The sequence below is a fragment of the Acidiphilium sp. C61 genome (assembly GCF_905116885.1).
Classification (GTDB): domain Bacteria; phylum Pseudomonadota; class Alphaproteobacteria; order Acetobacterales; family Acetobacteraceae; genus Acidiphilium.
Genome location: NZ_CAJHNI010000005.1, coordinates 2,731,918 through 2,789,588 on the forward strand (window position 1 = coordinate 2,731,918; position 57,671 = coordinate 2,789,588).

Sequence of the window (57,671 nt, forward strand, 5' to 3'; positions counted from 1 at the left end):
GCAGCACCTTGCGGAGCTGCTGCCAGGGCTGCGGCCGGAATGTCGATCCATTGCCATCCTTGCCGCTATGCGCGCCCGGCTGCTGGTCCAGCCAGTCGATCCGCATCTTCGCGTCAGTCGGCCCGTCCCTCCGAATGCGCCGTAAACGAAGCCGTCGAGCACGACGCCTTTTGCCCATGTTTTGGAATCGTCAACGAGTCGGGAAGCCGTCGCGCTGTTCAGATCGAGGATACCTGCTTCGATCGTGACACCGTCGATCATCAATGTACCGCGGATATGGGCCTGCTGCATATCAATGGCTTTTTGCTTGCCTCGAAATTTTCCTCCGCGGCAAACGAGATCTCCCTCGATTTTCGCCCCGAGCAGCCGCACCTTGCCGGTCGCCGTGAACTTATCGTTGAGGATCACGTTACCACCGACATCGACCCCATCGGCGCTGAGGGCATCATGACCCTCATTTTGGAACGTGCCGCCGGCGCATACGAGATCGCTCCCGATTTTGGCCCCGAGCAGCCGCACCTCGCCAGTCGCCGTGAACTTATCGTTGAGGAACACGTTACCACCGACATCGACCCCATCGGCGCTGAGGGCATCATGACCCTCATTTTGGAACGTGCCGCCGGCGCATACGAGATTGCTCCCGATTTTGGCCCCGGGTAGCCGCACCTTGCCGGTCGCCGTGAACTTATCGTTGAGGAACACGGTACCACCGACATCGACCCTATCGGCGCTGAGGGCATCATGACCCTCATTTTGGAACGTGCCGCCGGCGCATACGAGATCGCTCCCGATTTTGGCTCCGAGCAGCCGCACCTCGCCAGTCGCGACGAACCCGCCCCTCAAAAACAGTGAGCCGTCGCAGGTCAGGCGATCGCCTTGCAAACCCGGCATCTTGCTGCCGGCCAAATTGAGCGAACCTCTGATCCGCGAATCACGGAAAACCGGCGCGGCCTCAAATGCGGATCCCACCATAAGGAGCCCGCCCTTGGTCTCCACCCCTTCCAGATCGAATGCCCCTTCGATCCATGCGCCCTGAAGCTGCACACCCGTCTCATGCACGGGGGCGTCTTCGTCACCGCCTAGTGCCAGAAAGCGGATGAACGTGCCCCGCAACGTCTTGGCGTCGATGGCGCTCTCCGGCCGCTCTTTACCGAAAACCGCGCCCCCTCCCGCCGCCGCGCAATCCAGCAATTTTCGCTCCGCCGTGCTGAGTTTCCCAAACTCCGCCAGCGTGCGTCCTTTTGGCCGCTTCGAGCCCTGAGCATCCGTCATCTTGGCCCACCCGTTAACACCCGGTTCCAACTATCACACCCGAACGAAATCGAAATAAAGCCCCGAAGCAGAATCGCGCCACCGTGCCCGCGCCGTATGGTCGCCCGCTTAGCCCTCGGGACCGGCACCGCACCTCGCGCCGTCGCACGCTCCGGACCCGCATCCATCGTCGGGCAGCCGGCCAGCAGGGATCAATCGGCGTTAGGAGGCTTCGGGATCACCGTTTACGGCCACCGCCAATGCTTCGGCAACTCCGGAAACCCCGCCATCCATGACGGCGTTTCCGCCATCTGGATCGCCTCGGTCGGGGGCAGAATCTCGGGGTCGTCGAACGTGCCCGTCTGCACGTCCACGCTCCCCGGAAACAGTTTTTTGCTCCGGTAGAACAATCCTGGGCCGCATCTCGGGCAGAACGAGCGCTCCACGTCGCCGGAGGAGCGATAGACCGAAACCTCGCCGCTGACCCGGAGCATCCCCTCGTCCACCACCGCCCAGCCCACCACCGGCGCCGCCGCGCAGCGCCGGCAATCGGCGCAGAAACACAGCGAATGCCGCCGGGGCCGCCCGCCGATCACATACCGCACCGCCCCGCAATGGCACCCGCCCGCAATCTCCATCGCCGCCATCAACCCACCATCCGGCCCCGCCGTCTCGCAACCCTATCCCGCCAGCCGCCCTACAAAAATCAAAATCGCCCCCACCAGACCCAAGGCAGGGCAGGGCGCCATCTCGCCTGGTCCCGCGCGCTGCCACGCGTAGCGGCTGTCGATTGCCAATACCAAAAAGTTACTTTAACTGCCGCGCGCATGACCGGAACGTCATCCTGCGTGCCCGCCGAATGGCTCGACCGCCATCCTCTCGTCCCGCTGCTCATCCTCGCTTTGGCCCCGCTGCTGGGCCTGCTGCCAGACTGGCTGTTCGGCCTCAGCCTGAACCCGATCTGGACGAACTCCGGTGCCGCGACCGGCAGCCTCCCCGGCCTGATCCACGGCCAGTCGATCGGCGATCCCAATATCGGCTGGACCAGTCAGGCCCTCGGCCATCTCGCTGCGGAAGACTGGCTGCACCTGCGCCTGCCCTGGTGGAACCCCGATAACGGCATCGGCCTGCCGCTCGCCGGCGAAATCCAGCCGGAGGCCTTCTTTCTGCCCTTCGTGCTGCTCCTTGCCCTGCCGGCCGGCGTCGTCTGGCTGCAAACCCTGATGCAGGCCATGGTCGGCCTCGCGACCTACGCCCTGTTCCGCCGGCTGTCCCTCGGCCGCCTCGCCGCCCTCGCCGGCGCGCTGCTCTTCGCCTTCAACTCTGTCTTTGCCTTTCCGCCACATATCGGCGAACTCTGCGCGATGCCCTTCCTGCCCATCCTCCTGCACGGCATCGAGGATGCGCGCGACGAGGCACACCCCCACCGCGCCGTCATTCTCCTCGCGCTCGGCATCGCCTTCTCGATCCTGGCCGGCTTCCCCGAGGCTGCCTATGTCAACGGCCTGTTCGCCCTCGCCTGGGCCGCCTTCCGCCTCGTCCGCGCCCCGCGCCGGGTGTGCTTTGCCCTGCGCATCGCCGCCGGCGGATTCTGCGGCCTCGCCATCGCGGCGCCGCAACTCGTCGCCTTCGCCGATGCCCTGCTCGCCAGCGGCCAACTCGGCGGCCATAATTTCGGCCTGCAAGTCATCCCCGTGCGGGGTATCGCCGGCATCCTCGTGCCCTATGTCTTCGGCCCGCTGAACGACTTGATCGGCAGCAAACCCCTCTACGACATCGCGGGTTCGACCGGACATTTCATTGGCCTGCTGCCCATCCTCGCCGCCCTGTTCGGGCTGATCGCGGCGCGCGATCGCGGCCTTGCCTGGTTCCTTGGCGGCTGGACGCTGCTCTGTCTCGGCCGCCTGTTCGGCTTCCCCCCGATCATCGCCGTCAGCCTCCTCATCCCCGGCCTGATCAAGGTCTATTTCTGGCGCTACGCGACCCCCATCTGGCTGTTGCCGATCGCGACCCTCGCCGCAAGCGGGCTTGACGCGGCCCGCTTTGCGTCATTGCCGCGCGCCCTGCCGCTGTTGGTGGTCTTCATCCTTCTGGTGCTCTCCGGCGTGCTGGCGGCGCCGTCCCTGCTGCCATGGCACCTCGCCGGCGCCGTCGCCACGATCCAGCTTGCCTGGTATCGCGCCGCCCTCGCCGCCGGCGCCGCCGGCCTGCTGCTCGCCGCCCTCGCGCTCTACGCCCTGCGCGGCGAGGCCCGGCGCCTCGCCTTCGCCGCCCTTCTCGCCACCAACGCCATCGCCCTGTTCCTCGTCCCCCGGCTCGGCAATCACCGCGCCGGCACGCTCGATACCGCGGCGATATCCTATCTCCGCACCCATCTCACCCCCGCCCGCGCCTATTCGATCGGCCCGATCTTCGCCAATTACTCCGCCTATTTCGGCTATCCCGACATCACCTACGACTACTTCCCGGCCGATCTCTCCTTCGCCCGCTACATCCACGACCATCTCGTCCCGGAGTTCTGGACCCACCGGCCGCCGCCACTCTTCCAGGTGCCCTTTGTCCCCCTCACGCCCGATATCGCGCGTGCTGAATTCCTGCGCCGCGAGCCGGCCTATGCCGCGCTTGCCATCCGCTACCTGATTGCCCCCGCATCCTTCACACCCGCGCCCACCGTCGCCTTCCCGCCGATCAGCGCCAATGCCATGGCCATTCCCCTCGCGCCCGGCCATGCGGTCACCTTCCGCGGCACCGCGTCCGCCGCGCTCGCCAAGCTCCCCGCGTTTACCCGGATCGGCATCCTCCACGGCACCTACGGCAACGCTGCCAACGGCACAGGGATCATCACGATCTGCCCCGGCGCGCCTGGCGCACCCGGCGCCGCCTGCGCGTCCGGCCGCGCGCCGATGCGCGGCTCGCCGGACAACGGGCCCTTCACGGTCAAGCTGAACCATCCGGTCCATCTGCATCAGGGCGAGGCCTTCACCATCACCTTCGCCCATCGCGGCGGCACCAATCCCGATGCCGTCTGGGCCTACATCACCAGCAGTCCCACCGCCGTCGCGATCACCCTGCCCGACGGCAAGCCGGTCCCCTTCCACACCCCGCGCCTCGTGTTCAGCGCTCCCCCGCCGCCATACCTGGTCCGTGCCTGGTCGGACAATCAGCTCAGCATCTGGCGCCTGACCAACGCCGCGCCGTTCTACACGACCGACCCGGCCTGTTCCCTCGCATCGCCCGGCACCGATCACGTGATTGCCACCTGTGCGGCGCCCGCGCGCCTGACCCGCCGCGAACTCTACGCCGCCGGCTGGCGCGCGACCGACAATGCGACACCTGTTCCGCTCACCCGCACCGGCGAGGTCTTCCAGTCCGTCCCCCTGCACAAGGGGATTAACCGTCTGCGCTTCACCTTCGCGCCGCGCTACAGCCGCTATGCCTGGATCGCCGCGTCTCTCGGCCTCCTCGCGCTCCTGGCCGAGGCGGCGCGCGGCATCGGCGCAGGAGCACGGCGTAACGCAGGGCGCTGAGCCAACCCGCCCTCCCGCCACCGGATTCGCTGACACTTAGTTAATTTCAATTTTTAAAAGAAATATTCGACAGAAGATATAGAGCGTCATCTGATCGGATGATGCTCTGTTTATCAGTATGGCAGAGCACGGCATCCGATCCAATCGGATCGGAAAGTGCCCTAGAGTTTGTGGGGATTTGGGATTCCCATTTGGGTGTTGCTGTGATTCAAGCTGTGAATGGAACGATTTGTACTGACGGACGCCCAATGGGCGAGGATGGAACCGCATTGTCTTGACAAGACGAGTGACCCTGGCCGCAGCGGGCGGGACAATCGGCTGTTTCTGGAAGCGGTACTTTGGATTGTCCGCACTGGCAGTCCGTGGCGTGATCTGCCTTCGATGTTTGGCAACTGGAGCACGGCCTACCGCCGGTTCAACGACTGGCGCCGCGCTGATGTTTTCAAACGGATTTTCGACGCGGTATCTGATGAACCCGATATGGAATACGCCATGGTCGACGCCACGATCGTCAAGGTCCACCGTCACGGCCAGGGCGCAAAAGGGGGACTCAAAGCCAGGCCATAGGCTGTTCCAAAGGTGGCATGACAACCAAAATCCTGGCGCTGACGGATGCCCTGGGCAACCTTGTGCGCTTTCGTCTCATGCCGGGCAATCGCCATGACGGCATCGAGGTCCCGCCACTGATCGACAACGTCGAATTCGGTGGATTGATCGCAGACAAGGCATTCGACAGCAACGCTCTGGTCGCAGAACTCAACGAAAGAGGCGCCCGGGTCGTCATTTCCCAGCATCCGGCCCGGGCACTGAAGCTGAAAATCGACCGCGAAATCTACAAATGGCGTCATCTGGTCGAGAATTTCTTCTGCAAGCTCAAAGAGTTCAAACGCATCGCCCTGCGCGCCTGCAAAACAGACCAGAGCTTCCAGGCAATGATCTACCTCGCCGCAGCCGTCATCAACTCACGATGAATCCCCACAAACCCTAGGTTCTGTACCTATTGCCATGACTACGGGGCGTCTGATTCAAGTCTGTTTGGAGGACTTGGAACATGGCGGAACTTTTCTGGCTGAACGACACGCAATGGGCTGCGATCGAACCATTGCTGCCGAAGCTTGGCGGCAAGCCTCGGGTTGATGACCGCCGGGTGCTGAGCGGCATCCTGCATCGCTTTCGCGAGGGCTTGCGATGGCGAGCGCTTCCTGAGGCCTATGGGCCACGAACCACTGTGTTCAACCGGTTCAACCGCTGGAGCCAGCGTGGCCTCTGGCAGGAGATCTTCGCGGCGCTTGTCGCCTGCGCGGATCCGCCGCGCATCGCCATGGTGGACAGCACCTCGGTTCGGGCACATCGCGCGGCCGCGGGCGGTAAAGGGGGGCGCAAAGCCAGGCCATCGGCCGGTCGAGGGGTGGACGGACGACCAAGATCCACGCCGTCGCAGATGAGCAGGGACGCATCGCCGCACTCCTCCTGACGCCAGGACAGGCCTCCGACATCAGCGGCGCGAGGGCGCTTCTGCCCACAATACCGCCACCAGAAGAGCTGATCGCCGACAAAGCCTACGACGCTGATGATCTTCGCGCCTTCCTCACCCGCCAAGGCACCAGGCCGGTGATCTCGCCCATGCCCAACCGCCGCGCCATTCCGCACTTCGACCCCGTCGCCTACAGAAAGCGCAATCTCATCGAACGCGCCTTCTGCAGGCTCAAGGACTGGCGCGCCATCGCCACACGATATGACAAAACCGCACGAAATTTCCTCGCTGGTATTTGCCTCGTCCTCGCCGTCACATCATGGATCAGTTGAGTCCAGAGCCTAGAGCATCATCCGATCCATCCGGATCGGATGTCGTGCTCTATCTTGTTGATAATTAGAGCATCTTTATCAGATCAGATGATTCCATCTGATCGGATGATGCTCTAATAAAACTGAAATCGAATCCGGTGATCCCCGCACTTTCCTGGGTCCGGCCCCGACAAAAACGCCGGTCTTTGTGCTGGTGTCGTTAATCAAATCTGCATGATTCTGAAATATTCCAAAAAGCAATTTCAAGCAGGGATTGCGCCGGGTCATGGGTTTTAGTTTTCGTAAATTTATAGAAAAATATCGAAATATAAACGTTCTCGGCGAATCCTTTGGTCTCGTCAGCTTCACGCCCGACGGCACGATCCTCGACGCGAACGAGCGGTTTCTCGGTCTTGCCGGTTATAGCCTCTCCGATCTTGCCGGCCGCCATCACCGCATCCTCGTTGCCCCTGCCGAGCGTGACAGAGCCGCCTATGCCGAATTCTGGCGCGGCCTTGCCGCCGGCACGTCCCGCTCCGGCGTGTTCCGCCGCATCGGCAAGGGCGGAAACGATCTCTGGCTCCGCGCCGTCTACTCTCCGGTGCGCAACCGTGCCGGTCGCGTCGTGCGGATCTCGGCCGCCGCCCTCGATCTGACTGCCGAAACCACGAATGCCGCCGCGAATGAGGGGCTCCTCAACGCGATCGGCCGCTCGCAGGCCGTCATCACCTTCAACCTCGACGGCACGATCCTCGATGTGAACGCCAATTTCCTCGACACGATGGGCTACGCGCGCGACGAGGTCATTGGCCACCGCCATGCCATGTTCGCCACCCAGGCCTATGCCGCGAGCCCCGCCTACGCCGCCTTCTGGGAGCGGCTGCGCAAGGGCGAGTTCTTCTCTGCCGAGTTCGAGCGCATCGGCAAGGGCGGGCGTCCCGTCTGGCTCCAGGCCACCTACAACCCTGTCTACAACGCCGATGGCAAGGTGACCCAGGTGGTCAAGTTCGCGGTCGATCTCACCACCCGCATGCGCGAGGTCGAGCTGGTCGGCGACGCGCTGGAGCGCTTGTCCGACGGTGATCTCACTGCCGGAATTGGCCGCGAGCTGATGCCCTCGCTCGACCGGCTGCGCGTCGATTTCAACGCCGCCGCGAACCGCCTGTCCGCGAGCATCGCCGGCGTCCGCCAGAGCACGGACGAAATCAACCTCGGCGTCACCGAAATCGCCGAGGCCGCGGGCGATCTCTCCGGCCGCACCGAGCGTCAGGCCGCCTCTCTCGAACAGGTCAGCACCCTGCTCGACAGCGTGACCATCGGTCTCGGCAAGACCGCCGCCAACGCCTCCCGCGCCGCCAAGGCGGTCGACGCCACCAGCGATGCCGCCCGCAAATCCCACGCCGTGGTGGGTGAGGCGGTGGCGGCGATGAACCGGATCGAGGCCTCCTCGCGCGAGATCGACCAGATCATCGGCCTGATCGACGAGGTGGCGTTCCAGACCAATTTGCTCGCGCTGAACGCGGGGGTCGAGGCCGCCCGCGCCGGCGAGGCCGGGCGCGGCTTCGCCGTCGTCGCCACCGAGGTCCGCGCGCTCGCCCACCGCTCGGCCGGTGCCGCGAAATCGATCAAGCAGCTCATCGCCCGCTCCTCCGAACAGGTCGGCGCCGGCGTGCGCCTCGTCGGCGAAACCGGAACCGCGCTCGACACCATTCTCCGCCACGTCACCGACCTGCATGGCCTGGTGGACGAAATGGCCACCGCCGCCGCCGAGCAAGCCGGCAGCCTCGCCAAGCTGAACGCCGCCACCGGCCAGGTCAGCGTCGCCGTGCAGCAGAACGCCGCGATGGTCGAGCAGACCTCGGCCGCCACCCACTCCCTGCGCGAGGAGATCGGCCGTCTCGCCCGGCGCGTCGCCGGGTTCCGCACCCTTGCCGGCGCAGCTTCCGCCCCGGTCGGTGCCGCGTCAGCCGCCCCGCGGAGGCTGCCCGAGCTGGTGTAGAGCATCATCCGATCCGGAAGGATCGGAAATTGCTCTGTGATTCTTCCCCTGAGTTGCGCGGGGGATTTCAGGTTCGGGGCGTTCGAGCCTTGCCAATCCTGCCGAACCGGATGATGCCCGGAGTCTCTCGGTCCCGACGGTGAAGCTGGCGCGCCATCGGCCGCGTCCGCCAGACGCCCCGCCTCTGGCGGTGGAAAACGAAAACGGCGGCGCAAATGCTGCGCCGCCATCTCCAGATTCAGCCTGAAGCCGCGCAGTGGCGCGCGGCTTATCGCAGCGCGGGGTCAGACCCCCGCCGCGGCCGCGACCTCCGCGGCAAAGTCTGTGGTGTCCTTCTCGATTCCCTCGCCCAGGGTGAACCGAACGAACCGGGTCAGCGTTGCCCCCGCGCCCTGGACGATCTTGTGCACCTTGCTTTCGCCATCGTGCACCCAGGTCTGCTCGAGCAGAACCACATCCTCGTAGAACTTCTTCACCCGGCCCTCGACCATCTTCTCGATGATCGCTTCCGGCTTGCCGGAGGCGCGCGCCTGGTCGGCCAGAACCGCCTTTTCCCGCTCCAGCGCCGCCGGATCGACATCGGCGATGCTCAGCGCGTCCGGCCTTGTCGCTGCGACATGCATGCCGATCTGCCGGCCCAGCGTCGCCAGCGCCTCGCTGGCCTTGCCCTCGAGCGCGACAAGCACGCCGATCTTGCCGAGGCCCGGCTTCAGCGCGCCATGCACGTAGGAGGCCGTGACACCGTCCTTCACCTCGGCCACCGCAACCCGGCGGATCGACATGTTCTCACCGACGGTCGCGACCAGGCTGACCAGCTCGTCCGCGACGCTGTGCGACGTGCCCGGATACGGGGCCGCCTTCAGCGCCTCGACATCCTCGCCCACGGTGAGCGCCAGCTTCGCTGTGGTCTCGACGAAGTTCTGGAACGCCTCGTTGCGGGCCACGAAGTCGGTCTCGGCATTCACCTCGACCATCGCCGCCCTGTTGCCCTCATGCGCAACGCCGACCAGGCCTTCCGCTGCGGTCCGCCCGGACTTCTTGGCCGCCGCGGCAAGACCCTTCTTGCGCAGCCAGTCGATCGCGGCTTCCATGTCGCCGCCGCTCTCGGTCAGCGCCTTCTTGCAGTCCATCATGCCCGCGCCGGTCTTTTCACGCAGATCCTTGACCATCGCGCCGGTGATTTCGGCCATGGGAGTTCTCCTCAGAAAATGAATAGTGCCGGGCCCGCCTCACGACAGGCCCGGAATTCGTCCCGCGTGGGGCTCAGGCCTGCGCCTCGGCGTCCTCGTCCGCCACCGCCTCGGCCGGCAGCTCCTCGAGCGCGCCGATATCGGCACCCGAAGCGGCCATCTCGGCGCTGATCCCGTCGAGCACCGCGTTCGCGACCAGGTCGCAATACATCGTGATGGCGCGGATCGCGTCGTCATTGCCGGGGATCGGATAGGTGACGCCCTCGGGGTTCGAGTTCGAGTCGAGCACCGCGACGACCGGAATGCCGAGCTTGTTGGCTTCCTCGACCGCGAGCTTCTCCTTGTTCGTGTCGATGATGAACAGGATGTCCGGCAGGCCGCCCATTTCCTTGATGCCGCCGAGCGCGCGGTCGAGCTTCTCGCGCTCGCGCGTCAGGTTCAGCATTTCCTTCTTGGTCAGGCCCTGGCCTTCGCCCGCCAGGGTCTCTTCCATCTGCCGCAGCTTGCGGATCGAATTGGTGATGGTCTTCCAGTTGGTCAGCATGCCGCCGAGCCAGCGATGGTTCACGTAATACTGGCCGCAGCGCTTCGCCGCATCGGCCACATGCTCGGCCGCCGCCCGCTTGGTGCCGACGAACAGCACCCGTCCGCCGCCGGCGGTGACGTTGCGGATCTCGCGCAGCGCGCGCTCGAGCATCGGCACGGTCTGCTGCAGGTCGATGATGTGAACCTGGTTGCGCACGCCGAACAGGTACGGCGACATGCGCGGGTTCCAGCGGCGGGTGTTATGGCCGAAATGCACGCCGGCTTCGAGGAGCTGACGCAGGGAGACGTCTGGCATCGCCATGATCTGGTATCCTTGTCTGGGGCCGCCGGGGCGGCGGCCATCCGGTTAAACCTCCACGAAGCCGAGCCTTGCGGCACCGGAACCAGCGCGCTGGATAAGGCGCTTCGTGTGCGAATTATCGGCATCCTCGCCCGAAAGCGTGCCGACACCCGCCGTATGGCCCAGATCTCCCTTCCGCGCAAGACATGGCAGATCACGCCCCGATCCATCCGGATCGGATGTCGTGCTCTATCTTGTTGATTATCAGAGCATCTTTACCCGATCAGAGGTTTCCATCCGATCGAATGATGCTCTAGACCACATGCCATGACCCCGCTCGCCCTCTATATCCATTGGCCCTTCTGCAAGGCCAAATGCCCCTATTGCGATTTCAACTCCCATGTTCGCGAACGGATTCCCGAGCAGCGGATCGCAGCCGCACTCCTCGCCGAGCTGGAGTACGAGGCCGCCCGTCTCGGCCCGCGCCGCCTGACCTCGATCTTTTTCGGCGGCGGTACGCCGAGCCTGATGGCGCCCGACAGCGTCGCCGCCTTGATCGGACGGGCGACGTCCCTGTTCGCCCCGGCGCCCGATCTCGAAATCACCCTTGAGGCCAACCCCACCAGCATCGAGGCCGGCCGCTTCCGCGCCTATCGCGAGGCCGGGGTGAACCGCGTCTCGATCGGCGTGCAAAGCCTCAACGATGACGCGCTCCGCTTTCTCGGCCGCGAGCATGGCGCGGCCGAGGCGCTGGAAGCGGTCGAACTCGGCCGCGCCATCTTCCCGCGCCTGTCCTTCGACCTGATCTATGCCCGGCCGGGCCAGACGCTCGCCGGCTGGCGCGCCGAACTCGGCGCCGCCCTCGACGTCGGGCTCGATCACCTCTCGCTCTACCAGCTCACCATCGAGCCCGGCACCCGCTTCGCCACCGCCCATGCGCGCGGCGATTTCGCGCTCCCCGAGGATGATGACGCCGCCGCGCTCTACGACGCCACTGCCGAGGAGGCGGCGCGATTCGGCCTCGTCCCCTACGAGATTTCCAACTACGCGAAGCCGGGCGAGGAATCCCGCCACAATCTCGCCTACTGGCGCTACCGCGACTATGCCGGCATCGGCGCTGGCGCGCATGGCCGGATCAGCCTGGGCGAGACGCTGCTCGCGACCCGGCGTCACCGCGCACCCGAAGAATGGGCGGCGCGGGTCGAGGCATCGGGGCATGGCAGCACCGAGGAGGTCGAGATCGGCGCCGATGAACGCGCCCGTGAGGCGCTGCTGATGGGGCTGCGGCTCGCCGAGGGAATCGACCGCGCCGCCTATGCCGCGCGAACCGGCCGCGATCTCCTCGGCCTGCTCGACCCCGACATGACGGCGCGGGCGATCGAGGCCGGCTATCTCGACATCACGGCGGCGCGGGTCACGGCGACCTATGAGGGGCGCAAGCGGCTCGATTCGCTGCTGGCCGCCGTGCTGGGCTGACCGCACGGCGTATCAAACCAATCACATTTTCGAGGGCTCATCGGGAAATAGCGTGACCAGTTTCCCGCGATCCCTCGCGAGCCGGTCAAAATGTCGCCATATCGGCGACTGGTCGGAGTGAGAGGATTCGAACCTCCGGCCCCTGCGTCCCGAACACAGTGCTCTACCAGGCTGAGCTACACTCCGCTGAGGCGCCCTATAGCCAAGGGTGAGGGGATAGGCAAGGCGAGGCTGGCGTGTTTCTGAAGCGCATCTCGCCGCACTGCCGAAACACGAACGCCGCGTTGACGAGATTTAACGGCGGTGTGGCGTCCTGATTATTCGCGATCCGGCCCATTGGGTGCTATGGAGCCGCCATGTCCCGACCTCTGAAAGCCGGCGAGCGGCTATCGAAATCCGAATCCCGGCGCCGCGGCCGCGAGACGCCACCCAAGGCGGCCACGCGCGGCGCGCCGAAGAAGAAGCGCCCCGGGCTTGCCGGATTTGCCGGCGGGCTGATCGTGCGTTGGCTCTACCGCCTCACCCTGCTCGGCGTGGTCGGCGGCGCGGTCGTCGGCGGCGGGCTGTTCCTTTATTTCAGCAACGGCCTTCCCGGCGTCGACCGGCTTCGCCATTACGAGCCGCCGCTCGAAACCCGGATCTATGCCGGCAATTTCCGCCTGATCGGCGCGCTCGGCACCCAGCACCGCATCTACGTGCCGTATGACCGCATCCCCCCGCTGGTCGCGGAGGCGTTCATCGCCGCCGAGGACAAGAATTTCTGGACCGAGCCGGGAATCGACCCGCTCGCCATCGTCCGCGCCGGGGTGGTCGACATGGCGCGCCTCGGCAGCCATGAGCGCCCGCTCGGCGCCTCGACCATCACGATGCAGGTGGTCAAGAACATGCTGCTCGACAACCGGATCGACTTCACCCGCAAGATCAAGGAGGCGATCCTCGCCGTCCGCGTCAACCGGGCGATGAGCAAGAAGCAGATCCTCACGCTCTATCTGAACGAGATATTCCTGGGCCAGGACAGCTGGGGCGTCGCCGCCGCGGCGCAGGCCTATTTCGACAAGCCGGTGTCGCAGCTCAGCGTTGCCGAAGCGGCGATGCTCGGCGGCCTGCCGAAGGCGCCGACCAATTACAATCCCTTCCTGCATCCGCAGCGCGCCCGCGACCGGCGCAACTGGGTGATCGGGCAGATGCAGGCGGACGGGTTCATCACCGCGGCCCAGGCGCGCGAGGCACTGGCCGCCCCCCTGATCCCGAGAGCCGCGTCCGGTCCTGCGGCGATTCCGGGGGCTGGATATTTCGTCGACGCGGTCGATGCCCAGCTCGTCAGCATGTTCGGCCGCAAGATGGCGATGGAAGGCGGGCTGATCGTTCGCACCAGCCTCAATCCAACTTTGCAGGCGGCGGCAACCCGCGCGATGCGCGACCGGCTGGTCTCCTACGATCATCAGTTCGGCGTCTATCGCGGCCCGGTCGCGCAGATCGACCCCGACGCCGTCGCCTCCGACTGGGCGCAAGCGCTGTCGCGGCAGCCGTCGCCGAAGGGGCTGATCGGCCACTGGCGGCTCGGCGTCGTCATCAGCGAGACCCGCCTGCGCGCGAAGATCGGCTGGCTCGGCAGCGGCGGGACGGCGGACCCGCATACCGGCACGCTGACCCTTGCCGCGATCCAGTGGGGCCGGCCGATGGTCCATGACCATCCGGGACCGCTGCTGCACGACATCGCGCAGATGCTCAAGCCCGGCGACGTGGTTATGATCGCGCCGAAGCCCGACAAGGGCGGAACCGTCTCCCTCGAACAGATTCCGAAGGTGGAAGGGGCGATGCTGAGCCTCGATCCGCAATCCGGCCGCGTGCTCGCCATGGTCGGCGGCTGGAGCAACCGGCTCAGCCCCTACAACCGGGCGATCCAGGCGCACCGCCAGCCCGGCTCGAGCGTCAAGCCGTTCGACTATCTGACGGCGATGCAGGCGGGCGTGCAGCCGGATTCGACGATCCTCGACGCACCCTTCGTCCAGCGCCTCGCGGACGGACAGATCTACCGGCCGGGCAATTACGAGAACGATTTCCTGGGGCCGGTGCCGGTGTTCTACGCGCTCCAGGAATCCCTCAACCTCGCGACTCTGCACCTGGTGCGGCGGGTGGGGCTCGCCAATGTCATCGCCAATTTCGAGAAATTCGGCGTGGTCAAGCACGCCCCGCTGATCTACCCGGCGGCGATCGGCGCGCTGGACACCACGCTCTGGCGCATGGTGCGCGGCTACGCCGCACTCGACGAATACGGCCGGCAGGTGCAGCCCACGCTGATCGACAGCGTGACCGCGCCGGACGGGCACATCCTGTATCAGGCGCCCGACCAGTCCTGTGCCAATTGCATGGACGGATCGGCCGGCCAGCCGCCGGTCCTCAACCGTCCCGGCGCCCGCCTCGCCGATCCCGACAGCGTCTATCAGGTCATCATGATGATGCGGAACGTCACCGAGCACGGCACCGGCGTGCCGGCGGTCAAGGGGTTGAACCGGCCGATCGCCGGCAAGACCGGCACGACCAACAATTTCAACGATGCCTGGTTCATCGGCTTCGTGCCGCAGATGGTCACCGGCTGCTGGATCGGCTTCGACAAGCCGCAGGATCTCGGGCGCAACCAGACCGGCGGCAATGTCTGCGGCCCGGCCTGGAACCAGTATATGAAGGTGGCGCTCAAGAACCAGCCGGTCATCCCCTTCACCCCGCCGCAGGGCGTATCGCTGCAGAATGTGAGCTTCCGCAACGAGACCGTCAGCGAGGCGTTCAAGCAGGGCCAGGTGCCGGGCGCGCAGTCCAACCCGGGGCTCGTCGCCGACGATCCGCTCGATCTCGGCGGCGCCATCACCCCGGCCTCGGCTCCATCCGGCACGCGCGATTTCTCCCCCACTCCGGGCGGCGCCACGCCGGCTGCCCCAGGCAAAGTCGACAAATCGCTGGGCGGGCTGTATTGACCGGGGCCCGGACCATCATTCCGACGCAAGCTGAAGAGAACAGAAAATGTCTGCCGAAACCCACTCGCTCGCCGAGCAGATCACGCAAAGCGTGGCCCTGCTGAGGAGGCATCTTTGACTGGGATGCCGCCCTTCGCAAACTTGAGGAACTGAACGCCCGCGCCGAGGATCCGACGCTCTGGGACAATGCGGACGCCGCCCAGGCGATGCTGCGCGAGCGTAATCGCCTCGCGACCCAGACCGAGGCGGTTCACACGATCGAGCGTGAAACCGAGGATGCGCTCACCCTCGCCGAACTGGCCGAGGCGGAGGGCGACCAGTCGGTGCTGGCCGAGGCCGAGGCGGCGCTGCGCCGCATTTCCGAGGAGGCCAAGCGCCGCGAGATCGAGAGCCTGCTCGCCGGCGAGGCCGACGGCAATGACTGCTATGTCGAGGTGAATGCCGGCGCCGGCGGCACCGAGGCGCAGGACTGGGCCGAGATGCTGCTGCGCATGTATACCCGCTGGGCCGAGCAACATGGCTACAAGGTGACGATGCTCGAGGAATCCGAGGGCGAGCAGGCGGGCATCAAGTCCGCCACGATCCAGATCTCCGGCATGAACGCCTATGGCTGGCTGAAGACCGAGGCCGGGGTGCATCGCCTGGTGCGGATCTCGCCCTTCGATGCCAATGCGCGGCGGCAGACCAGCTTCGCCAGCGTCTGGGTCTATCCGGTGGTCGACGATTCGATCGAGGTCGACATCAACCCGGCCGACCTGAAGGTGGACACGTTCCGCGCTTCCGGCGCCGGCGGCCAGCACGTCAACAAGACCGAGAGTGCGATCCGCATCACCCACGTCCCCTCCGGCATTGTCGTCGCCTGCCAGAACGACCGCAGCCAGCATCGCAACCGCGCCACCGCGATGGATATGCTGAAATCCCGCCTCTACGAGATGGAGTTGCAGAAGCGCGAGGAAGCTGCCGCGGCTTCCGAAAGTGCGAAGCGCGACATCGGCTGGGGCCACCAGATCCGCTCCTACGTGCTCGCCCCCTATCAGCTCGTGAAGGATCTGCGGACCAATTTCGAAAGCGGCAATCCGGACGCGGTGCTGAACGGCGATCTCGACGCCTTCATGGCCGCCTCGCTCGCCTCCCGCGTGGGGGCGACGCGCAGCGAGGCCTCGGCCCAGGCCGAATGACCCGGCCCGAGGCGGCGGGCTTTGCCGCCGTCTCGGAAGCCGGAGTGAATGCGGATGGCGGGACTTGAACCCGCACGCCCTGACGGGCAACAGATTTTAAGTCTGCTACGTCTACCATTCCGCCACATCCGCGTGGGGAAATCCGTTCCTGCCATGCCCGCGCTGAGTCGGGCAAGCGCCCGCTGGGCAGGTCAGAGCATCATCCGATCAGATGATGCTCTAGAATCCGAACGGCACCTGCCGGCTGTTGCCGCGCGCGAGATTGCGATAGCGCGCCAGCGCCATCAGCGGGAAGAAGCGCGGGTAGCCGTGATAGCGCAGGTAGAACACGCGCGGGAACCCGACCGCGTTATAGGGCTGCTCGGTCCAGGAGCCGTCGTCTTCCTGCACCGATTGCAGCCAGGCGATGCCGCGGGCGACGGCCTCGTGCTCCGCCTGGCCGGCGGCCATCAAGCCGAGCACCGCCCAGGCGGTCTGCGAGGGCAGGCTCTGGTGATATTCGCCAGGGGCGGCATGGGCGTAGCTCTCGCAATCCTCGCCCCAGCCGCCATCGGCGCGTTGGCGCGCCAGCAGCCATTCGACGGCGCGGACCATCATCGGGTCGTCCCGCGCCACGCCGGCGGCGTTCAGCGCGCAGAGCGACGACCACGTGCCATAGATGTAGTTGGTGCCCCATCGGCCGAACCAGGAGCCGTCCTTCTCCTGCTCGTGGCGCAGATAGGCGACACCGCGCGCGATCGCCGGCCGGTCCTCGGCGTGGCCGAGTTGGGCAAGAAAGGAGATGCAGCGCGCGGTGACATCCGCCGTCGGCGGGTCGAGCAGGGCGCCGTGATCGGCGAAAGGGATGTGGTTGAGATAATGGAACTCGTTGTCCGAATCGAAGGCGCCCCAGCCGCCGGAGCGGCTCTGCATGCCGAGAATCCATTGCCGGGCGCGTTCCACCGCCTCGCGATGGGCGGGATCGCCATTGCGGTCGAGGATCATGCCGACCACGGCGGTATCGTCCACATCGGGGTAATAGGCGTTGTTGTACTGGAAGGCCCAGCCGCCCGGCGGGGCGTCGGGCTTGCGATAGGCCCAGTCGCCCTTCACGTCGAGAATCTGGCGCGGGATCAGCCAGTCGCAGGCGGCGGCAAGACCGGCATCGCCGGCGCTGCCGGCCTCGGCCAGCGCGTGGGCGGCGAGCGAGGTGTCCCAGATCGGCGACAGGCAGGGCTGCACGTAGCTCGCCCCCTCGAAACGCGAGGACGCATCGGTCACCAGCTTGCGGACCGAGGCCCAGGCCGTCGCGTAATCCGGGTGGTCGGGGCTGTAGCCGAGCGTGTGATACATCATCACCGTGTTGGCCATCGCCGGGTAGATGGCGCCGAGCCCGTCCTCGCCGTTCAGGCGCGGGGTGATGAAGTCGATCGCCGCCTGGATTGCGCGCTTGCGGCTGCGAGCGGGGAAGTGCCGCTCCAGCGGGCGCAGCGCGGTATCGATCGCCTTGAACAGATAGCCCCAGTTCGAGCGGTAGGGGCCGCGGATATAGTCGGTCACCTCGTCCGGCGGGGTGACGAACAGCTCGCCGATCCGCACGTTGCGCGGGTTGCGCGCGAGCGGGCGTTCGGTGAGCAGCACCAGCAGCGGTGCGATGACGGTGCGCGACCAGTAGCTGATCTTCCAGATGGTGATCGGAAACCAGTCCGGCAGCAGCATGATCTCGACCGGCATGACCGGGCAGGCCCGCCAGGGCACGGCGCCGAACAGCGCAAGCTGGATGCGGGTGAAGACATTGGTGCGCGCCGCCCCGCCGCGGGCGAGGATGGCCTCGCGGGCGCGGCGCATATGCGGCGCATCGGGATCGTCGCCGATCGCCTTCAGCGCGAAATAGGCCTTTACACTGGCCGAGAGGTCCATCGCCCCGTCATGGAAGAGCGGCCAGCCGCCGGGGTTCTGCGGCGAATCGCCCTGGATGCCGCGCAGGAACACGCCGATGCGCGCTTGGAGTTCGGAGTCGATCCGGTCGAGGAAATGTTCGAGCAGGACATATTCCGCCGGGATCGTCGCGTCCGCCTCGAGTTCGTAGACATAGTGGCCATCCGCGCGCTGCTCGGCCGACAGCCGCTCATGCGCGCGCCCGATGGCCTCGTCGAGGGAGGCGAAATCGATGGACATCGTATCGAACATCGCCCCCCTATAGGCGATTTTGCCGCCCCGCGCCTAGAGCATCATCCGATCGGGCAGACTCCTCTGGCCGGATGATGCGCTGGAGCACGTTCCGATCCTTTCGGATCGGATGCAGTGCTCTATCATATTGAGACACAGAGCATCCTTATCCGATCAGATGATTCCATCTGATCGGATGATGCTCTAGGTTCTGGACTCAACTGATCCATGATGTGACGGCGAGGACGAGGCAAATACCAGCGAGGAAATTTCGTGCGGTTTTGTCATATCGTGTGGCGATGGCGCGCCAGTCCTTGAGCCTACAGAAGGCGCGTTCGATGAGATTGCGCTTTCTGTAGGCGACGGGGTCGAAGTGCGGAATGGCGCGGCGGTTGGGCATGGGCGAGATCACCGGCCTGGTGCCTTGGCGGGTGAGGAAGGCGCGAAGATCATCAGCGTCGTAGGCTTTGTCGGCGATCAGCTCTTCTGGTGGCGGTATTGTGGGCAGAAGCGCCCTCGCGCCGCTGATGTCGGAGGCCTGTCCTGGCGTCAGGAGGAGTGCGGCGATGCGTCCCTGCTCATCTGCGACGGCGTGGATCTTGGTCGTCCGTCCACCCCTCGACCGGCCGATGGCCTGGCTTTGCGCCCCCCTTTACCGCCCGCGGCCGCGCGATGTGCCCGAACCGAGGTGCTGTCCACCATGGCGATGCGCGGCGGATCCGCGCAGGCGACAAGCGCCGCGAAGATCTCCTGCCAGAGGCCACGCTGGCTCCAGCGGTTGAACCGGTTGAACACAGTGGTTCGTGGCCCATAGGCCTCAGGAAGCGCTCGCCATCGCAAGCCCTCGCGAAAGCGATGCAGGATGCCGCTCAGCACCCGGCGGTCATCAACCCGAGGCTTGCCGCCAAGCTTCGGCAGCAATGGTTCGATCGCAGCCCATTGCGTGTCGTTCAGCCAGAAAAGTTCCGCCATCTTCCAAGTCCTCCGAACAGACTTGAATCAGACGCCCCGTAGTCATGGCAATAGGTACAGAACCTAGCCCTCGGCGGCGATCAGGCTGCGGGTGCGGCGGGCGAGCCAGGATTGGCTCGGCGGCGCCAGCAACTGGTCGACCGCCGTGGCGCGGGCCACCGTGCCGTCGCGCAGATAGGCTTCGTGGCGCGCCTCGATCGCATCCGGGTCGTAGAGATAGTTCACCATCACGCCGAAGGATTCCGAAATCCCGCGCGGGCTGGGATTGCCCAGCCAGTTGATCCGTTCGAGCCGCGCGCCGTTGCCGAGATGGAACCGCGCCACGGGATCGGCGCGGCCGGCGGCCGGAATGCCGTTATCGCGCCAGGCGCCGGTGAGGTAGAGAGCCGCAAGCCGCAGCAGCGGCCCGCGCAGCGCCGTGGCGAGGCCGGCCTGCGTCCACCACGGACGGTCTTCGAGCACCGATTTCAGCAGGTTGGCATCGCCCTCGGCGGTGGCATCGGCGACCGGTGCGGTGCCGAGCGCGCGGCCGATCGCCTCGCGTTCTTCGGCGGCGAGCAGCGGGGCAGGGGGCGAGGCCAGCACGGCGCTGATCGCCCGGCGCAGGCCGGGAACCGGTGACAGGGTGGAGAATTTCTTCAGGTTGGGCAGTTCCGCCTGCAACTCGGCGACGACCTGCTTGATCAGGAAATTACCGAAGGAAATGCCGCGCAGCCCCTCCTGGCAATTCGAGATCGAGTAGAAGATCGCGGTATTCGCGCGCGAGGCGGCATCCTGCTGGGCGTGCTCGGCGGCATCGTCGTCGGCGGCGGGGGCGAGCAGCGGCCCGATCGCTTCCGCCAGCCCCTTGACCAGTGCGACCTCGACAAAGATCAGCGGCTCGTCGGGCAGGGCCGGGTGGAAGAAGGCGAAGCAACGGCGGTCCGGCGCAAGGCGGCGGCGCAAATCGTCCCAGCCCTGGATTTCATGCACCGCCTCATAGGCGATCAGCTTTTCCAGGACGAAGGCGGGGGTGCGCCAGTCGATCCGGCGGAGTTCGAGGAAGCCGCGGTTGAACCACGAGGCGAACAGATGCCGCAGATCGGAATCGAGCGGCGCGAGGCTCGGCTGCTTCGGCAGCGCGGCCAGAACTTCCCGCCGCATGTCGACCAGCGCGCCGGTGCCACCGGGCGCCATGTTCATCCGGCGCAGCAATTCCTGCCGCGGCGGCTCGGCGGCGGTGGCGAGGGCGGCGGCGGTGGCGGCGTCCGGCGTCTCGAGATAGGCGCGGGCGGCGTTCTGCAGGCGGTTGGGATCGGGCTCGAAGCCGGTGGCGAGAAAGTCGCAGAAAGCCAGCCGGTCATGCGGGGCAAGCCGGCGCAGGGCGCCCAGCAGCGCCGCCGCGAGGGCCGCGCCCGAAGCCTCGCCCCGCCCGCCGAGCAGCGCATCGGCCAGCAACTCGGCGCGCTCGCGCGAGGGAAGATTTTCGTTCGGAAGATTGACGAACACCCGACCGTGCTCGGCGATCGACGACCAGAGCCGTTCGATCCAGGAGCGGTTGGGGCGGTCATGCGGAACCGGGGCGGTGGCGGGCATCGCTTCACTCCTGCGCGGGGCTGGGTCGGCCGTTCCTGAAACCGTACGACGATTTCAGGAACGGAACCGCAGATTACCCGATCGCCGTCAGGCGGGAAACGGGGGGCGCGCGGGAAATCAGGCGTTTTGGGCGGAGACCGCGTCGACCCGCGCCTGCGCGGTGATCAGCCGGTCGGAGGCGGCGCGCCAGCCGGCTTCATCGGCTTCGTCCGCCTCGCGCCAGGCCGCCTCGGCCGCCGCGAGTTCGTCGGCGGCCTTCAGCGGGTCGAGTTCGGCCAGCTTCACGATCGCATCGGCGAGGACGGTGCAGCGTTCCTCGGTGATCTGGGCAAAGCCGCCGGAGACGAAGAAGCGGTCGACCAGCTTCTCGTCTTCGTAGAGATCGATCAGGCCGCCGCGCAGCGAGGTGATCATCTGCGAATGGCCCGGCAGGACACCGAGGTCGCCCTCGGTGCCGGGGATCACCACCATGCTGACCGGACGGGCGAGCAGGAGCCGCTCCGGGCTGATGATTTCGAGCGCGACGGTCATGGGATCAGGCCGTCGCGTTCAGGGACTCGGCCTTCTTCACCGCGTCCTCGATGGTGCCGACCATGTAGAAGGCGGCTTCCGGCAGGTGGTCGTATTCGCCGGCGCAGATCGCCTTGAAGCTGCGCACCGTGTCTTCCACGGCGACGAAGACGCCCGGCGAGCCGGTGAACACTTCAGCGACATGGAAGGGCTGCGAGAGGAAGCGCTCGATCTTGCGGGCGCGGGCGACGGTGAGCTTGTCGTCTTCCGACAGCTCGTCCATGCCCAGGATCGCGATGATGTCCTGCAGCGACTTGTAGCTCTGCAGGATGCGCTGCACCTCGCGGGCGACGTTGTAGTGCTCCTCGCCGACGATGCGCGGATCGAGCGCGCGGGAGGTGCTGTCCAGCGGGTCGACCGCCGGGTAGATGCCCTTTTCGGCGATGGCGCGGTTCAGCGTCGTCGTCGCGTCGAGATGCGAGAAGGAGGTTGCCGGCGCCGGGTCGGTCAGGTCGTCGGCGGGAACGTAGATGGCCTGGACCGAGGTGATCGAACCCTTCTTGGTCGAGGTGATGCGCTCCTGCAGCGCGCCCATGTCGGTCGCGAGCGTCGGCTGGTAGCCCACCGCGGAGGGGATGCGGCCGAGCAGCGCCGAAACCTCGGCGCCCGCCTGGGTGAAGCGGAAGATGTTGTCGACGAAGAACAGCACGTCCTGGCCTTCCTCGTCGCGGAAATATTCCGCCATGGTCAGGCCGGAGAGGCCGACGCGCATGCGCGCACCCGGCGGCTCGTTCATCTGGCCATAGACCAGCGCCACCTTGGAGCCTTCGGTGGTGTTGTCGCCGAGCTTGATGACGCCGGCGTCAATCATCTCGTGGTAGAGGTCGTTACCCTCGCGGGTCCGCTCGCCAACCCCGGCGAAGACCGAGACGCCGCCATGGCCCTTGGCGATGTTGTTGATCAGCTCCTGGATGAGCACGGTCTTGCCCACGCCGGCGCCGCCGAACAGGCCAATCTTGCCGCCCTTCAGATACGGGGCGAGCAGGTCGACGACCTTGATGCCGGTGACGAGGATCTCGGCCGAGGTGGCCTGCTCGTCGAAGCTCGGCGCCTGGCGGTGGATCGGCGCGGTGCGGGTGGTCGGAACCGGCCCGCGCTCGTCGATCGGCTCGCCGATCACGTTGAGGATGCGGCCGAGTGTCTCGGGGCCGACCGGAACGGCGATCGCCTTCCCGGTATCGCTCACCTCGTCGCCGCGGGCGAGACCGTCGGTGCTGTCCATCGCGATGCAGCGGACGGTGCGCTCGCCGATTTCCTGCGCCACTTCCAGCACCAGCCGGCGGTCGCCCACCTTGGTTTCCAGCGCGTTGAGGATGTAGGGCAGTTCGCCCTCGAACTGCACGTCGACCACGGGACCCATGATCTGCGTGATGCGGCCGGTAACGTTCTTTGCCATATGCGTAATTCCCTAAGCCTCAGAGCGCTTCCGCGCCGGAAATGATCTCGATCAGTTCCCTGGTGATGTTCGCCTGACGGGTGCGGTTGTAGTTCAGCGTGAGACGGTTGATCATCTCGCCCGCATTGCGCGTCGCATTGTCCATTGCTGTCATGCGCGCACCCTGTTCGCCGGCGGCGGATTCGAGCAGCGCGCTGTAGATCTGCACCGCGAGGTTGCGCGGCAGCAGACGGTCGAGCAGCGTGCCGTCATCCGGCTCGATCTCGTAGTCGCCGGCGTGCTGGCCGGCCCCTGCATTGTCGTTCGCGGCCTGGCCGGCGCTCGCCGGGATCAGCGGCGTTTCGCTCGGAACCTGCGCCATCACCGAGACGAAGCGGTTGAACATCAGCGTGCAAATGTCGAACTTGCCGCCATCGAACGCGGCGACGATCTGCTGCGCGATCGCTTCCGCGTCGGCGAACTCGATCGTCTTCTTGCCGACGAAATTCGCCTCGCCGATGATCTTCTCGCGCATGTCGCGCCGGAAGAAGTCGCGACCCTTGCGGCCGACCGTGAACAGACGGACCTGCTTGCCCTCGGCCTCAAGCTTGCGCACCCGTGCGCGGGCGGCGCGGTTGATCGAGGAGTTGAACGGGCCGGCAAGACCGCGATCGGCGGTGACGACGACGATGAGATAGGTGCGGTCCGCCCCGTTGCCGACGAGCAGCGCCGGCGCGTTCGGGTTTGCCGCCGCGCCCTCGGCGAGGGCGCCCATCATCGCGGCCATCCTTGTCGCGTAGGGCCGCGCCGCCTCGGCCTGCGCCTGGGCACGGCGCAGCTTGGCGGCGGCGACCATCTTCATCGCCTTGGTGATCTTCTGCGTCGACTTGACGCTGGAGATCCGGTTCCTGAGGGCTTTCAGGCTGGCCATCTGTGCCGAGCGCCCCTTACGCGAAGCTGGACGCGAAGGACTTGACGAACTCGATGAGCTTCGCCTCGGTCTCCTTCTTGATCTCGCGGTCGTTGCGGATCGCGTTGAGAATGTCGGGCGAACGCGCCTTCATCTCGGAGATCAGCTGGGCCTCGAAATCGCCGATGCGGTTGACCGGCACCTCGTCGAGATAGCCGCGGGTGCCGACGAAGATCGACACGACCTGCTCCTCGACCGGCAGCGGCTTGAACTGCGGCTGCTTCAGCAGCTCGGTCAGGCGCGCGCCGCGGGCGAGCAGCTTCTGGGTCGAGGCATCGAGATCCGAGGCGAACTGCGCGAAAGCCGCCATCTCGCGATACTGCGCGAGGTCAAGCTTGATCTTGCCGGCGACCTGCTTCATCGCCTTGATCTGCGCGGCGGACCCGACGCGCGAGACCGAGTTGCCGACGTTCACCGCCGGGCGAATGCCCTTGAAGAACAATTCGGTCTCAAGGAAGATCTGCCCGTCGGTGATCGAGATCACGTTGGTCGGGATATAGGCCGAGATGTCGCCCGCCTGGGTCTCGATGACCGGCAGCGCGGTGAGCGAGCCGGCGCCGAACTCGTCGGACATCTTCGCGGCGCGCTCCAGCAGGCGGGAGTGCAGGTAGAACACGTCGCCCGGATAGGCTTCGCGTCCCGGCGGACGGCGCAGCAGCAGCGACATCTGGCGATAGGCAACGGCCTGCTTCGAGAGATCGTCGAACACGATCAGCGCGTGCATCCCGTTGTCGCGGAAATATTCGCCCATCGCGCAGCCCGTGTAGGGGGCGAGGAACTGCATCGGCGCCGGCTCGGATGCGGTTGCGGCGATGACGATGGAGTATTCCATCGCACCGTTTTCCTCGAGCGTGCGGACCAGCTGCGCGACGGTGGAGCGCTTCTGCCCGACCGCGACATAGATGCAGTAGAGCTTCTTGCTCTCGTCATCCTGCGCGTTCAGCGGCTTCTGGTTGATGAAGGTATCGACGATGATCGCGGTCTTGCCGGTCTGGCGGTCGCCGATGACCAGCTCGCGCTGGCCGCGGCCGATCGGGATCAGCGCGTCGATCGACTTGATGCCGGTCTGCATCGGCTCATGGACTGACTTGCGCGGGATGATGCCCGGCGCCTTGGTCTCGACCAGGCGACGTTCGGTCGCCTCGATCGGGCCCTTGCCGTCGATCGGGTTGCCCAGCGCGTCGACCACGCGGCCGAGCAGGCCCTTGCCGACCGGCACGTCGACGATGCGGCGGGTGCGGGTTACGGTGTCGCCCTCGCGGATCGCCTTGTCGTCGCCGAACACGACGACGCCGACATTGTCGTTCTCGAGGTTCAGCGCCATGCCCTGAACGCCGGCATTCGGGAACTCGACCATCTCGCCGGCCATCACGTTGGCCAGGCCGAACACGCGCGCGATACCGTCACCGACGGACAGGACCTGGCCGGTTTCGGCCACATCCGTCTCGGTGTCGAAGCTCGCGATCTGCTTCTTGAGGATCTCGGAGATTTCGGCGGGGCGGATCTCCATATCAGGCGGCTCCCTTCATCACATGGCGCAGGCGTTGCAGGCGCGATTTCAAACTGGTGTCGTAAAGCTTCGATCCGATCCGCACGGTGAGCCCGCCAAGCAGCGAGGGGTCGACCGTTTCGCGGATGGTGACGCGTCCGTATCCGGCCTCGGCGAGGCGGGCGGTGAGCTGGGCGCGCTGGGTGTCGGTCAGCGGATGCGCCGAGGCGATGTCGGCCGCGACCACGCCACGCTTCTCGGCGACGTAGGACGCGAAACCGGAGAGCAGCGCCGGCAGGTCGGCAAGGCGACGATTGGCAATGGCGGTGCCGATGAAATTGCGGACGAGATCGGATGCGCCCTGGCTGGCGAGCACCGCCTCCATCGCGCGCCCGGCCTCGCGCATGTCGATCGCGCGGCTGGCGATCAGGCGGCGCAGCGACGGGTCTTCGGCGAACAACCGGCCGAGCGCCGCCATTTCGGAGACGACGGCATCGAGGACCTTGCGTTCGTCGGCGAGCTCGTACAGCGCCCGCGCATAGCGGGCGGACAGGCCGGACGCACGATCCTGCTGGGGGGAATTGGCTTGCGGCGATGCGGAAACGGCGGACGACACCAGTATGACCCTGCCTTCGATCTCGATTCTTGCGTTTCAACCCCGGATCGATCCGCCGCATCCCGTCAGAAGGATTGCGGACACACCTTTCCGTGCGCTTTTTCAAGCGATGCGCGCCAGTAGCATACGGCCCCCGCCCGCGCAACGCATGCGCTCACAGGAATGAGATCGGATCGACGTCGATATCGACCCGCGCGGCGCGGGGCAGCCCCCCGGCGCGGGCGCGGGCGAGCCAGTCGCGCAGCACCGGCTGGACCGCAACCCCGCGCGGGGCGCGCAGCAGCAGGCGACGACGGTGCCGGCCGCGCAGCATGGCGAAGGGCGCGGGGGCGGGGCCGAGCACCTGCACGCCCTCCTGCGGCTGGGTGCGGGCGAGGGCGGCGGCGGCGGCATCCGCGATGGCGGCGTCATCGGCGCTGACGATCAGCGCGGCAAGGCGGCCGAAGGGCGGCCAGTGGCCCGGCGCGCGCAGATCGGCCTCGGCGCGGCGAAAGCCGGCAAGGTCGTTGCTCACCAGCGCGCGCATCACCGGATGCTCCGGCGCGTAGGTCTGCAGCAGCACCCGGCCTTGCAGGCGTCCGCGCCCGGCGCGGCCGGCCACCTGGTGCAGCAGCTGGGCGCTGCGCTCGCCGGCCCGCAAATCGCCGCCGCCGAGGCCGAGATCGGCATCGACCACGCCGACCAGCACGAGATCGGGGAAGTGCCAGCCCTTGGCGATCATCTGCGTGCCGATCACGAGGTCGATCTCGTGCGCGACGATCGCGCGCAGCGCCGCCTCGGCCTGTTCGGCTGTGGTGATCGCATCGCTCGCCATCAGGATGGTGCGGGCGGTGGGAAACAGTTCCGCGACTTCCTCGGCGATGCGTTCCACCCCCGGGCCGATCGGCACGAAACTCTGCTCGGCGGCGCAGTCCGGGCATTTGGGAGGCACCTGTGCGGCGTGGCCGCAATGGTGGCAGAGCAGGTGGCCGGGACGGCGGTGTTCCACCAGCCAGGCGGTGCAGTTCGGGCAGGTGAGCCGGTGCCCGCAACCGCGGCAGAGGGTGAGCGGCGCATAGCCGCGGCGGTTGAGGAACAGCATCGCCTGGCCGCCGCCTTCCAGCGTGGTCTCCAGCGCGCCGGCCAGCACGGGCGAGAGAAAGCGCCCGCGCGCAGGCGGGGCGGCGCGCAGGTCGATCGCCTCGATCGCCGGCAGCGTCGCGCCGCCATGGCGGGCGGCGAGGGTGATGTGGCGGTAGCGGCCGGTCTCGGCGTTCACCGCCGATTCGAGGCTCGGCGTCGCGGAGGCGAGGATGACGGCGCAGCCGGCGATCCGCCCGCGCACTACCGCCATGTCGCGCGCGTGATAGGTCACGCCGTCCTCCTGCTTGTAGGCCGCCTCGTGCTCCTCATCGACCACGATCAGCCCGGGATCGGCGAAGGGCAGGAACAGCGCCGAGCGGGCGCCGAGCACCAGCTTCGCCGCGCCGCTCGCGACCGCGTGGTAATTGGCGCGGCGGGTCGCTTGCGTCAGGCCGGAATGCCACAGCGCCGGTGCGGCGCCGAAGCGGGCGGCGAAGCGCGCGGCGAACTGGGCGGAAAGCGCGATCTCCGGCACCAGCACCAGCGCCTGTCGCCCCTCCCGCAGGCAGGCGGCGATGGCCTCGCAGAACACTTCGGTCTTGCCCGCGCCGGTAACACCTTCGAGCAGCGTGACCTCGAATCCACGTGAAGCGACCGAGGCGCGCAGGGCGGCGGCGGCGTCTTCCTGGGCCGGCGACAGCGAAGGTGGCGCGTGGTCGGGGTCGGGCAGCGGAACGGACGGATCCCGCGCGGCGGGGCACAACAGCCCGGCATCGGCAAGGCCGCGCACCAGGGCGGCGCTGGTGCCGGCGGCGGCGGCAAGTTCGGCGGTGGTCGGGCGGTCAAGCGTCGCCAGCGTATCGAGCACGCGCTGGCGCGCCGCGGTGATCCGCCCGGCCGGTGCCGTGCCCGCCGCCCAGCCGGCGCGGGGGGCGGGCGGTTCGAGCAGCGCGGTTTTCAGGGCAAGGGCGAGAACCTCGCCGCGCGGCGCCATCGTGTACTGCGCGACCCAGTCGATGAAGCGGCGCAGCGTGTCCGGCAGGGCAGGGGTGGCGATAACGGTGTGCAGCCGCTTCAGCCGGGCCGGCGCGATGTCCGGCTCCGCCGCGTCGTCCCACACCACGCCATGCGCGATCCGGCGGCCGAGCGGGACGGTGACGACGGTGCCGGGCGGCGGCGCGCCCTCCGACGCCTCATAGGTGAAGGCGGCGTCGAACGCGTAGGGCAGCAGGACGGAGACCAGCGCCATCAGGCGCGGGCCGGGTCAGACGTTGAAGCGGAACAGCAGGACGTCGCCATCCTGGACAATATAATTGCGCCCCTCGATTCGCAGCTTCCCCGCATCGCGCGCGCCGGCCTCGCCGTTGCAGGCGACGTAGTCGTCATAGGCGATGGTTTCGCAGGCGATGAAGCCGCGCTCGAAATCGCCGTGGATCACGCCCGCGGCTGCCGGGGCGGCGGTGCCGCGCGTGATCGTCCAGGCGCGGGTCTCCTTCGGGCCGCAGGTGAAATAGGTGATGAGGCCGAGCAGGTCGTGGCCGGCGCGGATCACCCGGTCGAGCCCGGAATCGGCGAGGCCCAGCCCGTCGAGGAACTCCTCGCGCTCGCCGGCGGGCAGCTGCGCCACCTCGGCCTCGATCGCGGCCGAGACGATCACATGCGCCGCCCCCTGCGCCACCGCCATTTCTGCCACCCGTGCCGATTGCGCGTTGCCGATCGCGGCCGAGGCTTCCTCGACATTGCAGACATACAGAACCGGCTTCGCGGTGAGCAGTTGCAGCCGCCGCACCGCCTCCTCCTCGCCGGCGGGAATCGCGGTGCGCGCCGGCTTTCCGTCTTCCAGCACCTTCAGCAGCGGCTCGATCAGGGCGAGTTCGGCGGCGGCGGCGCGGTCATTGCCGCGGGCCTTCTTCTGCAGGTTGGGCACGCGCTTCTGCAGGCTTTCGAGATCGGCCAGCATCAGCTCGGTCTCGACCGTGTCGGCGTCGCGCAGCGGATCGATATGGCCCTCGACATGGGTGATGTCGTCATCCTCGAAGCAGCGCAGAACGTGGATGATGGCGTCGACCTCGCGGATATTGGCGAGGAACTGGTTGCCGAGCCCCTCGCCCTTCGCCGCCCCGCGCACGAGGCCGGCGATGTCGACGAATTCGAGGCTGGTGGGCACGGTCTTCACCGACTTGCCGATCTTTGCCAGCACGTCGATCCTGGGATCGGGCACGGCGACGCGTCCGACATTCGGCTCGATCGTGCAGAACGGATAATTCGCCGCCTGCGCCGCGACGGTCGCGGTCAGCGCGTTGAACAGGGTCGACTTGCCGACATTGGGCAGGCCGACGATGCCGCAGTTGAAACCCATCTCAGGCGGTGTCCTTGGTCAGGAGGGCGACTTTCGTCATGAAATCTTCCGGCTTGCCGGCAGCGAGCAGGGGGGCGGCGTCGGAGACGGCTTCGAGCGTATCGACCAGCCAGTCCTCGTCCGTCTTCGCGAAATTGCCGAGCACATGGCCGTGCACCCGCGCCTTGTCGCCCGGATGGCCGATGCCGAGGCGCACACGCCAGTAATCCTGGGTGCCGAGCGTGCGGTCGATGCTGCGCAGGCCGTTATGGCCGGCCGCGCCGCCGCCGCGCTTCACCCGCACCTTGCCGGGGATCAGGTCGAGCTCGTCGTGAAACACGGTCACGGCATCCGGCGCCAGCTTGAAGAAGGCGCTGGCCGGCTGCACCGCGCGGCCCGACTCGTTCATGTAGGTCAGCGGCTTGAGGGCGACGATCTTCTCGCCGCCGACGCTGCCCTCGCTCACCAGGCCGGAAAAGCGCTTCCGCCACGGTGCGAAACCGTGGCGGTCGGCGATCACGTCGATCGCCATGAAGCCGATATTGTGACGGTTCCGTGCCATCCCGGGTTCGGGATTGCCGAGGCCGACCCACAGCTTCATGGCGAGGGTTCCGCGATATTACTTCTTGCCGCCCTTGGCGCCGCCCTTGGCACCGCCCTTGGCCGGCGCGGCCGCGGCACCTTCGGCGGGCGCGGCCTCGGCCACCACGGTCGGCGGCGCGATCGTCGCGATCACGAAGTCACGGTCGGTGATGGTCGGCTTGGCAACGCCGGTGCCCTTGAGATCGGACCAGCGGATGTTGTCGTTGATGTCGAGCGGGCCGAGATCCGCCTCGAAATGATCGGGGATGTGATCCGGGTCGCACATCACCTCGACGGCGTGGCGCACGACGTTCAGCACGCCGCCACGCTTCATGCCCACCGAGATCAGCTCGTTGAGGAAGTTGACGTTCACCGCGACGCGAACCGGCTCGCCGGCGGCGAGGCGCTGGAAATCGACATGCTCGGGCTGGTCGGTGACCGGATGCAGCTGGATGTCGCGCATCAGGGCACGGGCCTTGCCCGTCGCGGTCTCGATCTCGTAGAGGCGCGAGCGCCAGCCGCCGCGCTTCATCTCGCGCAGCACGATACGCGGATCGAGCGCGATCAGGGAGGGTTCCTGCTTCGCCCCGTAAATCACCGCCGGCACCTTGCCGGCCCGCCGTGTCGCCCGCGCCACCCCCTTGCCGGCCCGCGTGCGATCCTCGGCCGCAATGGTCTCAAACTTGGCCATTCTTCGCTCCATGAACTCAATGAAAAAAACCGGCCTCCAGGGGTGCCGGCAGGGTTCGCCTAGCCCATCGGGGCCGGCGTGACAAGATTTGCCGCCGCATGCACGCGTTTCGCGCGGCGGCGGGCGAGGTCAGAGCATGAAACGGTCGCCGAGATACACGCGGCGGACCTCGGGATGCGCCACCACCTCGTCGGGCACGCCCTCCATCAGCACATGGCCCTCATGCAGGATATAGGCGCGGTCGATCACTTCCAGCGTCTCGCGGACATTGTGGTCGGTGATGACGACGCCGAGGCCGCGCTGCTTGAGCTGGGCGACCATGTCGCGAATCTCGCCGACCGCGATCGGGTCGATGCCGGCCAGCGGCTCGTCGAGCAGGATGTAGCTCGGCCCGGTCGCCAGCGCGCGGGCGATCTCGACGCGGCGGCGCTCGCCGCCGGAGAGGGCCAGTGCCGGGGTGCGGCGCAGATGCGAGATGCCGAACTCGGCGAGCAGGTCGTCCAGCATCGCCTCGCGGCGGTCGGGGTCGGCCTCGACCACTTCGAGCGCCGCGGTGATGTTCTGCTCCACCGTGAGGCCGCGGAACACGCTGGCCTCCTGCGGCAGGTAGCCGATGCCGAGCCGCGCGCGGCGATACATCGGCAGGGTCGAGATGTCGGCGCCGTCGAGCAGGATCGAGCCGGTATCCGGCTGGATGAGCCCGACGATCATGTAGAAGGTGGTGGTCTTGCCGGCGCCGTTCGGCCCGAGCAGGCCGACCGCCTCGCCCCGCCGCAGCGTCACCGAGACATTGCGCACCACGGGGCGCTTGCGGAAGCTCTTGCCGAGGCCGCGGGCGACGAGCCCGTGCTCGGCGGCGGCGGCGGCGGGAGTGCTGCCCTGCTGTGCCGCGATGCCGCCCGGGATGACGCGAAGCTGATCCTTCATCGCGCTGCTTTCGCGCCCGAATGCGGCGATTTCGCGGCGCCTTGCCGCTGCGCTTGTGTGCTGTCGGGAATGATCAGCCCCTCGACCCGCTGACCCGGACGGGAGACCAGCGTCGCGATGCCGGTCTTCATGTTGATCTGCGCGATCTGGCCGGCGAGCTCGTTGGGGCCATGGGTGATGTGGACATTGCCGGTCAGGATCGCGATGCCGCTCGCCGGATGGTAGACGCCATGATCGCCGGTCGCGACGTCGCTTTGCGTGGTCACCACCACATGCCCCTCGGCCACCACCTTGCGCAGCTTGCTGGCGTCGGTTTGCGCGGCGGAGGGCGGAGCGCCGGCAGGCGCCTTGGTCACGGGCGCTGCCTGCGGCTTCGCCGCGGGCGCTGCCGGCGCGAAATAGCCGGTCAGCCGATCGGCGGTGACCGAGCGGCCATCCTTGCCGACCACCCTGGCATGGCCGATGGCAACCGCCTTCCGCGCATCGGACCAGTATTGCAGGGCGCGTGTGGCGGTGACGGTCTCGCTCGGCGTGACCAGCCTGAGCCCGTGGCCGGTCAGCACCAGCTCGTGGCGGCTCATGTGATAGACCGCGAGATCGCCGAAGGCCTGTTCCGTCGCGGTGAAGATGTGGACATGGCCGACCGCTTCGAGCCGGGTGATCTGCGAGGCGCCGGAATCGAGCCCGCCGAGGCCGGTCGCCGGGGGCGTCTGTTGGGGCGTCTGCGGCGTCGTCTGCGGGGCGGCCGGCTTGCCGGCGCCGGCCGGGGCCGGGCTGTAATGGGCGACGAGCTGGTCCGCCGTCACCGTGACGCTGCCGCGCACCGCCTTCGCATTGCCGCTGGCGGTGACGATCCGCGTCTTCTGGTTCCAGGCGATGCCGTTCTGCGCGGTGATGTCGATCGGCGTCGGTTGGCCGCCGGCGGGACCGAAGCCGAGCGACTGCGCGACCGCGGTGCCGGGGAGGGCGACGAGGAGCAGCGCTGCGGCGCGCCGGGCCTGCACGATCATGAGCCGCTTCCGTCCTGTCCGGGGGGGGGATGACAGGTTCGCCTGGTCGAGCACGAGATGCGAGGGGCCGGTGAAGGTGACGGTCTGGCCGTGGTTGCGGGCGACGAAGCCATCCGCCGCGGTCAGCGTGCCGAACGGTCCATAGGCGGAAACCGGCGTCTTGCCGGTCGCGACGCCGGCCTTGATGTCGATCGTCGCACGGCGCGTCCGCATGGTGGTGCCGTCGGCGCGGTAGAGCGTGACCTTGCCGGCGAGATCGAGTCGCTGGGATTTCTGGTGGTAGACCCCGTTGCTCGCATCGAGCATGAACCATGAGCCGCTGCGGGTCGTGATGTCACCTTTCGGCCGGTCGAGATCGAGCTGGTCGCCGCCGCTCTGGACCGCATGGCTGGCGGTGATGGTGAATTTCTCGCCCCGCGCGTCGATTCCGCGATATTGCGCGCCGGTCAGCCGCGACAGCGCGGCAGCGTTGCTGCCCGGCATCTCGCGATAGGTGACGCGGCCGAAGCGCGCGCCGCTGCGCAGGCCCGGAAAGATGACGATGGCGACGAGCAGGATCGCGGCAAGGGCGGGAAGGATGACCTTGGCGGCGCCGACGATGCGCCGCTGGCGGCCGAGCGCGGCGCGCTGGCGATCGCGCGAGTCGGTGAGGGAGGCGAACCATGCTTCGGACCGGCTCCGCAGGCCGCCCCGCGGCCGCGGCGGGCCGGGCTGGTGCGGTGTGCGCGCCGCGTTCACGCGACACCCGCCCGCAACAGGTCGTGCATGTGGACGATGCCGAGCACGCGCGTCGCGCCATCCACCACGAACAGCGACATCACCCGCGGGGTCAGCGCCGTCATGTCGTGCAGCGCGTCCTCGGCCAGGCGTTCCGGCCCGATCACCCGCGGGTTCGGGGTCATGACCTGGCCGACCTCGCGGGCCAGCAGGTCCGGCGCCATGGCGCGGCGCAGGTCGCCATCGGTGACGACGCCGAGCAGATGACCCCCGCCGTCGACGACGCCGAGGCAGCCGAAATGCTTCGCGGTGATCAGCAGGATCGCCTGGTCCATCCGCGTGCCCGGGGCGGCGAGCGGCACCTCCTCGCCGGTATGCATCAGGTCGCGGACCCGCCGGAGCCGGGCGCCGAGCTTGCCGCCGGGATGGAACAGGCCGAAATCCGCGGCGGTGAAGCCGCGCCGGGCGAGCAGGGCGACGGCGATGGCGTCGCCGAGCGCCATCTGCATCGTCGTGCTGGTGGTCGGCGCCATGCCGATCGGCCCGGCCTCGGGGGCCGTGGGCAGCAGCAGCACGAGATCGGCGGCGCGGGCCAGCGTGCTCTCCGCCCGGCTGGTGATCGCGATCAGCGGCAGCGCGAAGCGGCGGACATGGGAGACGATGTCGGCCAGTTCGGCGGCCTCGCCGGAATTGGACAGGGCGATGACCGCATCGCCCGGCACGATCATGCCGAGATCGCCATGGCTGGCCTCGGCCGGATGGACGAACAGCGCCGGCGTGCCGGTGGAGGCGAGGGTGGCGGTGATCTTGCGGGCGACATGCCCCGACTTGCCCATGCCGGTGACGACGACGCGGCCGCCGATTCCGGCCAGCAGCGCGATGGCGGCGGCGAAGGTCTCGCCCAGCGTGCCCGCGAGCGCGGTCAGCGCCGCGGCTTCGGTCGCCAGCACGTCGCGCGCGATGGCGAGATCGGCGGCGGCAGCGGCTTCATCCGGGGCAGGCGCGGCAGTGTCGCGGGTGGGGGCAACAGGCATGGTCTGTCCGCTCGTCATGGTCCTGTATGGGACGATGCGCCGTGCCGGGTCAACACGATCGCGCGCGGCGCGGCGCGGCTGTCAGCGATGGCTGAAAATATCCGGCTCTTCGAAGCCGAGCAGGTCGAGCTTCGCCCGCGCCGGCAGGAAACGGTAGCAGGCATCGGCCAGCTCCCGCCGTCCCTCGCGCATCAGCAGCGCTTCGAGCCGGGCCCAGATCGCATGCAGATGCAGCACGTCCGATGCGGCATAGGCGCATTGCTCCGGCGTGAGGTCCGCGGCCCCCCAGTCGCTGGTCTGCTGCTGCTTCGAAATCTCGACGCCGACGAGATCGCGGCAGAGATCCTTAAGCCCGTGACGGTCGGTGTAGGTGCGGACGAGTTTCGAGGCGATCTTGGTGCAGACCACCGGCGCGGTGGTCACGCCGAGCGCGTGATGCAGCATCGCGAGGTCGAAGCGGGCGAAGTGGAACAGCTTGGTGACGCGCTCGCTTTCCAGCAGGCGCTTGAGGTTGGGGCAGTCCGCGCCGCGGCCGCCGAGGCCGGGTGGGATGATCTGCACCAGATGCGCCGTGTTGTCGCCGGCGGAGAGCTGCACCAGGCAGAGCCGGTCGCGCCGCGGGTCGAGACCCATCGTCTCGGTATCGACCGCGACGACCGGGCCGAGATCGAGCCCGTCCGGCAGATCGTGGCGGTGGATATGGATGGTTGCGCCGGCGGCAAACTGGGTTTGGCTCATCGGCCCGTCACGATCCCGGATCAAAGATTTGAAAGCATGGTGCCCAGGAGAAGACTCGAACTTCCACAGCCTTGCGGCCACAGGTACCTGAAACCTGCGCGTCTACCATTCCGCCACCTGGGCAAGGGGGCTTCAGACCGCGCCGAGTGGCGCGCTTCGGTGAAAGGGGCTGTAGCGAAGCGGCGCCCTGCCGTCAATCCGCCTTCGCGCCGGAGGCGGTTGTCTTGCGCGGGCCAGTCATGCGAACAGAAGGCGCCCAGTGAAAAGGAGCTCTTCATGGCATCGCGCAAGGTTGCAACGGTTTTCGGCGCTTCCGGCTTCATCGGCCGCCATGTCGTGAAACGCCTGGCCGCTGCCGGCTGGGTCGTCCGGGCCGCGATGCGCGATACCGAGGCCGGCGCCTTTCTCCGCCCGCTCGGCGATGTCGGCCAGGTCGTGCCGCTGCACGCGCCGCTCGACAACGAGGCGGCACTGCGCCGCGCGATCGAGGGAGCGGCGTGCGTGGTCAATCTCGTCGGCATCCTCGCCGAGCGGCATCGTGGCGATTTCGACCGCGTGCAGCACCAGGGCGCCGCGCGGATCGCCCGACTCGCGGCGGAAGCCGGGGTGAGCGCGCTGGTGCAGGTCTCGGCGATCGGCGCCGATCCGAAGGCGGCGAGCCTGTACGCCCGCAGCAAGGGGATGGGCGAGGCGGCGGTGCGCGCGGCATTTCCGGCCGCGACGATCCTGCGCCCCTCTATCGTATTCGGACCGGGGGACGGTTTCTTCGGCCGCTTCGGCGCCATGGCGGCGCAACTGCCGTTCCTGCCGGTGATCGAGGGCGAGACGAAATTCCAGCCCGTCTATGTCGGCGACGTCGCCGCCGCGGTGATGGCCGCGATCGAGCGTCCCGAACTCGCCGGGGCGACCTATGAACTCGGCGGGCCCGAGACCCGCAGCTTCCGCGACCTGCTCTCCTATATCAACGCCGAGACCGGACATCACCGCGCCCTGGTCGGCGTGCCGCGCTGGGCGGCATGGCTCCAGGCCTCGGTGCTCCAGCACCTTCCGGGCCGGCTGCTGACGACCGACCAGCTCCTGCTGCTGCGGCGCGACAATGTGGTGGCGCGGAATGCGCTTACCCTCGCCGACATGGGCATCGTGCCGACGCCGATCGACCTCGTCGTGCCCGCGTTGTTGCGGCGGTTCCGACAGGGCGGTGGCCGCCCGACAGGGGGTGAGGCGTGATAGGTCACGAATGAGACATAAATTTCTGCCATGAACGCGGGTAAAAATCCGCGCAGGGCAGGTAATCACGATTATACGACAATTATACTGTCGTATTATCAAAAAATTGCTGGCCTTCTTTGTTCCGCTGCGCTAGGGACACCGTGAAACAGCCATTCACGGAACGGAGTTGTGCCGATGACCGAGCACATGCAGCAATTCGTGCGTCTTGCGCAGCAGCCGCCGGAAAAACGTGCGGCCGGCGAGCGCCGTGAGGATTTCGGCGAGATCTATCGCGATTTCGACCCGAAGGCGGCGGCGGCCCAGGCCAGCCGGTGCAGCCAATGCGGGATTCCGTTCTGCCAGGTGCATTGCCCGCTGGGGAACAACATCCCAGACTGGCTGAAGCTCTCGGCCGAGGGGCGGCTCGAGGAAGCTTACGAGATTTCCGCCGCCACTAACACGTTCCCCGAAATCTGCGGCCGCATCTGCCCGCAGGATCGGCTGTGCGAGGGCAATTGCGTCATCGAGAAGGGGTTCGAGAGCGTCACCATCGGCGCCGTCGAGCGCTACATCACCGACACCGCCTTCGAGAATGGCTGGGTCCGGCCGATCCGGCCGCGGCACGAGCGCGCGCAGAGTGTCGGCATCATCGGCGCCGGGCCGGCCGGCCTTGCCGCCGCCGAGGCGCTGAGGCGCAAGGGCTATCAGGTCCATGTCCATGACCGGCACGACCGGGTGGGCGGGCTGCTGATCTACGGCATTCCCGGCTTCAAGCTGGAGAAGGAGATCGTCGCCCGGCGGCGCGCCTGGCTCGAGGATGGCGGCATCCACTTCCATCTGAACGAGGATATCGGCGGCGCCCTGAGTTTTGCCGAGCTGCGCGCGCGCTACGACGCGGTGCTGGTCGCCACCGGCGTCTACAAGGCGCGCCAGATCGACGTGCCGGGCACCGGGCTCGACGGCGTGGTGCCGGCGCTCGACTATCTCATCGCCTCGAACCGCAAGGGGCTGGGCGATGCGGTGGCGGACTACGATTCGGGTGCGTTGAACGCCGCCGGCAAGCGCGTCGTCGTCATCGGCGGCGGCGACACGGCGATGGACTGCGTGCGCACCGCCATCCGCCAGGACGCCGCCGCCGTCACCTGCCTCTACCGGCGCGACCGCGCCAACATGCCCGGCTCGGCGCGCGAGGTCGCGAACGCGATCGACGAGGGCGTCGAGTTCACCTGGCTCTCCGCGCCGGAAGCCTTCACCGGCGCCGGGCGGGTCAATGCGGTCAAGGCGATGCGGATGCATCTCGGCCTCGCCGACGCGTCCGGGCGGCAGACCGTCGAGCCGATCGCGGGCTCGGAATTCACCATCGAGGCCGATCTCGTCATCAAGGCGCTCGGCTTCGACCCCGAGGATCTGCCCGGCGCCTTCAACGAGCCCGGCCTCGCGCTCACCCGCTGGGGCACGCTGAAGGTCGATTCGAAGAGCTTCATGACGGCGTTGCCCGGCGTGTTCGCCGCCGGCGACATCGTCCGCGGCGCCAGCCTCGTCGTCTGGGCGATCAAGGACGGCCGCGATGCCGCCGACGCCATGCACACCTATCTCGAAACCGCCGCCGCGCGCCCCGACGCCGCGCTTGCCACCGCCGCGGAGTGATGACCATGACCCATGAAACCGCCTCCGAATTCCTCGCCGCATGGCAGCGCAACACCACGGCGCTCGCCGGCAGCTACGATCCCGCGCAGGAGCATGACGCCTGCGGCGTCGGCCTGATCGCGGCGCTCGACGGGCGCAAGCGGCGCGATGTCGTCGTTGCCGGCATCGACGCGCTGAAGGCCGTCTGGCATCGCGGCGCGGTCGATGCCGATGGCAAGACCGGCGATGGCGCCGGCATCCATGTCGAGATCCCGCAGGATTTCTTCACCGATGCGGTGGAGCGCGGCGGCGACCGGATGCGCCGCGGGCCGATCGCGGTGGGCATGGTCTTCCTGCCCAAGACCGATCTCGGCGCGCAGGAGCGCTGCCGGCAGATCGTCGAGACCGAGATCCTGAATTTCGGCTACCGCATCTATGGCTGGCGCCAGGTGCCGATCGACGTGTCCTGCATCGGCGAGAAGGCGAACGCGACCCGCCCCGAGATCGAGCAGATCATGGTGTGGAACGCGCTCGGCAAGTCGGAGGAGGAGTATGAGCGCGACCTCTACGTGATCCGCCGGCGGATCGAGAAGGAAGCGATCGCGGCACAGATCCCCGAGCTCTACATCTGCTCGCTCTCCTGCCGCTCGATCATCTACAAGGGCATGTTCCTCGCCGAGAGCCTGACCGAATTCTACCCCGACCTGCTCGACGAGCGCTTCGTCTCGCGCTTCGCGATCTACCACCAGCGCTATTCGACCAACACTTTCCCCACCTGGCGGCTCGCCCAGCCGTTCCGCACGCTCGCGCATAACGGCGAGATCAACACGCTGGCCGGCAACGTGAACTGGATGAAGAGCCACGAGACGCGCCTCGCCGCCGGCGCGCTCGACGCCTATCTCGGCGACATCAAGCCGGTGATCCAGGCCGGCAGCTCCGACACCGCGACGCTCGATGCCGTCTTCGAACTGCTCGTCCATGGTGGGCGCGACGCGATGATGGCCAAGACGCTGATGATCCCGCCCTCGATCGGCGCCGATGCGACGATGAAGGCCGAGCATCGCAACCTGATCAGCTACTGCAACGCGGTGATGGAGCCGTGGGACGGCCCGGCCGCGATCACCGCGACGGATGGCCGCTTCGTCATCGCCGGGCTCGACCGCAACGGGCTGCGGCCGCTGCGCTTCACCCGCACCAGCGACAATCTGCTGATCGTCGGGTCGGAAACCGGCATGGTCAAGCGCGAGGAGGCGGAGATCGTCGAGCGCGGGCGCGTCGGGCCGGGCGAGACCATTGCCGTCGATCTCGCCGACGGACGCTTCTACCACCACGCCGAGCTGATGGACGATCTCGCCGGCCGGCAGGATTTCGGCGCCTGGACCGCCGGCATCAAGGTGATCGACCATATCGTGAAAACCGATGCGCCGGAGCCGGTTCTCTTCGAGGGCGAGGCGCTGCGCCGCCGCCAGCTCGGCGTCGGCTACACGCTGGAGGAGCTCGAACTCATCCTGCACCCGATGGTCGAGGACGCCAACGAGGCGACCGGCTCGATGGGCGACGACACGCCGATCGCCGTGCTGTCGGAGCGTTATCGTGGCTTGCATAATTATTTCCGCCAGAGCTTCAGCCAGGTCACCAACCCCGCGATCGACAGCCTGCGCGAAACCCGCGTGATGTCGCTCAAGACGCGGCTCGGCAATCTCGGCAACGTGCTCGACGAGGATTCCAGCCAGTGCGATCTGTTGCAGCTGGAAAGCCCGGTTCTCTCGACCGCCGAGTTCGACGCGATGCGCCGGACGATGGGCGACAATGCCTGCGTGGTGAACTGCACCTTCCCGGTCGCCGATGGCGAGGGTGGGCTGCGCGCCGCGATCGAGCGGATCCGCCGCGAGGCGGAGGAGGGCGTGCGCGCTGGCTGCACCCATGTCATTCTCACTGACGAGACGTTTGACGAGGCGCATGCGCCGATCCCGATGATCCTCGCGACCGGCGCCGTGCATACGCATCTCGTCCGCCAGTCGCTGCGGACCTTCACCAGCCTTAACGTGCGCGCCGCCGAGTGCATGGACGTGCATTACTTCGCCGTGCTGATCGGCGTGGGGGCGACCACGATCAACGCCTATCTCGCGCAGGAAAGCATTGCCGACCGGCATCGCCGCGGCCTGTTCGGGTCGATCAGCCTGAAAGAGTGCATCGGCCGCTACAAGAAGGCGGTGAACAAGGGGCTGCTCAAGGTGATGTCGAAGCTCGGCATCTCGGTGATCTCCTCCTATCGCGGCGGCTATAATTTCGAGGCGATCGGTCTCTCGCGCGCCCTGGTCGCCGAATTCTTCCCCGGCATGCCCTCGCGGATTTCCGGCATCGGCCTGCCCGGCATCGCCCACAAGATGCTGGAACTGCACCGCACCGCCTGGGATGCGGACGCCGTGACCCTGCCGGTCGGCGGCGTCTATCGTCTGCGCCGCAAGGGCGAGACCCATGCGTTCGACGGCCAGATGGTCCACATGCTGCAGACCGCGGTCGCGACCGACAGCTTCACCCTGTATCGCAAATACGCCGATGCGGTGAACGCGCAGCCGCCGGTCGCACTGCGCGACCTGCTCGATTTCCGCAGCGAGGGGCTGACGCCGATCCCGGTGGACGAGGTCGAGAGCATCACCGAAATCCGCAAGCGGCTGGTTGCACCGGGCATTTCGCTCGGCGCGCTCAGCCCCGAGGCGCACGAGACTCTGTCGATCGCGATGAACCGCATCGGCGCGCGTTCGGATTCGGGCGAGGGCGGCGAGGACGCGGCACGCGCGACGCCGCGGCCGAACGGCGATAACGCCTCGTCAGCAATCAAGCAGATCGCCTCGGGCCGCTTCGGTGTGACGGCGGAATATCTCAACAATTGCCGCGAGATCGAGATCAAGGTCGCCCAGGGTGCGAAGCCCGGCGAGGGCGGCCAGCTGCCCGGCTTCAAGGTCACCGAGCTGATCGCCAAGCTCCGGCATTCGACGCCGGGGGTGATGCTGATCAGCCCGCCGCCGCATCACGACATCTACTCGATCGAGGATCTCGCGCAGCTGATCTACGATCTCAAGCAGATCAACCCGCAGGCGACGGTGTGCGTGAAGCTGGTCTCGCGCTCGGGCATCGGCACCATCGCCGCCGGCGTCGCGAAGGCGAAGGCGGATGCGATCCTGATCTCCGGCCATTCCGGAGGCACCGGCGCCTCGCCGCAGACCTCGATCAAATATGCCGGCCTGCCCTGGGAGATGGGCCTGTCGGAAACGCATCAGGTGCTGATGCTCAACCGGCTGCGCCACATGGTGAAGCTGCGCACCGATGGCGGCATCAAGACCGGGCGCGACGTTGTGATCGCGGCCATGCTCGGTGCCGAGGAGTTCGGCATCGGCACCGCCTCGCTGGTGGCGATGGGCTGCATCATGGTCCGCCAGTGCCATTCCAACACCTGCCCGGTCGGCGTCTGCACGCAGGATGAGGCGCTGCGCGCGAAGTTCGAAGGCACGCCGGAGAAGGTCATCAACCTGTTCTCCTTCATCGCCGAGGACGTGCGGCACATCCTGGCCTCGCTCGGCGTGCGGCGGCTCGAGGACGTGATCGGCCGGACCGACTTCCTGCACCAGATCTCGCGCGGCTCCGAGCTGCTCGACGATCTCGATCTCAATCCGCTGCTCGCCCAGGCCGACCCCGGCCCCTATGCGCGCTTCTGCACGTTGCAGGGCCGCAACGAGGTACCGGAGACGCTGGACGCGCAGATGATCGAGGATGCGACACCGTTCTTCGAGCGCGGCGAGAAGATGCAGCTGCAATACGGCATCCGCAACACGCATCGCGCGATTGGCACCAAGTTCTCGGGGCAGATCGTGCGGCGCAAGCGCGGCGCCGACCTGCAGGCCGACCACGTTACCGTGCGGCTGCGCGGGGCTGCGGGCCAGTCGCTCGGCGCCTTCGCGGTGCGCGGGCTCAAGCTCGAGGTCTTCGGCGATGCCAACGACTATGTCGGCAAGGGCCTGTCGGGGGCGACCATCGTGGTGCGGCCCGCGCCGTCGTCGATGCTTGTCAGCCAGGATAACACGATCATCGGCAATACCTGCCTCTATGGCGCAACCTCCGGCCGGCTGTTCGCCGCCGGCCAGGCGGGCGAGCGCTTCGCGGTGCGCAATTCCGGCGCCGTGGCGGTGGTCGAGGGGGCAGGGTCGAATGCCTGCGAATACATGACCGGCGGAACGGTCGTGATCCTCGGCCCGGTGGGCGACAATTTCGGCGCCGGCTTCACCGGCGGCATCGCCTTCATCTACGATCCCGCCGCCGAATTCGAGATGCGGATCAACCCCGACACGCTGCTCTGGAACCGGGTGACGGAGACCTACTGGGCGCAGCATCTGCGCGACCTCGTGACCGAACACGCGCGCGAGACGCAGAGCCTCTACGCCGAGCGCCTGCTCAACGAATGGGAGCGCACGCTGGCGCGGTTCTGGATGGTGGTGCCGCGCGACTATGCGCGCTTCCTGCCGGTGCCGATGACGGCGCCGGCGGCAGCGAAGATTCCTGCCGAGTAATCGGCAGGAATACCTTCAACCGAGATGCGCTGCGGCGAACTGCCGCAGCGCCCGGTAGCGGTGGCTGATCGCCGATTTCTCGGCCTTGTCGAGTTCGGCGAAGCTACGCGTCTCGCCGAGCGGCACGAAAACCGGGTCATAGCCGAACCCGCCGGCGCCGCGCGGTGCCGGGGCGATGCGCCCGCGGCACCAGCCGAGATAGGTGAAGGTCCGCCCTTCCGGTGTCGCGAGGCAAATCGCGGCGGCGAAGGCGGCGCGGTCATCCGCCCGGCTGGCGGCGATGATGTTCGCCATCGCCGCTTCATAGCCGCCCGCCTCCTGCGCAAATCGCGCCGAGCGCACGCCTGGCGCACCGCCGAGGGACGCGACCTCCAGCCCGGAATCATCCGCGATCGCCGGCAGGCCGCTCGCTTTTGCCGCCGCCAGCGCCTTGATCCGCGCATTGCCGGCGAAATCCGGCGCATCCTCCGCCGGCTCAGGCAGGCCGAGCGCGCCGGAGGATGCACAATCGAGCCCGTGCGGGGCCAGCAGCAGGGCGAATTCGGCGAGTTTGCCCGCATTGTGGGTGGCGATCACCACACGCTGGCCGCGTTCGAGCCGCATGGCCGCCTCAGGCCGCATCGAGGGCCGCGCGCTGGGCCGCGAAGAGTTCTGCGGTGCCCTTGCGGGCAAGGCCGAGCAGGGTGCCGAAGGTTGCCTCCTCGAAGGTGGCGCGCTCGGCGGTCGCCTGGATCTCGACGATGCCGCCCGTGCCGGTGAGGACGAAATTGGCATCCGCCTCGGCATTGGAATCCTCGGCGTAATCGAGGTCGAGCACCGGCACGCCCCCGAACACACCGCAGGACACCGCCGCAACCTGGCCAATCAGCGGGTCGGTCCCGATCACGTTCGCCTTGTGCAGCTTGCGGATCGCCAGCGCGAGCGCGACCCAGGCGCCGGTGATCGCGGCACAGCGTGTGCCGCCATCGGCGTTCAGCACGTCGCAATCGAGGGTGATGGTCATCTCGCCCAGCGCCGTGCGGTCGATCACCGCGCGCAGCGAGCGGCCGATCAGCCGCTGGATTTCCTGCGTGCGGCCGGATTGCTTGCCACGCGCCGCCTCGCGGTCGCCGCGGGTGTGGGTCGCGCGCGGCAGCATGCCGTATTCCGCCGTCACCCAGCCCTGGCCGGCACCGCGCAGGAAGCCCGGCACCCGGCCCTCCACGCTCGCCGCGCACAGCACCTCGGTGCCGCCCATGCGGATCAGTGCCGAGCCTTCGGCATGGTGGGAGAAGCCGGTGACGATCTCCACCTGGCGCAGCGCATCGGCCGCGCGGCCGCTCGGTCTCTTGATTTCGGGCATCGGTCCACTCCTGTCGGAAAAACGTGTCGCTTGATTTTCGCCCCGCGATACCCGACTCTGGCGCCATGGACCAGACATCCAAGCGTTCCTCCGCCCGCACCGGTCGGCCGAAGCCGGCGATCGGGCCGATGCGCCTGCCGCCGGGGCTCGATGAACGCTCCGCCGCGGTGCTGCGCGAAATCGTTGAACAATATGTCGAGACCGGCGAGCCGGTGGGCAGCCGCACGCTCTCGCGCCTGCTGCCGATGGGCCTGTCGCCGGCGACGATCCGCAACGTGATGGCGGACCTGACCGATGCCGGGCTGCTGTTCTCGCCGCACATCTCGGCCGGACGACTGCCCACCGAGCGCGGCTTGCGCCTGTTCGTCGACGGGTTGCTGCATTTCGGCGAATTGTCGGACGAGGAGCGCGAGCGGATCGAGGCCGCGCTCGCCCAGTCCGGCCGGTCGATCCAGGACACGCTGACCGAGGCCTCTGCCCTGCTCTCGGGCCTGTCGCAGGCGGCGGGGATCGTGCTGGCGCCGAAATCGGAAGGGGCGGTGAAGCATATCGAATTCGTGCCGCTGAGTTCCGGCCGCGCCCTCGTCGTGCTCGTCTCGGCGGATGGCCAGGTCGAGAACCGGGTGATCGAAACGCCGCCCGGCGTGCCGCCCTCGACGCTGCAGGAGGCGAGCAACTACCTCAATGCCCAGCTCTCCGGCCTGTCGCTTGGCGAATTGCGGGTTCGCGTCGCCGATGACATGAAGGCCGACCGCTCGGCGCTGGACGATCTCGCCGCCGGTATCGTCGAGGCCGGTCTCGCGACCTGGTCGGCCGAGGGCAGGGGCGGCTCGCTGATCGTGCGCGGCCAGGCGCGGCTGCTTGCCGATGTCGACCAACTGGAAAAACTCGCCTCCGTCCAGCAGCTCTTCGAGCGTCTGGAAGCGCAGGAGACGATGCTGAAGCTACTCGATCTCGCCGAGCGGTCCGACGGTGTGCGCATCTTCATCGGCGCCGAAAGCGGGCTGTTCGGCGCCTCCGGCATGTCGATGGTCGTCGCCCCGGCGCGCTCGCGCGACGACCGCATCGTGGGTGCGATCGGCGTGATCGGGCCGACGCGGATCAATTATGGGCGCATCATCCCGGTGGTGGACTATACCGCGCGGGTGATCGGGAGGCTGCTGGGATGAGGCGAATTGGGAAACGGCTGCCGCGTGGCGGCTTCAAGCGCAATGCGGCGGCGGCTTTCGGGCTGCTACTCCTGCCGGCCCTCGCACAGGCAGCGCCGCGCGTCATCCCCGTGCGCGATGCGCGCGCGGTCTATCGGGTGAGCCAGCCCGGCCGCCCCGAGCAGACCTGGGCGGTGCGGTTCGATGCGGCTGACGGCCTGGTGCGAGCGACCAGCCTGTCCGGCACGCCGATGCCGATGACCGTCCTGCTCGACCTTCACGACGGGCGGGCCCAGCTCGTGCTGACGCAGATGCACGCGCTGGTGAACGTTCCTGGCGTTGCCGGCGCCATGGCGCGGGTGATGGCGATGCAGGGCGCGCATTTCACCCCGCTGGGGCCGGCAACCATCGCCGGAATGCGCTGCACCCGCTACCTCGTCCTGCGGCGCAACGCCTCGGGCACCGCCTGCCTGACACCGGATGGCTTCGCCCTCGCCGCCGCGGGTGGCGACACACACGGGCATGTGAGCGTCGAGGCGCTGTCCTTGCGCCTTGCCCCGCAACCGGCGAGCGATTTCGCGCCGCCCGCCGGCTATTCGCAGGTCACCCTGCCGCCATCGATGCTGGCGGGGTTGCTCGGACAATAGAGCATCACCCGATCAGATGGAGTCATATGATCGAATAAAGATGCTCTGTTTCCAAATATGGTAGAGCACGACATCCGATCCGAACGGATCTGAAAGCGTTCCAAACTGCGACAGGATACGATTTCTTCGCCCGTTATTTTCATTACTCTCGTTTTTATTTCAAAAATGTTTGATCCAACATGGCAAGATACAGATTTTCCGTTGTCGCCTGTGCGCGCTGGGAGTCGCCATTCATCGTCGAGTGGCTGAACTACTACCGATCGATCGGCTTCGATCATGTGTTCCTCTACTGCAACGACGACGATCCAAGGGAACTCTACGGCACGTGTCTGCCGTTCGTTCTGGGCAATGATCCGTTCGTCACCTTCCGGCATTATCCGGTGCAGGGCGAGCAATTGCGGATGTACAGTCACTTCCTGCGGCACGACCGGGACCTGACCGAATGGGTCGGCTTCTTCGACATCGATGAATTTCTGCGCCTGCCGCCCGGCCTGACGATCGGGCAGTTCGTCGGCGGTATCGGCGCGCCGGCGGATTGCGTGCTGTTCAACTGGATCTTTTTCGGGCCGAACGGGCATCGGGACGCGCCAGGAGGCAGCATTCTCGGCGACTACACGCGTCGCCAGAAGATCATTCACCCGTTCACAAAATATGTGGCCCGGGCGGATGTGCTGACGGGATCGCAACTGCACGACGTCGCGACAGGGAATGGCTTCTGGCACAGCCCGATCAGCCATGTCGACGGTCCTGTTCGGGTTGTGAATGCGATCGGCGAGGACATGTCGCGCTATTACGAAGGGTTTCCCGAGGCGTCTGCGGCATTCGCCAACGATCCGGGCCGCAGCGCCGCCCTGCTCGCCACGGCGATGGTCCATCACTACGCATTCCGCACGGAAACCGCCTTTGTCGAACGGGCGAAGCGCGGCCTCGGCGGCGCGTTCGGCGACCAGACCATCTGGAGCGACCTCGCCGCCGGTGCTGGTTTCGCTTCGTTTCTGGCTGGTCTTCACGAGATCGAGGACCGCTCGCTCGCGCATTTCTGGCCGGATCTGCTCGGCAAGGCCCGTGCCACGACCATCCCGGTGACCGGCCAGCCCGGCCTGCCGGCGAGCCGGGGGAAGGTCGCGACCCAAAGCTCGATCTCGGCCTGGTCGGCGGGGTCGTCACCCGAAGCCGATGCGATCCGGGCGCTGAACGGCGTGATCGATGGCCGGGGCAAATTCCACACCGATCTCGACGATGTCCCGTGGTGGCGGGTCGATCTCGGCGCGGTTCACGGCATCAGCGCGGTCAAGCTGTTCAACCGCATGGAGTTGCCGGCCATCGCTGCGCGGGCGAACCGGCTCGCCATCGATATCGGCTTCGATCCGGACCGCCTCATCGAGGTGTTCCGCCGCGAGAGCGAAGCCCCGTTCGGCGGCGCCGATGGCCAGCCGCTGGTCTTCGCGCCCGCGATCCCCATCCCTGGCCGCTTCGTGCGGATTCGCCTGTTGGAGAAGAATTACCTGCACCTTGATCAGGTGGAGGTGTATGGCGAGGCGCTGCCGCTGGCCTCCCATCCCTGAAATCGGGGGTGGTTTCGGCGTGATTGCGGATGGCTGGCACATCGCGGATCGGGCGCGAACGCGATGGGCAGGGATGCTGGAGGCCGTCTCCCCGGACAAGGCAGGGTTGGCTGGCCGGTCGGGCCCGGTTTCGGCCGGTTCGGAAACAACCCTTGCCATGAACCCGGCTTTGCGCCATTGAGAGAGAATCAATGGGTTGATCCGCGGTGCGAAAAACTGCGTGGTCCCTCATCCACTGATAAACGGGCGCCGGCCGGGTCGCGACAGCGGGCCGTAATGCGCCGAACCGACTCGGCCAGGCTGCGGGCATGTCGCAGCCAGCCTACGAGACAAGGACCGATGACCGCGCTTTCCGTCGCACAATTCTCAAGCAGCGCCTGTCCATCCGGCGCTTCATGCGGCCAGCGCACCAGTCCTTGACCATGTTTCGAACAATCTTGCCCCAACATCCGCGCCCGCAGGCAGGTGACCCCACGGTCCCGCCGCCGGCGCGCAGGAGTTTTTCCCCAAATGACCAAGACCATGCTCATCGACGCCAGCCACGCGGAGGAAACCCGCGTGGTGGTGTTGGACAACAACCGCCTCGATGACTTCGATATCGAAACCGCCGACAAGAAGCAGATCAAGGGCAATATCTATCTTGCCAAGGTCATTCGCGTAGAGCCCAGCCTGCAGGCCGCCTTCGTCGAATATGGCGGCAACCGGCACGGCTTCCTCGCCTTCGCCGAAATCCACCCCGATTATTACCAGATCCCCGTTGCCGACCGGCAGAAGCTGCTCGAACTCGAAGCCGAGGAGGCCCGCCGCCGCGTCGAGGCCGAGGAGGCCGAGGATGCGCGGGAGGCGGCACTCGAAACCGGCCGCCCGCCCCAGGTCACCGAAATCCCGATCGCCGATGCGCCGCCCGCTTCAGCAGGTGACGATACCGAAACCGCATCCGGCGATACCGAAGAGGCCGCGCCGCAGCCGCAGGACGCCGGTTCCGCAGACATGCAGGACGCCGAGCCGGCCGAGCCGACCGAAGGCGTCGCCACCGATGCCGCCGCCCCCGAGCAGATCGGCGGTGATGACGGGGTCGACGGCGCGGAAGAGGCGCGGGAGCGCCGGCGTGCCCGCGCCCTGCGTTCCTACAAGATCCAGGAAGTGATCCATCGCCGCCAGATCATTCTGGTGCAGGTGGTCAAGGAGGAGCGCGGCTCGAAGGGCGCCGCGCTGACGACCTACATTTCGCTGGCCGGCCGTTTTTCCGTGCTGATGCCGAATTCGCCCAATGGCGGCGGCGTTTCGCGCAAGATCACCTCGCTGGCGGATCGCCGGCGGCTCAAGGAAGCGGTGTCCGAGCTGGACGTGCCCCATGGCATGGGCATGATCGTCCGTACCGCGGGCGCCAACCGGCCGAAGCCGGAAATCAAGCGCGATGGCGAATACCTGCTGCGGCTGTGGGACGATATCCGCGAGCGCACCCTGGCCTCGATCGCACCCGCGCTGGTGTATGAGGAAGCCTCGCTGATCAAGCGGACCATCCGCGACGTCTATACCCGCGATGTGGACCAGGTGCTGATCGAGGGCGAGGAGGGCTTCCGCTCCGCGCGCGATTTCATGCGGATGCTGATGCCGACGCATGTGAAGAAGGTTCAGCAATGGAGCGAGCGGCAGCCGCTCTTCGCCCGCCACAATGTCGAGCAGATGCTCGATCAGATGTTCCAGCCGACGGTGCAGCTCAAATCGGGCGGCTATCTGGTCATCAACCAGACCGAGGCGCTGGTCGCGATCGACGTGAACTCCGGGCGGTCGACGCGCGAGCGCAATATCGAGGATACCGCGCTGCGCACCAATCTGGAAGCGGCCGACGAAGTGGCGCGGCAGCTGCGCCTGCGCGACCTTGCAGGGCTGATCGTCGTCGATTTCATCGACATGGAGACCCGCAAGCACAATGCGATGGTCGAGCGCCGGCTGAAGGATGCGCTGAAGAACGACCGCGCGCGCATCCAGGTCGGCAGCATCAGCCATTTCGGCCTGCTGGAGATGAGCCGCCAGCGGCTCCGGCCGTCGCTGGCCGAGACCATGCTGATCCCGTGCCCGCATTGCCAGGGTGTCGGCCATGTCCGCAGCACGGCGAGCACGGCGCTGGCGGTACTGCGCGCGATCGAGGACGAGGCGGCCGGCCGCGCCGCCGAGCTGCTGGTGCACCTCACACCGGATGTCGCGCTCTATATCTTCAACCACAAGCGCGCCCAGCTGGCCGCCATCGAGGCGCGCTTCGGCATGCAGGTCGCCTTCGTGGCCGATGGCACGGTACCTGCCACCTTCAAGATCGAGAAGGTGAGGACGCACGCCGCATCGCGGCCGCAGGAAGCGCCGGTCGCCGCACAAAGCGCGCCGGTCGTCGAGACCGAGGAGGTTGAGGCCGAGGCCGAGGCGCCGGATCAGGGCGATGAGGCCGAGGCGCCGGTCGCCGACGCCGCCGGCAAGGCCGCAGCGGACGATGGCGAGCGCCGCCGCCGTCGCCGCCGCCGCCGCCGTGGCGGGCGGCGCGAGGAGCAGCCCGTGCTGCCCGGCGCCGAACAGCCGGACATGACCGAGATGCCGGCTGAATTCGCCGTGCGGCTTGACGAGACGCTGGGCCAGGACCGGGGCCGGCGCCGGGCGATGCGGGATGCCGTGCCCGAAACCATGACCGAAACCATGACCGAAACCATGCCAGCGCCTGTGTCGGAGAGCGATCAAGAAGCCGCGCCCAAAAACGCACAGGAAAACGCACAGGCAACCGTGGCGGAGTCGGCACAGGCCTCCGCGCCCGAGCCGGAAGCGGAACCCGAAGCCGCAATCCCAGCTTCGGCGAATGTGGTGGAATCGCTCCCGGAAGAGGCCGCAGCGTCGGCCGAGCCGCAGGCGAAGCCGAAGCGCCGCGCCGCCGCCACCCGCACCCCGGCAAAGACGCCGCGTCCCCGCCGCACAAAGGCGAAGGAGGCCGCATCCCCCGAGCCACAGGAGCCGGTCTTCACCGACATCGCGGATATTTTCGAAGCGGCGGAGAGGGCTGAAGCCGCCGCGCCGAAACCCGCCCGCCGGCCCCGGCGGACCCGTGCCACGAGTGCAGCGGAAACCGCTTCATCCGAGCCCAGCGCCGGAACCGAAGCCGCTGCTGCGGCGGAAAACGGTCTCGCCCTCGCCGCACCCGAGGCGCCCGCACCTGAGGCAGCAATGGCCGCCGATCAGGCAGCCGAGGCGCCGCGCGGCCCGGCGGTCCAGCCGGTCGTGATCGGCGCCAGCGAAGCCGCACCCGCCCAGCGCAAGCGCGGCTGGTGGAAACGCCCGGCCTGACCACGCCGAAACCGGCCGGCTCCCCAACCAGAGCATCCTTATCCGATCAGATGAATCCCATCTGATCGGATGATGCTCTGGTTATCAAAAAGATAGAGCGCTGTATCCGATCCCTTAGAGCACTTTCCGATCCTTTCGGATCGGATGTAGTGCTCTATCATATTGATAAATAGAGCATCTTTATCCGATCAGATGATTCCATCTGATCGGATGATGCTCTAGGATCGGAACGTGCTCCAGGGGAGCCGGCCTTATTTCACGCCTGGTGCGGTGCCGGGTGCGGAATTGCGTTTCGACCTGACGGCGTCGTAGCGAGCGATATTCCTGCGCTGCTCCGCGAAGGTGCGCGCGAAGACATGCCCGCCGGTGCCAGTTGCAACGAAATAAAGCGCGTCGGTCGTCGCCGGATGCAGCACGGCGCTGATCGCGGCAAGTCCTGGCGCGCAGATCGGGCCGGGCGGCAGTCCCTTGTGGCGATAGGTGTTGTAGGGGCTTGCCGTGGCGAGATCCCGCTCATCGACCCGGTGGGGAAGGGCGGTCGCAGCCCCCTTGGTCACGGCGTAGATCACCGTGGGGTCGGCCTGCAGCTTCATTCCCCTGGCCAGCCGGTTCTCATAGACCCCGGCGATTTTCGGCAACTCGGCGGCAAGCGGCGTTTCAAGCTGCACGATCGAGGCAAGGATCAGCGCCTGCCGTTTCGTCGCCACCGGCAGGCCGGGCGCGCGGGTGGCCCATTCCTTTACCAGCGCCGCCTGCATCGCCGCCTGCATGCGTGCGACGATGGCAGCGCGCGCCGTGCCATAGGTATAGTCGTAGGTTTGCGGCAGCACGCTGCCTTCGGGCGGCGGCGACACCTGGCCGGTTGCGTGCGGCAGGGCGTTCAGGATCGCCGCGATCCGAGCCGATGTCAGCCCCTCGGGAATCGTCGCCTTGAACTGGATTTCCGGTGCGAAGCGCAGCGTGTGCAGCACGGCGCGCAGGCTGGCATGATCGGTAAAGCGGAAATCGCCGGAACGGATGGGGCCCTGGCCGCGTGTCAGAAAGGCGGCGATCTCGAATAATCGCGCCGAGCGTATGGCCTTCTCGCGCGCCAGCAGCCTCGCCACCTGATGCGTGCCGCCGGGGGGGATAAAAATGTCGGAAGTGACAGGCAGCGGGCCCGGGCCGTCATAGAGCTGACTGGCCGCCATTCTGCCCATCTGCAGCAACACCAGCACGGTGAGCAGCAGAAGGATCAGGCGCCACGGGCCGCGCATGCGAAGGAAAGCCTGGCTCAGCCAGGCTTGCGGAACAGGATCGATGCGTTGGTGCCGCCGAAGCCGAAGCTGTTGGATAGCACGATATCGATCTTGCGCTGCTGTGCTGTGTGGGCCACGCGGTCGATCACGCTGGCGCGGCTCGGCTCGTCGAGGTTGAGGGTCGGCGGGGCGACGCCATCGCGCAACGCGAGGATGGAGAAGATCGCCTCGACCGCGCCGGCAGCACCGAGCAGATGGCCGGTCGCCGATTTGGTGGACGACATTGCCACGTTCCGCGCCGCATCGCCGAACAGGTTCTCGACCGCTTCGAGTTCCAGATCGTCGCCCATCGGCGTCGATGTGCCATGGGCATTGATGTAGTCGACATCGGCGGCAGTGAGCCCGCCCGATTTCAGCGCCGCCTTCATCGCGCGGAACGCGCCGTCGTGATGCGGAGCGGGGGCGGTGATGTGATGCGCATCGCCGGACATGCCGTAGCCGGCGATCTCGGCGTAGATCTTGGCGCCGCGCTTCTTGGCGTGCTCGTATTCCTCGAGGAACAGCACACCCGCGCCTTCGCCCATCACGAACCCGTCGCGATCCTTGTCCCACGGGCGGGACGCGGCCTTGGGGTTGTCGTTGAAGGCGGTGGACAGCGCGCGGGAGGCGCAGAACCCGGCAATCCCGATCTCGCAGACCGCCCCTTCGGCGCCGCCGGCGAGCATGATGTCGGCATCGCCGAGGGCGATCAGCCGCGCCGCGTCGCCAACCGCGTGAACCCCGGTGGCGCAGGCGGTGACGGCGGAATGGTTCGGCCCCTTCAGACCGAACCGGATCGAGACATGGCCGGAGACGAGGTTGACCAGGGCGGACGGAATGAAGAAGGGCGACAGGCGGCGCGCCCGGCCTTCATGAACCATGATCGAAGCATCGTAGATGGTCTGCAGCCCGCCGATACCGGAGCCGATCATCACGCCAGCGGCATAGCTGTCCTCGTCCGTCGCGGGGGTCCAGCCGGAATCTTCCATCGCCTCGACGGATGCCGCCATCCCGAGATGGATGAAGCGATCCATCTTCTTCTGCTCTTTCGGCGGGATCCACTCGTTGAGATCGAACCCGCCATCCGCCCGCGACCCCGCGGGCAGTTCGCCCGCGACCTTGCAGGGCAGATCCGCCGGGTCGAACCTGGTTATCGGACCGATGCCCGATTCCCCGGCAATCAAACGCCGCCAGACATGCTCGACCCCGACGCCCAGAGGGCTCGCGATCCCCATGCCTGTCACCACGACCCGACGCATGCTCATGTTCCGTCCGACACCTGACTTATTCGGCTTTCTTCTTTTCGATGTAGTCGATCGCGTCCTTGACGGTGCCGATCTTCTCGGCCGCGTCCTCGGGGATCTCCACACCGAAGGCTTCCTCGAAAGCCATGACCAGCTCGACCGTATCGAGGCTGTCAGCGCCCAGATCGTCGATGAAGGAGGCTTCCGGCGTCACCTTTGCCTCGTCCACGCCGAGGTGCTCGACGACAATCTTCTTCACTTTTTCGGCGACTTCACTCATCGAATTCATGCTCCTGTAGAGATCGTTGGGCGATATGTACCGGCGGCATCGACCATCCCGCCTCCGGTCGTATGGATAACACGCAATATTCGTGGCGCACGAGGCCGGCTCCACGATCATTGCCAAAGTCCGGCGCGCTTAGCATGGTTCGCCCGGTCGCGCCAACCGCAGCTCAGATCATGGCCATGCCACCGTTCACATGCATGATTGCACCGGTGACCCAGGCGGCGGCATCCGACGCCAGATAGGCCACGGCGGCGGCGACGTCCTGCGGCCTGCCGAGGCGGCCGAGCGGGATCTTTTCGGCCAGTGCGCCACGCTGCGCCTCGCTCAGCGCATCCGTCATCGCGGTTTCGATGAAGCCCGGCGCCACGAGATTGACGGTGATGTTGCGCGAGGCGACTTCCTGCGCCATCGATTTCGTCATCCCGATCAGCCCGGCCTTGGCCGCGGCATAGTTGACCTGGCCGGGATTGCCGGTGCTGCCGACGATGCTGCCGATATTGATGATGCGCCCGGCGCGCCGGCGCATCATGCCCTTCATCACCGCGCGCGACAGGCGGAACGGGGCGGCGAGATCGACATCCATCACCTGGTTCCAGGCCTCGTCGGACATGCGCAGCACGAGGCCGTCGCGGGTCAGGCCGGCATTGTTCACCAGGATGTCGATGTGCCCTAGCGCCGATTCGGCGGCGCCGATCAGCGCCTCCGCCGCCTTGGGGTCGGAGAGGTCGGCGGGGCAGACATGAGCGCGCTCGCCAAGCTCGGCCGCGAGCGCGGCCAGGGCGGATTCGCGGGTGCCGGAGAGTGCGACAGCGGCACCCAGCCCGTGCAGCGTGCGCGCGATGGCGGCGCCGATGCCGCCCGAGGCGCCGGTGACGAGAGCGGTGCGTCCGGCCAGCGAGAAAAGATCAGCCGACATGTTTGACGAGCTCCTCGAGTTCGGCCGGCGTGCCGCAGGACATGGCCTCGGCATCGGGGGCGATGCGCCGCGCAAGACCGGAGAGCACCTTGCCCGCGCCGAGTTCGACGAAGCGGGTGACGCCGAGGCCCGTCATCGTGCCGACCGATTCGCGCCAGCGGACCGGCGCGGTCACCTGCTCGACCAGCCGTGCGGCGATCTCCGCCGGGTCGGTGACCTTCGCCGCGGTGACATTGGCGATCAGCGGAACGACCGGCGCCCTCAGGGTCACGCCGGCCAGCGCCTCGCGCATCGTCTCGGCGGCGGGGGCCATCAGCGCGCAGTGAAACGGCGCCGAAACCGGCAGCTTCAGGGCGCGCTTGATGCCCTGCGCGCGGGCGATCTCGATGGCCCGGTCGACCGCCGCGGCGGCGCCGGAAATCACCACCTGGCCGCCGCCATTGTCATTCGCGACCGAGACGACCTGCCGCCCCTCCGGCCCTTCGGCCGCCGCGGCGCAGATCTGCTCGGCAGCGTCGCGCTCGACGCCGAGGAGCGCCGCCATGGCGCCCTCGCCGGGCGGCACCGCCTGCTGCATCGCGGTGCCACGAATGCGCAGCAGGCGCGCGGCATCGGCGATCCCGAACGTGCCGGCGGCCGCGAGTGCCGAATATTCGCCGAGCGAATGGCCGGCGACCACCGCCGCGCGATTGCCGAGCACAATGCCGGCTTCCTTCTCAAGGCAGCGCAGCACCGCCATCGACATCGCCATGAGGGCGGGCTGGGCGTTCTCGGTGAGGGTGAGTTCCTCAGCCGGGCCCTCGAACATCAGCCGGGAGAGCTTCTGCTTGAGAACCTCGTCCACTTCCTGGAATACCTCGCGCGCCGGCGCGAAGGCGGCAGCCAGGTCGCGCCCCATGCCCACGGCCTGGCTGCCCTGTCCTGGAAAGATGAAGGCGTTCACCGCCATATTCCGTTTCTCCTGTCGTCCCGGCGACGCGGTCGGCATGGCCCTGCCGGCCCTGAATATCCCGCAATCGCGTGCTCTGACGCTGGCGCGGGGTAGATGCAGGGCGCGCGCAAGTCAATCTTTCGTAATCCGCTGGCAGGCACGATTGTTCAGAAATGTCGCTGGAACACCCGTATCACGTCGCCCGGTGCTACCAGCGCCGAAACCGGCGCGCGATAGTCATGCGGCACGCCGCCGGTCATCCGGATCACGCCGACCTGCGATTCCACCGCCCGATAGGTGAAGCCGCCCGCGCGCGAGACCGCGGCAAGCACGGTCATGCCGGGCTCGAACGGATACTGGTCGGGCCGGTTCACCTCGCCCAGGATCGAGAATGGCCGGTAGTGCCGCACCTCCACCGCGACGGCGGGATGGCGCAGGATGCCGCGCGCGACCAGCGTTTGCGCGATGGCGTGGCCCAGCATCGCCGTGCTCCGCCCTGCCGCGCGCACCGGCCCGGCAAGCGGCAGTTCGATCATGCCCGAGGCATCGACGTCATATGTCGCGGTGAGCTGCGGCTGGCCGAACACGATCACCCGCAGCCGGTCTCCCGGGCCAAGCCGGTAGACGTCGGCCGTCGTCGTCGGCAGTTCCGGCAGGCGCGTCCATGCCGCGCAGCCGGACAGGGCCGGGACGACGATCCCGCCCAGCGCGGTGGCAAGCAGGCGGCGGCGGGTGACGCGGCGAAATTCCGGCATGATATTCAACCTTGAAATGATTTGATATTCATAATACAACTTTAAATAGATAATGCTGGATTGCCTGCGAGAATGCACAGGCGCGCGCTCGCTTTGCAACAATGGATGAGGCTTCCCGATGACAGGCCAGTCCCAGAGATGAGCGCCGCGGCAGACCCGCAAGGCCGCGCCCGGCCGGCAAGAGCCCCGGATGATCCGCTCGACGCGCTGCGTGCCGTCCGCCGGCACTGGCGGCTGGCGGCCCTGGTCGCCCTGGGCCTGCCGCTGCTGTCGTTGATTGCGCTATGGCGCATGACGCCGGTCTATACTGCGACCGGCGTGCTGCTCTACGACCCGATCGGTTTCAATCAGAAGCTGCTGCGGGACGTGGTCGAGACGGCGCCGGTGACCGACATGCTGATGGCAAGCCAGGTCGCCATCCTGAAAAGTCCGCAGGTGATGCGGCACGTCCTCCGCCGGATCGGCGCCGGCCCGCATCCGCCGCGCGCCCCGGAGCCGGGCTTTCCGTCCATGCTGCGGCGCTGGTTCGGCCCCGGCCTTGCGTCTTCCCGCCTTGCGTCCCGGCCGGTCGCCCCAGCCGCCCTCGACGATGACCTGGCCGCCCGGTTCCGCATCGAAATCCCTGCAAGTTCGCAACTGATCGACGTCTCCTACACCGGCCACGACCCGCGCCGCGCTGCCCGGGCGGTGAACGCCGCCATGGCCGCCTATCTCGACCGCGAGCGGAGTGACCGGCTGCAAGTGCTGCACCGGGCGCGGCTCTGGTTGCGGCGGCGGGCGCGGGCGACTTCATCCCGCCTCGAATCGCTCGATGTCGCGATCGCGCTGGAGCGCGCGCACAGCGGCACCGAGCGCGGGGCCGGCACGGCGTCGCTGACCCATGAGCAGGCGGGACAGCTCACCGCCAGCCTCGCCGCCGCCCAGGCCGATCTCGCGGCGGCGCGGGCCCGGCTCGTGGCATTGCAGGGGAGCAGCGAGGCCGCCACCGCCGCCGAAGTGGCGCCGGAGATCGGGCCGATGCGCGCGCGTGCTGCCGATCTCGCGGCAAGGCTGCGCGCGCTCGCCAGCACCGAGGGGCCGAACAATCCCGAATATCGCGCCGCCGCCCGGGCGCTCGCGGCGCTGCGCGGACAGATCGGGGCGGAAATCGGGCGGTTCGTGGCCGCGGACCGGATGCGCGCCGCCGCCGATGCGGCGCGCGTCGCCAGTCTCCAATCTGCCATTGCCCGCGTGCGCGGCAAGGCGGCGGCGCAGGCGGTGGTGGCAGCACCCCTCGCGCGCCTCGAAGAGCAGCGCGAGGCCGAGAGCAGCTTGCTGCGCGCGGAGACCGAGCAGATCGGCGCGCTCGAAAGCCGCAGGGCCCTGACGCGGCCGAGCGCGCGGATCATCACCCCCGCCATGCCGCCGCTGCACGCGAGCGGCCCGCGCGGCGTGGCCATCCTGTCCGGCGCGGTCCTGCTCGGCCTCTGCCTCGGCCTGCTGGCGGCGCTGGCGGCGGATTCGCTGAACGGCAGTTTCCGATCCGGCGGGCAGGTGCGCGAGGCGCTGGGCCTGCCCTGCATGGCGCTGGTGCCCGAGATCGCGCGGCGGACGCGGCGCGGCCTCGCGGTGCCCGACTATGCCCGCCGGTATCCGTTTTCCGCCTTCGCCGAACAGATCCGGGCCCTGCGCACCGGCCTCTGGCTGGCGCAAGGCGCGCCGCGCAGCCTCGCGATCACGGCGGCGCGGCCGGGCGAGGGCAAGACGACGCTTTCCGTCAGCCTCGCCCTCTCGATGGCGGCCAGCGGGGCGCGCATCCTGCTGATCGACTGCGATATC

42 protein-coding genes, 3 tRNA genes and 1 pseudogene (2 of these 46 only partly in view) are annotated in these 57,671 nt (G+C 67.5%); 15 read left to right on the forward strand and 31 right to left on the reverse strand.

From position 1 onward, the window contains the following. Positions 1-1,272 carry the 5' portion of a hypothetical protein gene (locus tag HUW10_RS18385; RefSeq protein ID WP_236656442.1) on the reverse strand. 75 nt of this gene lie to the left of the window's left edge, so only the first 1,272 of its 1,347 coding nucleotides appear in the window; it begins with the start codon at positions 1,270-1,272; its stop codon lies beyond the left edge, outside the window. 224 nt (positions 1,273-1,496) lie between these two features. Next, on the reverse strand, positions 1,497-1,898 hold the full coding sequence (locus HUW10_RS15670; RefSeq protein ID WP_174504334.1) for a GFA family protein: 402 nt from the start codon (positions 1,896-1,898) through the stop codon (positions 1,497-1,499). 180 nt (positions 1,899-2,078) lie between these two features. On the opposite strand from HUW10_RS15670, the gene HUW10_RS15675 reads away from it, so the two are divergent. The 4 genes from HUW10_RS15675 to HUW10_RS15690 all read left to right on the forward strand — a co-directional run bounded on the left by HUW10_RS15675 (position 2,079) and on the right by HUW10_RS15690 (position 8,562). Continuing rightward, positions 2,079-4,778 (forward strand): hypothetical protein, encoded by a 2,700-nt coding sequence (locus HUW10_RS15675; RefSeq protein WP_174504332.1) that lies wholly within the window; start codon positions 2,079-2,081, stop codon positions 4,776-4,778. 219 nt (positions 4,779-4,997) lie between these two features. Beyond that, positions 4,998-5,749, forward strand: a protein-coding gene (locus HUW10_RS15680; RefSeq protein WP_174504335.1) for an IS5 family transposase whose coding sequence is annotated in 2 segments (ribosomal slippage) — positions 4,998-5,328 and positions 5,328-5,749 — 753 coding nt in all. Because the reading frame shifts where the segments join, the coding sequence is not laid out codon by codon here. 80 nt (positions 5,750-5,829) lie between these two features. Further along, positions 5,830-6,584 (forward strand): IS5 family transposase gene (locus HUW10_RS15685; protein ID WP_371808631.1). Its coding sequence is split into 2 segments (ribosomal slippage): positions 5,830-6,150 and positions 6,153-6,584, totalling 753 coding nucleotides; the frame shifts between segments, so codons are not numbered across the junction. Positions 6,585-6,849: 265 nt separating this feature from the next. Continuing rightward, positions 6,850-8,562, forward strand: a complete 1,713-nt coding sequence (locus HUW10_RS15690) for a PAS domain-containing methyl-accepting chemotaxis protein (protein ID WP_174504336.1) — start codon at positions 6,850-6,852, stop codon at positions 8,560-8,562. 284 nt (positions 8,563-8,846) lie between these two features. Here the strand turns inward: HUW10_RS15690 and tsf are convergent, their stop codons facing one another. Beyond that, positions 8,847-9,752: a translation elongation factor Ts gene (tsf, locus tag HUW10_RS15695; RefSeq protein WP_174504337.1), complete on the reverse strand. Its 906-nt coding sequence runs from the start codon at positions 9,750-9,752 to the stop codon at positions 8,847-8,849. Between the two features lie 73 nt (positions 9,753-9,825). After that, positions 9,826-10,599, reverse strand: coding sequence for a 30S ribosomal protein S2 (rpsB, locus tag HUW10_RS15700; protein WP_174504338.1), 774 nt, complete (start codon positions 10,597-10,599; stop codon positions 9,826-9,828). 306 nt (positions 10,600-10,905) lie between these two features. Between rpsB and hemW the strand changes: the two genes are divergently transcribed. Then, complete coding sequence (hemW, locus tag HUW10_RS15705; RefSeq protein ID WP_174504339.1) at positions 10,906-12,054, forward strand: radical SAM family heme chaperone HemW; 1,149 nt, start codon at positions 10,906-10,908, stop codon at positions 12,052-12,054. A 109-nt stretch (positions 12,055-12,163) separates the two neighbouring features. Here hemW and HUW10_RS15710 read toward each other — a convergent pair. Continuing rightward, a tRNA-Pro gene (locus HUW10_RS15710) sits at positions 12,164-12,240 on the reverse strand. Between the two features lie 170 nt (positions 12,241-12,410). Between HUW10_RS15710 and HUW10_RS15715 the strand changes: the two genes are divergently transcribed. After that, a complete protein-coding gene (locus tag HUW10_RS15715) occupies positions 12,411-15,026 on the forward strand; it encodes a penicillin-binding protein 1A (protein ID WP_236656443.1) in 2,616 nt (871 codons plus the stop codon). 46 nt (positions 15,027-15,072) lie between these two features. Then, a protein-coding gene (gene prfB, locus HUW10_RS15720; protein WP_174504340.1) for a peptide chain release factor 2 occupies positions 15,073-16,204 on the forward strand; the annotation gives its coding sequence in 2 pieces (ribosomal slippage) (positions 15,073-15,141 and positions 15,143-16,204; 1,131 coding nt in all). Between the two features lie 49 nt (positions 16,205-16,253). Here the strand turns inward: prfB and HUW10_RS15725 are convergent. From HUW10_RS15725 to HUW10_RS15815, 18 genes and pseudogenes are all read right to left on the reverse strand, one after another. Continuing rightward, a tRNA-Leu gene (locus HUW10_RS15725) sits at positions 16,254-16,336 on the reverse strand. Between the two features lie 87 nt (positions 16,337-16,423). Further along, the gene (gene shc, locus HUW10_RS15730; RefSeq protein ID WP_174504341.1) at positions 16,424-18,373 is read right to left on the reverse strand and encodes a squalene--hopene cyclase; all 1,950 of its coding nucleotides are present in this window, start codon (positions 18,371-18,373) and stop codon (positions 16,424-16,426) included. Positions 18,374-18,569: 196 nt separating this feature from the next. Then, positions 18,570-19,324, reverse strand: a pseudogene (locus HUW10_RS15735) (IS5 family transposase). 63 nt (positions 19,325-19,387) lie between these two features. After that, positions 19,388-20,899 (reverse strand): malonyl-CoA decarboxylase, encoded by a 1,512-nt coding sequence (locus HUW10_RS15740; RefSeq protein ID WP_174504342.1) that lies wholly within the window; start codon positions 20,897-20,899, stop codon positions 19,388-19,390. A gap of 117 nt (positions 20,900-21,016) precedes the next feature. After that, positions 21,017-21,430: an ATP synthase F1 subunit epsilon gene (gene atpC / locus HUW10_RS15745; RefSeq protein ID WP_174504343.1), complete on the reverse strand. Its 414-nt coding sequence runs from the start codon at positions 21,428-21,430 to the stop codon at positions 21,017-21,019. A gap of 4 nt (positions 21,431-21,434) precedes the next feature. Continuing rightward, positions 21,435-22,865 (reverse strand): F0F1 ATP synthase subunit beta, encoded by a 1,431-nt coding sequence (gene atpD, locus HUW10_RS15750; RefSeq protein WP_174504344.1) that lies wholly within the window; start codon positions 22,863-22,865, stop codon positions 21,435-21,437. Between the two features lie 19 nt (positions 22,866-22,884). Then, positions 22,885-23,775 carry a F0F1 ATP synthase subunit gamma gene (locus tag HUW10_RS15755; RefSeq protein ID WP_174504345.1) on the reverse strand — a complete coding sequence of 297 codons (891 nt, stop codon included), beginning with the start codon at positions 23,773-23,775 and terminating at the stop codon, positions 22,885-22,887. A gap of 16 nt (positions 23,776-23,791) precedes the next feature. Beyond that, positions 23,792-25,324: a F0F1 ATP synthase subunit alpha gene (gene atpA, locus HUW10_RS15760; protein WP_174504346.1), complete on the reverse strand. Its 1,533-nt coding sequence runs from the start codon at positions 25,322-25,324 to the stop codon at positions 23,792-23,794. A 1-nt stretch (position 25,325) separates the two neighbouring features. After that, entirely contained in the window at positions 25,326-25,919 is a 594-nt protein-coding gene (locus tag HUW10_RS15765) for a F0F1 ATP synthase subunit delta (protein ID WP_174504347.1), read from the reverse strand. Positions 25,920-26,073: 154 nt separating this feature from the next. Further along, entirely contained in the window at positions 26,074-28,230 is a 2,157-nt protein-coding gene (locus HUW10_RS15770) for a primosomal protein N' (RefSeq protein ID WP_174504348.1), read from the reverse strand. Positions 28,231-28,245: 15 nt separating this feature from the next. Beyond that, positions 28,246-29,340 (reverse strand): redox-regulated ATPase YchF, encoded by a 1,095-nt coding sequence (gene ychF / locus HUW10_RS15775; protein ID WP_174504349.1) that lies wholly within the window; start codon positions 29,338-29,340, stop codon positions 28,246-28,248. A gap of 1 nt (position 29,341) precedes the next feature. Further along, positions 29,342-29,920, reverse strand: a complete 579-nt coding sequence (pth, locus tag HUW10_RS15780) for an aminoacyl-tRNA hydrolase (RefSeq protein ID WP_174504350.1) — start codon at positions 29,918-29,920, stop codon at positions 29,342-29,344. 18 nt (positions 29,921-29,938) lie between these two features. Further along, entirely contained in the window at positions 29,939-30,592 is a 654-nt protein-coding gene (locus tag HUW10_RS15785; protein ID WP_174504351.1) for a 50S ribosomal protein L25/general stress protein Ctc, read from the reverse strand. A gap of 129 nt (positions 30,593-30,721) precedes the next feature. Further along, positions 30,722-31,519: an LPS export ABC transporter ATP-binding protein gene (lptB, locus tag HUW10_RS15790; protein ID WP_174504352.1), complete on the reverse strand. Its 798-nt coding sequence runs from the start codon at positions 31,517-31,519 to the stop codon at positions 30,722-30,724. Then, on the reverse strand, positions 31,516-33,267 hold the full coding sequence (lptC, locus tag HUW10_RS18395) for an LPS export ABC transporter periplasmic protein LptC (protein WP_236656445.1): 1,752 nt from the start codon (positions 33,265-33,267) through the stop codon (positions 31,516-31,518). Before lptC ends, lptB begins: the two co-directional genes overlap by 4 nt. Further along, positions 33,264-34,298, reverse strand: a complete 1,035-nt coding sequence (locus HUW10_RS15805) for an SIS domain-containing protein (RefSeq protein ID WP_174504353.1) — start codon at positions 34,296-34,298, stop codon at positions 33,264-33,266. The genes lptC and HUW10_RS15805 overlap by 4 nt, the downstream gene beginning before the upstream one ends. 63 nt (positions 34,299-34,361) lie before the next feature. Next, positions 34,362-35,018, reverse strand: a complete 657-nt coding sequence (locus tag HUW10_RS15810) for a ribonuclease D (RefSeq protein ID WP_174504354.1) — start codon at positions 35,016-35,018, stop codon at positions 34,362-34,364. A gap of 37 nt (positions 35,019-35,055) precedes the next feature. Beyond that, a tRNA-Leu gene (locus tag HUW10_RS15815) sits at positions 35,056-35,141 on the reverse strand. Between the two features lie 153 nt (positions 35,142-35,294). On the opposite strand from HUW10_RS15815, the gene HUW10_RS15820 reads away from it, so the two are divergent. The 3 genes from HUW10_RS15820 to gltB all read left to right on the forward strand — a co-directional run bounded on the left by HUW10_RS15820 (position 35,295) and on the right by gltB (position 42,418). Continuing rightward, the gene (locus HUW10_RS15820) at positions 35,295-36,245 is read left to right on the forward strand and encodes a complex I NDUFA9 subunit family protein (RefSeq protein WP_174504355.1); all 951 of its coding nucleotides are present in this window, start codon (positions 35,295-35,297) and stop codon (positions 36,243-36,245) included. 177 nt (positions 36,246-36,422) lie between these two features. After that, positions 36,423-37,874 carry an NAD(P)-dependent oxidoreductase gene (locus HUW10_RS15825; RefSeq protein WP_174504356.1) on the forward strand — a complete coding sequence of 484 codons (1,452 nt, stop codon included), beginning with the start codon at positions 36,423-36,425 and terminating at the stop codon, positions 37,872-37,874. Positions 37,875-37,879: 5 nt separating this feature from the next. Next, complete coding sequence (gene gltB, locus HUW10_RS15830) at positions 37,880-42,418, forward strand: glutamate synthase large subunit (RefSeq protein ID WP_174504357.1); 4,539 nt, start codon at positions 37,880-37,882, stop codon at positions 42,416-42,418. Positions 42,419-42,433: 15 nt separating this feature from the next. Here gltB and rdgB read toward each other — a convergent pair whose 3' ends face one another. Together rdgB and rph are read right to left on the reverse strand one after the other, a co-directional pair. Then, positions 42,434-43,021 (reverse strand): RdgB/HAM1 family non-canonical purine NTP pyrophosphatase, encoded by a 588-nt coding sequence (gene rdgB / locus HUW10_RS15835; protein WP_174504358.1) that lies wholly within the window; start codon positions 43,019-43,021, stop codon positions 42,434-42,436. Positions 43,022-43,028: 7 nt separating this feature from the next. Further along, positions 43,029-43,760 carry a ribonuclease PH gene (rph, locus tag HUW10_RS15840; protein ID WP_174504359.1) on the reverse strand — a complete coding sequence of 244 codons (732 nt, stop codon included), beginning with the start codon at positions 43,758-43,760 and terminating at the stop codon, positions 43,029-43,031. 65 nt (positions 43,761-43,825) lie between these two features. On the opposite strand from rph, the gene hrcA reads away from it, so the two are divergent. The 4 genes from hrcA to HUW10_RS15860 all read left to right on the forward strand — a co-directional run bounded on the left by hrcA (position 43,826) and on the right by HUW10_RS15860 (position 50,444). Then, complete coding sequence (gene hrcA, locus HUW10_RS15845; RefSeq protein ID WP_174504360.1) at positions 43,826-44,929, forward strand: heat-inducible transcriptional repressor HrcA; 1,104 nt, start codon at positions 43,826-43,828, stop codon at positions 44,927-44,929. Next, entirely contained in the window at positions 44,926-45,555 is a 630-nt protein-coding gene (locus HUW10_RS15850; RefSeq protein ID WP_236656447.1) for a hypothetical protein, read from the forward strand. Before hrcA ends, HUW10_RS15850 begins: the two co-directional genes overlap by 4 nt. A gap of 179 nt (positions 45,556-45,734) precedes the next feature. Further along, complete coding sequence (locus HUW10_RS15855; RefSeq protein ID WP_174504361.1) at positions 45,735-47,120, forward strand: glycosyltransferase family 2 protein; 1,386 nt, start codon at positions 45,735-45,737, stop codon at positions 47,118-47,120. A 510-nt stretch (positions 47,121-47,630) separates the two neighbouring features. Then, complete coding sequence (locus tag HUW10_RS15860) at positions 47,631-50,444, forward strand: ribonuclease E/G (protein WP_174504362.1); 2,814 nt, start codon at positions 47,631-47,633, stop codon at positions 50,442-50,444. Between the two features lie 251 nt (positions 50,445-50,695). Here the strand turns inward: HUW10_RS15860 and mltG are convergent, their stop codons facing one another. The 6 genes from mltG to HUW10_RS15890 form a co-directional block, all read right to left on the reverse strand. Then, a complete protein-coding gene (gene mltG / locus HUW10_RS15865; RefSeq protein WP_174504363.1) occupies positions 50,696-51,700 on the reverse strand; it encodes an endolytic transglycosylase MltG in 1,005 nt (334 codons plus the stop codon). A 17-nt stretch (positions 51,701-51,717) separates the two neighbouring features. Continuing rightward, positions 51,718-52,986 carry a beta-ketoacyl-ACP synthase II gene (gene fabF, locus HUW10_RS15870; RefSeq protein WP_174504364.1) on the reverse strand — a complete coding sequence of 423 codons (1,269 nt, stop codon included), beginning with the start codon at positions 52,984-52,986 and terminating at the stop codon, positions 51,718-51,720. A 19-nt stretch (positions 52,987-53,005) separates the two neighbouring features. Continuing rightward, on the reverse strand, positions 53,006-53,245 hold the full coding sequence (locus tag HUW10_RS15875) for an acyl carrier protein (protein WP_007422686.1): 240 nt from the start codon (positions 53,243-53,245) through the stop codon (positions 53,006-53,008). 172 nt (positions 53,246-53,417) lie between these two features. Then, on the reverse strand, positions 53,418-54,167 hold the full coding sequence (fabG, locus tag HUW10_RS15880) for a 3-oxoacyl-[acyl-carrier-protein] reductase (protein WP_174504365.1): 750 nt from the start codon (positions 54,165-54,167) through the stop codon (positions 53,418-53,420). Next, entirely contained in the window at positions 54,157-55,116 is a 960-nt protein-coding gene (fabD, locus tag HUW10_RS15885; protein WP_174504366.1) for an ACP S-malonyltransferase, read from the reverse strand. Before fabD ends, fabG begins: the two co-directional genes overlap by 11 nt. Positions 55,117-55,265: 149 nt before the next feature. After that, the gene (locus HUW10_RS15890; RefSeq protein ID WP_174504367.1) at positions 55,266-55,853 is read right to left on the reverse strand and encodes a polysaccharide biosynthesis/export family protein; all 588 of its coding nucleotides are present in this window, start codon (positions 55,851-55,853) and stop codon (positions 55,266-55,268) included. A 138-nt stretch (positions 55,854-55,991) separates the two neighbouring features. Between HUW10_RS15890 and HUW10_RS15895 the strand changes: the two genes are divergently transcribed. Then, a protein-coding gene (locus tag HUW10_RS15895; protein ID WP_174504368.1) for a polysaccharide biosynthesis tyrosine autokinase crosses the window boundary here: on the forward strand, positions 55,992-57,671 show its 5' portion. The gene runs 492 nt beyond the window's last position; 1,680 of the gene's 2,172 nt are visible here — the first part of the coding sequence; the start codon lies at positions 55,992-55,994; its stop codon lies beyond the right edge, outside the window.

Coding starts and splice junctions, on each gene's coding strand:
- HUW10_RS15670 (WP_174504334.1), bottom strand. CDS start 1,898: ATGGCGGCGATGGAGATTGCGGGCGGGTGCCATTGCGGGGCGGTGCGG.
- HUW10_RS15675 (WP_174504332.1), top strand. CDS start 2,079: ATGACCGGAACGTCATCCTGCGTGCCCGCCGAATGGCTCGACCGCCAT.
- HUW10_RS15690 (WP_174504336.1), top strand. CDS start 6,850: ATGGGTTTTAGTTTTCGTAAATTTATAGAAAAATATCGAAATATAAAC.
- tsf (WP_174504337.1), bottom strand. CDS start 9,752: ATGGCCGAAATCACCGGCGCGATGGTCAAGGATCTGCGTGAAAAGACC.
- rpsB (WP_174504338.1), bottom strand. CDS start 10,599: ATGGCGATGCCAGACGTCTCCCTGCGTCAGCTCCTCGAAGCCGGCGTG.
- hemW (WP_174504339.1), top strand. CDS start 10,906: ATGACCCCGCTCGCCCTCTATATCCATTGGCCCTTCTGCAAGGCCAAA.
- HUW10_RS15715 (WP_236656443.1), top strand. CDS start 12,411: ATGTCCCGACCTCTGAAAGCCGGCGAGCGGCTATCGAAATCCGAATCC.
- shc (WP_174504341.1), bottom strand. CDS start 18,373: ATGTTCGATACGATGTCCATCGATTTCGCCTCCCTCGACGAGGCCATC.
- HUW10_RS15740 (WP_174504342.1), bottom strand. CDS start 20,899: ATGCCCGCCACCGCCCCGGTTCCGCATGACCGCCCCAACCGCTCCTGG.
- atpC (WP_174504343.1), bottom strand. CDS start 21,430: ATGACCGTCGCGCTCGAAATCATCAGCCCGGAGCGGCTCCTGCTCGCC.
- atpD (WP_174504344.1), bottom strand. CDS start 22,865: ATGGCAAAGAACGTTACCGGCCGCATCACGCAGATCATGGGTCCCGTG.
- HUW10_RS15755 (WP_174504345.1), bottom strand. CDS start 23,775: ATGGCCAGCCTGAAAGCCCTCAGGAACCGGATCTCCAGCGTCAAGTCG.
- atpA (WP_174504346.1), bottom strand. CDS start 25,324: ATGGAGATCCGCCCCGCCGAAATCTCCGAGATCCTCAAGAAGCAGATC.
- HUW10_RS15770 (WP_174504348.1), bottom strand. CDS start 28,230: ATGGCGCTGGTCTCCGTCCTGCTGCCCTACGCGTTCGACGCCGCCTTC.
- ychF (WP_174504349.1), bottom strand. CDS start 29,340: ATGGGTTTCAACTGCGGCATCGTCGGCCTGCCCAATGTCGGCAAGTCG.
- pth (WP_174504350.1), bottom strand. CDS start 29,920: ATGAAGCTGTGGGTCGGCCTCGGCAATCCCGAACCCGGGATGGCACGG.
- HUW10_RS15785 (WP_174504351.1), bottom strand. CDS start 30,592: ATGGCCAAGTTTGAGACCATTGCGGCCGAGGATCGCACGCGGGCCGGC.
- lptB (WP_174504352.1), bottom strand. CDS start 31,519: ATGAAGGATCAGCTTCGCGTCATCCCGGGCGGCATCGCGGCACAGCAG.
- HUW10_RS15805 (WP_174504353.1), bottom strand. CDS start 34,298: ATGACGAGCGGACAGACCATGCCTGTTGCCCCCACCCGCGACACTGCC.
- HUW10_RS15810 (WP_174504354.1), bottom strand. CDS start 35,018: ATGAGCCAAACCCAGTTTGCCGCCGGCGCAACCATCCATATCCACCGC.
- HUW10_RS15820 (WP_174504355.1), top strand. CDS start 35,295: ATGGCATCGCGCAAGGTTGCAACGGTTTTCGGCGCTTCCGGCTTCATC.
- HUW10_RS15825 (WP_174504356.1), top strand. CDS start 36,423: ATGACCGAGCACATGCAGCAATTCGTGCGTCTTGCGCAGCAGCCGCCG.
- gltB (WP_174504357.1), top strand. CDS start 37,880: ATGACCCATGAAACCGCCTCCGAATTCCTCGCCGCATGGCAGCGCAAC.
- rdgB (WP_174504358.1), bottom strand. CDS start 43,021: ATGCGGCTCGAACGCGGCCAGCGTGTGGTGATCGCCACCCACAATGCG.
- rph (WP_174504359.1), bottom strand. CDS start 43,760: ATGCCCGAAATCAAGAGACCGAGCGGCCGCGCGGCCGATGCGCTGCGC.
- hrcA (WP_174504360.1), top strand. CDS start 43,826: ATGGACCAGACATCCAAGCGTTCCTCCGCCCGCACCGGTCGGCCGAAG.
- HUW10_RS15850 (WP_236656447.1), top strand. CDS start 44,926: ATGAGGCGAATTGGGAAACGGCTGCCGCGTGGCGGCTTCAAGCGCAAT.
- HUW10_RS15855 (WP_174504361.1), top strand. CDS start 45,735: ATGGCAAGATACAGATTTTCCGTTGTCGCCTGTGCGCGCTGGGAGTCG.
- HUW10_RS15860 (WP_174504362.1), top strand. CDS start 47,631: ATGACCAAGACCATGCTCATCGACGCCAGCCACGCGGAGGAAACCCGC.
- mltG (WP_174504363.1), bottom strand. CDS start 51,700: ATGCGCGGCCCGTGGCGCCTGATCCTTCTGCTGCTCACCGTGCTGGTG.
- fabF (WP_174504364.1), bottom strand. CDS start 52,986: ATGAGCATGCGTCGGGTCGTGGTGACAGGCATGGGGATCGCGAGCCCT.
- HUW10_RS15875 (WP_007422686.1), bottom strand. CDS start 53,245: ATGAGTGAAGTCGCCGAAAAAGTGAAGAAGATTGTCGTCGAGCACCTC.
- fabG (WP_174504365.1), bottom strand. CDS start 54,167: ATGTCGGCTGATCTTTTCTCGCTGGCCGGACGCACCGCTCTCGTCACC.
- fabD (WP_174504366.1), bottom strand. CDS start 55,116: ATGGCGGTGAACGCCTTCATCTTTCCAGGACAGGGCAGCCAGGCCGTG.
- HUW10_RS15890 (WP_174504367.1), bottom strand. CDS start 55,853: ATGCCGGAATTTCGCCGCGTCACCCGCCGCCGCCTGCTTGCCACCGCG.